We start from the raw sequence: 45417 nt of genomic DNA, 5'->3' as shown, positions 1-45417 counted from the left end.
GCGGTGTCAGGACGTGACCACGTTTGAGCCTTTCAGAGTGGCTCGACCGTAGGAGTGTCCACCTCTGTGTTTCACCCGGAGAGGTACGCAGACCGATTGTGTAGCCGCACCCTCGAACGGAGTGGTACGGCAGTCATTCATCCGTCTCGGCACTGCGTGCCCGACGAAGGGTGAATCAGGGGGCAAAGTCTGCGGTAGGATGAAGTGCCTGGTACGAGCGGCAATAAGTGAAGCGATGGGTTGTAATGGAGGTTGCGTCCGAGCGAAGCGAGGATGGATGTATGACTGCCTTACCACTGGCTTGCAGAGTGCGATGTGGCAGTGGGTCCGCGTACCGCTCCGCGCGAAGAACAAAGGCGGACACTCCTGCGGTCGGGCCACTCTGGACGAATCAGGGCGAGGACCTCCTAACACCGCTTGCCCGATAGCTGCTTTCTTTGGTTACTTTCTTTGCAGCAGCAAAGAAAGTAACTGCCGCCCCGCACAGGGGCGAGCCAATCGACCGCGAAGAAAACAAGTCAACCAGAAGCGCACAAACATCAAACGGTGTAAACAGCAAACCGAAGGCACAAACGAAGAACCCCAAAACCGCGAAGTGAATCGAAGCACCTATGAAACTGACGCCAAGAGAAAAAGACAAACTGCTGATCTTCACCGCCGCGCTGCTCGCTGAACGGCGCCGCGCCCGCGGGTTGAAGCTCAACTATCCGGAAGCGGTCGCGTTCATCTCCGCCGCGCTGATGGAAGCGGCGCGCGACGGCAAGACCGTCGCTGAAGTCATGCACTACGGCACGACGCTCCTCACGCGCGACGACGTGATGGAAGGCGTCCCCGAAATGATCCCCGACGTGCAGGTCGAAGCGACCTTCCCCGACGGCACCAAGCTCGTGACCGTCCATCACCCCATTACCTGACCCCGCAAGGTGCCGCACATGATCCCCGGCGAATATCTGATCGACGACGGCGAACACGAACTCAACGCGGGCCGCGAAACGGTCTCGGTCGTTGTGTCGAATACCGGCGACCGGCCCGTGCAGGTCGGCTCGCATTTCCATTTCTACGAAGTCAATACGGCGCTCGTCTTCGAGCGTGAAAAGACGCGCGGCTTTCGCCTGAACATCGCGGCAGGCACCGCCGTGCGCTTCGAGCCGGGCCAGGAGCGCACGGTGCAACTCGTCGCGCTCGCGGGCGACCGCGCTGTCTATGGCTTCAACGGTCTCGTGATGGGACCGCTCTGATCTTCTATCGGGAACACTGTCAATGACGCTACGCATCGGACGCCGCGCCTACGCGGAAATGTTCGGCCCGACCACCGGCGACCGCGTTCGCCTCGCCGACACCGACCTCGTGATCGAAGTCGAGCGCGACTTCACGACCTACGGCGAAGAAGTGAAGTTCGGCGGCGGCAAGGTGATCCGCGACGGCATGGGCCAGTCGCAGCGCGTCGCCAACGACGTCGCCGACACCGTCGTGACGAACGCGCTGATCCTCGATCACTGGGGCATCGTAAAGGCCGACATCGGCATCAAGGGCGGCCGCATCCAGGCGATCGGCAAGGCGGGCAATCCCGACATCCAGCCGGGCGTGACGATCGCGATCGGCGCCGCCACCGAAGTCATCGCGGGCGAAGGCATGATCGTGACGGCGGGCGGCATCGATTCGCACATCCACTTCATCAGCCCGCAGCAGATCGACGAGGCGCTCGCGAGCGGCGTGACGACCATGCTCGGCGGCGGCACCGGCCCCGCGACGGGCACGAACGCAACCACCTGCACGCCCGGGCCGTGGCACATCGAACGCATGCTGCAGGCCGCCGACGGCTGGCCCGTGAATCTCGGCTTTCTCGGCAAGGGCAACGCGAGCCTGCCCGCGCCGCTTATCGAGCAGGTGAAGGCAGGCGCGATCGGGCTCAAGCTGCACGAGGACTGGGGCACGACGCCCGCCGCGATCGACAACTGCCTCTCGGTTGCCGACGACACCGACACGCAGGTCGCAATTCACACCGACACACTAAACGAAGCCGGCTTCGTCGAGGCGACCGTCGCCGCGTTCAAGGGCCGCACGATCCACACGTACCACACCGAGGGCGCGGGCGGCGGCCATGCGCCGGACATCATCAAGGTCTGCGGCGAGTCGAACGTGCTGCCCTCCTCGACCAATCCGACGCGCCCCTACACCATCAACACGCTCGACGAACACCTCGACATGCTGATGGTCTGTCATCACCTCGATCCGTCGATCGCAGAGGACATCGCATTCGCCGAATCGCGCATCCGCCGCGAGACCATCGCCGCCGAAGACATCCTGCACGACCTGGGCGCATTGTCGATGCTCTCATCCGACTCGCAGGCGATGGGCCGCGTGGGCGAAGTCGTGATCCGGACCTGGCAGACCGCGCACAAGATGAAGGTGCAGCGCGGCACGCTGCCCGAGGACAGCGCGCGCAACGACAACTTCCGCGCGAAGCGCTACATCGCGAAGTACACGATCAACCCGGCGATCACGCACGGAATCGCGCATGAAGTCGGCTCGATCGAGCCGGGCAAGTGGGCGGATATCGTCTTCTGGGAGCCCGCGTTCTTCGGCGTCAAGCCCGCGATGATCGTGAAGGGCGGCATGATCGCGATCGCCCAGATGGGCGACCCGAACGCATCGATTCCCACGCCGCAGCCGGTGCACTACCGCGAGATGTTCGCCACGCGCGGCGGGGCGCTCGGCAGGACTTCGCTCACGTTCGTCTCGCAAATGGCGGCTGATGCGCGCATCGCCGATCGCTACGGCCTGCAGAAACAGGTCGTCGCGGTGAAGAACTGCCGCAACGTCACGAAGGCCGACATGATCCACAACGCGTGGCAACCGTCGATCACCGTCGACCCGGAGACATACCAGGTCGTCGCCAACGGTGAACTCCTGACCTGCGACCCCGCCTCGGTGCTGCCGATGGCGCAGCGCTATTTCCTCTTCTGACCATGCGCACGATCGACAAACGCCTGACCGCCAGGCTCGCTCCCGTGCTCGTCAAGCGCGCGGCCACGCTCACGCTTGCCTTCGACGCGCGCTGCAAGAGCCGCCTCGCCGCGACGCTCGACAGCGGCGAGGACGTCGCGCTCGTCATGCCGCGCGGCACGGTGCTGCGCGATGGCGACATGCTCGTCGCCGACGACGGCGCGTTCGTGCGCGTGATCGCGGCTGCACAGGACGTGCTCGTCGTGCGCGCGCCCGATGCCCTCACGCTCACGCGCGCCGCCTATCACCTGGGCAACCGGCACACGCCCGTCGAAGTGGGCGCGGATTTTCTCAGGCTCGAAGCCGATCCGGTGCTCGAGGACATGCTGCGGCGTCTTGGCGCGCGGGTCGAACGCGCGTCGCAGCCGTTCCAGCCGGAAACGGGTGCGTACGGCGGCGGCCACAAGCACGGTCACGACGAAACCTTCAGCGAGGACTACGCGCTCGCGCAGAAGGTTTTCGACGAGCATCATGCGCACGGCCACGACCACTGCGGTCACGACCACGATCACTGCGGCCACGACCACGGTCACGGCCACCACCACGATCATGCGCACCGCTGAGCTCACCGCGCTCCTGCATCTGGCGTCGCCGGCGCTGCCGATCGGCGCGTTCAGCTACTCGCAGGGTCTCGAAGCGGCGATCGAGCACGGCCTGATTCACGACGGCGACACCGCCCGCGACTGGATCGCGAGCGGCCTCGCGCACGTGCTCGCACGCGGCGAACTGCCGTTTCTCGCGCATCAGATGGAGCGCTGGCGCTCGCACGATGCGCACGCGCTCGCCGCCGCCGACGAGGAATTTCTCGCGAGCCGCGAGTCGGCGGAACTGAGGCGCGAAACGCAGCAGATGGGCTGGTCGCTCGCACAGCTCTGCGCATCGCTCGAATGGGGCGACGAAGCCCGCCGCGCGACGCTTGCCGCGCTCAAGCCCGTCGCGCAGCCCACCGCCTTCGCTTTCGCCGCGTTCGCCCACGACGCAAGCCCGGACGCCGCGCTCACCGCGTACGCGTTCAGCTGGGTCGAGAACCAGGCGGCCGCCGCGCTCAAGGCCGTGCCGCTCGGACAAGTCGCGGGACAGCGGATCATCGTCGCGCTGCGTGAGCCGATCGAGCGCGCCGTTGCAGAAGCGCTCGCCACGCCGCCGCATCACATCAACACTTTCGCGCCGCAGCTCGGAATTCTGTCGGCTCGACACGAATCTCAGTATTCGCGGCTCTTTCGCTCCTGAAGGACCTAAAGAACATGAACACGTCCGCTCTCTCTTCTCCCGCCCGCCGAACCAAGAAGCTGCCGCCGCTGCGCGTGGGCGTCGGCGGCCCGGTCGGCTCCGGCAAGACGACGCTCCTCGAAATGCTCTGCAAGGCGATGCGCGACAAGTACGACCTCGTCGCGATCACCAACGACATCTACACGAAGGAAGACCAGCGCCTCCTGACCGTCGCGGGCGCGCTGCCCGCCGAGCGGATCATGGGCGTCGAGACGGGCGGCTGCCCGCATACGGCGATCCGCGAGGACGCGTCGATCAATCTCGAAGCCGTCGACCGGATGGTCGGCCGCTTTCCCGACGCCGACATCGTGTTCATCGAATCGGGCGGCGACAATCTCGCGGCGACGTTCAGCCCGGAGCTGTCTGATCTGACGATCTACGTGATCGATGTGGCGGGCGGCGAGAAGATTCCGCGCAAGGGCGGGCCGGGCATCACGAAGTCCGACCTGCTCGTGATCAACAAGACCGACCTCGCGCCGTATGTCGGGGCGAACCTCGATGTGATGGCGTCCGATGCGAAGAAGATGCGCGGCGAGCGGCCGTTCGTGATGTGCAACCTGAAGGCGCTCGAAGGCCTCGCCGACGTGATCGCGTTCATCGAGCGAAAGGGTCTCCTCGCGCTCTGAGGGCGGTCGCCTCAGCCGCCGGGCTTCGCGACGAAGAACGCGCGGCTGTAGCTGACCCGGCCGCGCGGCCGCGCGCCATCGACCCGCTCGAAATTGAGCGCGAGGAAATACTCCGCCGGGGCGCCGTCGAATGTCAGCGCCGCATCATGGGCGAACCCGAAGCGCGTGTAGAACGCGGGGTCGCCGAGCACGACACACCCGGCCGCGCCGAGTGAGCGCAGTTCGTCCAGCCCGCGCCGAACGAGCGCCGAGCCGATTCCCGCCGACTGCCGTAGCGGGAGGACGGCAAGCGGCCCGAGGCCGTACCACCAGGCAGTACCGTCCGGAATCGACACCGGCGAAAACGCGACATGCCCCGCCACTTCGCCGTCCAGTTCGGCGACGAGCGACACCGGCAGTTCACCGGACGCGCGCAGTGCATCGATCACCCGATGCTCGGTGCCGTCGCTGTGCGCGGCGCCGCGAAACGCGTCGGCCGTCAGCGCGCGGATCGCCGCGACATCACCCGCTTCCTCGCGCCGGATCACGAGCGGCTTCATTTCGCGGCTTCCTCCTGACCTTCCAGCAACGCCCCCAGCACCGCCACCGACCGCTGCGTCGCCCCGCGATGCCGCGCCGCGAACGCCGACGCCGCCGCGCTCATCGCGAGCCGGCGCGGCTTGTCGGTAAAGAGCTCGCGCAGGCCGCGCGCAAGACCTCGAGGATCGTCGACGCGCAGCGCCGCGCCCGCCGCGATGGCGTCGTTCGTCGCCTGCGTGAAATTGAACGTGTGCGGGCCGATCAGCACGGGCACGCCTTCGGCGCACGCCTCGATGAGGTTCTGACCGCCGAGCGGCAGCAGGCTTCCGCCGATGAACGCGAGATCAGCGGCCGCGTAGTACGCGCCGAGTTCGCCCATCGAGTCGCCGAGCAGCACCTGCACGCTCGCCGGCAAGGGGCGCGCCGCGTCGGCGCCCGAACCCGCCGCCACCGCCCTGGGCGCCCACTCGGAGCGCCGCACGCACGACATCCCCGCGCTCGCCACCAACGCCGCGACTTCGTCGAAACGCTGCGGATGCCGCGGGACCAGAATCAGCAGCGCATCCGGCACGTTGAGTGCCGCGAACGCCTGGAGGACGAGCGCCTCCTCGCCCTCGCGCGTGCTCGCCGCGACCCACACCGGCCGCTCGCCGATCGCCGCGCGCCACGCGTGTCCGCGCGCCTCGAGCTCGGGCGGCGCGCTCATGTCGAACTTGAGATTGCCGAGCACCGCGACGTTGCGGGCGCCGAGCGCCGTGAGTCGTTCGGCGTCGGCGGGAGACTGCGCGAGCACGCGGGCGAAGCCGCCGAACACGTCACGCGTGGCGTGGCCGAACTTCGCGGCGCGCCGGTACGAACGCTCCGACATGCGCGCGTTCGTCAGCACGAGCGGCATGTCGGCGCGCCTGCATTCGTCGATGAGCGTCGGCCAGACCTCGGTCTCCATCACGATGCCGAGCGACGGCCGCCACGCGTGCAGGAAGCGCCGCACGAGCAGAGGCAGGTCGTACGGAAGATAGCTGCGCAGCACTCGGCCGCCGAACAGCTGCTCGCCGGTCGCGCGGCCGCTCGGCGTCATGTGCGTGAGCAGGATGCGCGCCTCGGGGTGCGCGCGCATCAATGCTTCGATGAGCGGCTGCGCGGCGCGCGTCTCGCCCACCGACACCGCGTGCACCCAGATGAGCGGCGCGAGATCGTCGGCGCGGCGCCCCGGCCCGCGCCCGAAGCGCTCGGCGATATGCTCGCGATAGCCGCGCTCCTTGCGCGAGCGGATGAGAAGGCGCAGCACCGCGAGCGGCGCGACGATCCACCACAGCGCGCGATAGACGAGCCTCAGCATGGAGGCTCCCGCGTCACGTGAGCGGGGCTCAAACGAGCGCCCTGCCCTTGAGGCGCTGAAGAATGCCGAGCGGCGCGCAATCCGGCTGCGCCATCGCGCCGACGGGAAGGAAGAAGGTCTGCTCCAGCATGTACTGGCCCGACATCACCGCGTGCGAGGTATGGTCGGAAAAGCACACCCACACGCAGCCCGGCGGGAACGGCATCTCCTCCTGGGGCGCGGCCTTCTGATAGTCGAGATCGGCCTTCATCGCATCGTGCAGATGCAGCATCAGGTGATCGTATTCGCTGCGCGGCGACTTGGTGATGTGCAGCAGGTTCATGAGCCACGCGGAGCCGGGCATCTGCGGCTTGATGTTCGGCAGGAAGCGCTTCGCCATGTCCTCGAACGGCTCGCCCACGCGCCATACGCGCGGCGCGCCGTGCGGATTCACGTTCGTGAACACGCGCAGGATGCGCTCGCCGTAGTTCGGCCGCGACGGGAACGCATCCACGTGCAGGCGGCTGTCGTCCTTGCGCCACGAGGTCTGGCGCGTCTCCACCTGATGCAGCCGCAGGCTCGTCGGCGCGACGCGCAGCTTGCCGTCGTACTCCGGAAAGAGGCCGTCGACGAGCGAGCGCGCGTTCGCCTGATATCGTCCGATGAGTGCGCGCACGGCCGACTGCGTGACCGCGTCGCCGAGCACGCCGTTCAGCGCGCCGCCGTTGGGCGCGAGGCTGATGTTCTTGCGCTTCGGATCGGCGATCTTCGGATCGAGCAGCGCCCGTTCGCCGCCCTCGATCGCGAAGCGAAGGTGCGGAAAATAAAGCACCTTGCCGCGCTCGACACCCGCGAGAAGCGTCTCGCGCGGCACCGAAAGCTGTTCGCCCTGCCAGTCGCAGGAAGCGACTTCGATGATTTGAGATTCGGTCATGTGCCTTCGATAGTCGAATGGGCGCGGCGCGCGGGCCGCGTGGCCGCTATTGTCGCCCGGCCGCGGCGCTTTGGGCCGCGGCTGAAAGATACCGCAATTGACGGCGCTCAACGGCAAAACGCATGCCGGGCACGCGACGCACGCCACGCGCGGGCCGCGCCGGATGCGCCGCGCGACTCAGAGCAGACCGAAGCCCGCGAGCGACGCCTTGACCGCGCCGAGCGTCGGATGCTGGTTCGCGCTGCCGAGATTGACGACCTGCGGCGACCAGTAGCCGCCCGTGCGCCAGGCGGTCGAGAAATTGTACAACTCGACGGTCGGCCGCTTCAGCGCGGCGGCGATATGCACGAGCCCCGTGTCTACGCCGACCGTCGCGGCAGCGCCTTCGATGAGCCCCGCCACCGCCGGCAGCGAGAGCTTCGGCGGCACGATCGCCGCCGCGCCGAATTCCTTCGCGAGCTTCTCGCTCGTGGCGCGTTCGGCATCGCTGCCCCATGGCAGGACGATCGACGCCCCGCGCCGCACGAGCGCCTGACCCAGTTCGATCCACGCGGTCTCGGGCCACTGCTTGTCCGCCCGCGACGTGGCGTGCACGAACACCACGTACGGCACCGGCAGGTTCAGGCCCGACTGCGAGAGCGCGAGCGACGCGCGGCGCGTGTCGATGCCGAAGTCGATGTCGTCGGTCGGATCGGGGCGCGGCGCGCCGATGGCCGACGCCACCAGCTGCCGCGTGCGCTCGACGACGTGCGTGCGCGGCTCGATCGGCACGCGCTTGTCGTAGAAGAAGCGCACCGGCCATTCGAAGCCCGCGCCGTCGGTGCGGTTCGCGAGCCCGACGAGCGGCCCGCGCGCCCAGCTCGCCACCCACGCCGTCTTGATGAGGCCCTGGCAATCGATCACGAGGTCGTAGTTCTCGGCTGCGAGAAACCGGCGGAACTTGCCGATCTCGCGCCAGTTCTCGGGCGAAAACCAGCGCTTGCGCCAGCGCCGCAGCGAAAAGGGAATAGCGCGGCGCACGCCGTCGACGAGTTCGACGAGGCTCGCGAAGCTCTCCTCGACGAGCCAGTCAATCTGCGCATCGGGGTAAAGGCGGCGGATATCGGCGATGGCCGGCATGTTATGGACGACGTCGCCAAGCGACGACACCCGGACAATCAGGATCTTTTGCACGCTGTAGACGAATGGCGCCGTTCACCCGAACGGCGCGTGGGTCGAAAATGAGATGGGCGATTTTAGCGCGCTCGGGATTGCCAGGAGGTAAAGATCGTGTCAAGCGGATGTCGCGGGCGAAAAAAAACGCGGTTCCGGAGAACCGCGTTCCTGACTGCATGCTGCCTTGAATCCCTTCCCAACGCTTCAGAACGGCAGCTTCGCGTCCGGCTTCTCGGCGAGGATCACGCGGCGGAAGTCTTCCTGAATGCGCTTGAGGGCTGCGTCGCTGTCCGCTTCGAAACGCATCACGACGACCGGCGTCGTATTCGACGACCGCGCGAGCCCGAAGCCGTCCGGATACTCGACGCGCAGGCCGTCGATGGTGAGCACGTCGTCCGCGCCTTCGAACTTCGCCGACTTCTGCAGCCGCGCGATCAGCTCGAAGTTCTCGCCCTCTTCCAGTTTCAGCTGCAATTCGGGCGTGGAAAGCGAGTTCGGCAGGTCGTTGAGCAGCTTGCTCGGATCGGCCACGCGCGAGAGGATTTCGAGCATCCGCGCGCCGGTGTAGAGGCCGTCGTCGAAGCCGTACCAGCGGTCCTTGAAGAACACGTGTCCGCTCATCTCGCCCGCGAGCGGCGCGCCGGTTTCGCGCAGCTTCGCCTTCACGAGCGAGTGGCCGGTCTTCCACATCAGCGGCTCGCCGCCCTGCTCGCGCACCCACTTTGCGAGATTGCGCGTGCATTTCACGTCGTAGATGATCTGGCCGCCCTTGTTGCGCGAGAGCACTTCCTGCGCGAAGAGCATCAGTTGGCGGTCCGGATAGATCACCTGGCCGTCTTTCGTCACGACGCCGAGGCGGTCGCCGTCGCCGTCGAACGCAAAGCCGATTTCAGCGTCGGTTTCCTTCAGCGCGCGGATCACGTCCTGGAGGTTCTCCGGGTGCGCCGGGTCCGGGTGGTGATTCGGGAAGGTGCCGTCGATATCGGTGAAGAGCTCGACGAGCTCGCAGCCGAGCGCCCTGAAAAGGCGCGGCGCGAGGCCGCCCGCGACGCCGTTGCCCGTATCGACCACGATCTTCATCGGCCGCACCGGCTTCACGTCGCTCACGATGCGATCGAGATACGCCTGCGAGATGTCGTACTCGGTGTAGGTGCCCTCGCCCTGCGTGAAGTCGCTGTTCACGATGCGCTGGTAGAGCGCCTGGATCTGCTCGCCGTAGATCGCGGCGCCGCGCAGCACCATCTTGAAGCCGTTGTAGTCGGGCGGGTTGTGGCTGCCCGTCACGACCATGCAGGAATCGACGCGGCGCTCACCCGTCGGCAGTTGCAGCGGGACGCTCGCCGCGAAGTAGCCGACGGGCGTCGGCACCATGCCGACATCGACCACGTCGACACCCGCCTGCCGCAGGCCGTCGGCGAGCGCGCCGACGAGTTCCGGTCCGGAGAGCCGCCCGTCGCGCGCGACGACGACCGAGTCGCCGCCCTGCTTGCGGATTTCGCTGCCGAATGCGCGGCCGATGCTGCGCGCGACATCGGCATCGACCGTCTTGCCGACGATGCCGCGGATGTCGTACGCCTTGAAGATGGATTGGGAAATCTGTGACTGGCTCATGAGTGGCTACCTGTCTAATAATTGATGGATTCTCGGCGATGCAGCCAGCGGGCTTGCAGGTCGTAACTGTCGAACATACACGAACGGGATGCGAGCAATTTCGAAAAAATAACGAAATAAATCCTGCCGATACCGCATGAAAGCGTCGCGGCCGGGACCCTCCGCGCGGGGGACGGGGCGATCCGGTTCGCACTTATAATCGCTGTCTTTCAGTGTCCTGCCGTGCAATTCCTGCGCAAATATTCTAATCCAATGGCCCCACGCCCTTTAGCCTCAACTGCATCGAATGAGGCGACTTCGCGCGCAAGCACACATTTCGCGATGCCCGGCGGCCGAGGCGCCGCCCTGCCGCCATGCAATCAGACGGCGGCAGCATACGGCGTGCCCGCTCCCGCCAGCGGCGGGCCGCACGCATGCTGAGCGCCTTCGCGCGCGCGCGCAGCCCGGACGTCGCGAAGGCGCTCGCGAACATCATGTGGCTCGGGCTGGAACGCCTGACGCAGATCGCGGTTGCCATCGTGATAAGCGGCCTGCTCGCGCGCTATTTCGGACCCGATGTCTTCGGCAAGTGGCAATACGCGAACACGCTGCTGCTCGTGCTCTCGCCGATCACCTGGGTGTGCGGCGCCGAAATCCTCGTGCCGACCATCGTGAAGCGCGCGCCGGGCGAGGTCGGCACCGTGCTCGGCAGCGCGTTCGTGCTGCGCATGGCGGTGTCGGTGCTCGCGCTCGCCGCCACCTGGGGCTGGATCGCGGCGGGCCACACCGATCCGCTCGTCGGCGCGATGCTTGCCGGGCTCGCCGTCACGATGCTGTTTCGCGAGCCGTTCGTCGGCGTGATCAACGCCTGGCTGCAGAGCATGACCTACAGCAAGCCGCAACTGCTCGCGAGCATGGCGACGGCCGTTCTGAAAGCGGCGCTCGTGTTCGCGCTCGTGCGCGCGGCGGCCGAGCCGTCGCGCTTCGGCTGGCTCTGGGCGCTGGAGGCGGCCGCGATCGGCGCGGCGCTCGTCCTCTATTACATGCGGCGCCACGGCGGACGGCTCGGCTGGCAGTTCGACGGCGCGCTCTTTCGCCACTTCGCGAGCGCGGGCACGGTGTTCTGGCTCGGCCTGATCTGCATGTATCTGTTCCTGAAACTCGACCGGCTGATGCTCGAGCGCCATATTTCGTTCGCCGACCTGGGCCGCTATTCCGCCGCGCAGCAGCTGAACGAAAACTGGATCACGCTCGCGCTGATGCTCGCGCAGACCATTGCGCCCGCATTCGTCTACCGCGTGCAGGACGCGGCGCTGCTCAGGCGCAACATCACGCGGCTCGTCGCGATGACGGCCGCGCTGATGATCGGCGGCGCGATCGTGCTCGACCTGCTCGCGGGCTTCATCATTTCGCGCGTGTTCGGGCCGGACTACGAAGGCGCGATCGAGATCTTCCGCTGGGCCGTGTGGCTCTCGGTGCCGGCCGGGATCGAGGCGATCGGCAACCTCGTCGTGCTGAAATATCAGGCGAAATTCGTGCTGCTCGGCAAATGGCTGCTCGCGCTGGCCGTGGCATTCGCGGTCAATTCGTTCGCGATTCCGCATATGGGCAGCTATGGCGCGCTCGCCGGACTGGCGGCGGGCTATCTCGCCGCGGCGGCCGTCAATTTCTACTACATCCGCTTCAGGGTGCGCGCATGACTGCTACGGACCTGAACGACGTCGCGATCCTGATTCCCGCGTTCAACGCGCAAGCCGGACTGGAGCGCACGCTCGCGTCGTTCTGCGAGGACGCGCCGGTGCGCGTGCTCATCGTCGACGACGGCAGCACGCCGCCGATCGCCGCGCCCGTGATCCGGGGCCTCGACATCGACATCCTGCGCATGCCGGTGAACGGCGGAATCGAGCGCGCGCTGCAGGCGGGCATCGACGCCCTCGATGCCCGCGGCGTGCGCTACGCCGCGCGCATCGACGCAGGCGACTTCGCCACGCCCCGGCGGCTCGCGAAGCAGCGTGCATACATGGAAGCGAACCCGCGCGTCGCGGCGCTCGGCATGTGGACGCATGTCGTGACGCCGGAGGGCGCGCCGCTTTTCGACCTCACCCCACCCACCGATCCCGCCGCGATCCGCCGTGTGATGCTGATGCGCTCGTGCTTCTCCCATCCTTCGATGATGCTGCGCGTCGAGGCCGTGCGCGACGCGGGCAATTACCGCGCGCAATACCGCGCCGCCGAGGACCTCGACCTGTTCCTGCGCCTGATGGAGCGCCACGACTGCGCGAACCTGCCGGAATTCGGCCTGTACTACGAGATGAACGAGCGCGGCATCAGCGCCACGAAGCGCCGCACGCAGGCACTCTCCACGCTGCGCCTGCAACTGCGCTACTTCCGGGCGGGCAATCTGCCCGACTGGATCGGCGTGGCGAAGAGCATCGCGCATCTCGTGCTGCCGTATCGCGCGCTGCGCAGCCTGAAGGCGCGGCTCTTTCCGGCCGGCGCCGCATGAGCGCGCCCGATTTTCACCGTCCCACTTTTGCCACTCCTGAACCGCACCGCATGACAGCAGAAAAATCCCGCCTTCGCGTCGCGCTCGTCTGCAACACGGCGTGGGCGATCTACACCTACCGGCGGGGCCTCTTGCGGATGCTGACCGAATGCGGCGCCGAAGTGAGCGTGATCGCGCCGCGCGACCGCACGTTCGAGCCGCTCATCGCGATGGGCTGCCGCTGCGTCGAGCTGCCGGTGGCGTCGAAGGGCACCGATCCGCGCGACGACCTGAAAACGCTCGTCGCGCTCTTTCGCGAGTACCGCGCGACACGCCCGCACGTCGTCTTCCACTACACGATCAAGCCGAACATCTACGGGTCGATCGCGGCGAAGCTCGCCGGCGTGCCGTCGATCGCCGTCACGACGGGCCTTGGCTACGTGTTCATCCAGAAGAGCCGCACCGCCGCCGTCGCGAAGCGCCTGTACCGTCTCGCGTTTCGCTTTCCGCGCGAGGTCTGGTTCCTGAATCAGGACGACCGTGCTGCTTTCCTCGAGCAGAACCTGCTCGCCCATCCGGAGCGCGCGCAGCTGCTGCACGGCGAAGGGGTCGATCTCGACGAATATGCGCTCGCGCCGCTGCCGCCGCGCGAAGGCTTTATTTTCATTTTAATTGGCCGCCTGCTGTGGGATAAAGGCGTCGCGGAATACGTCGAGGCGGCGCGGCGCCTGCGCGTCAGGTATCCGCACGCGCGCTTCCAGCTTCTCGGACCGGTCGGCGTAGACAACCCGAGCGCGATCACCCGCACCGACGTCGACGCATGGGAGCGCGAACATGTGATCGAGTATCTCGGCGAGGCGCACGACGTGCGCCCTCACATCGCGAACGCGGATTGCGTCGTGCTGCCTTCGTATCGCGAAGGTGTGCCGCGCACGCTGATGGAGGCGTCGTCGATGGGCCGCCCGATCGTCGCGACCGACGTTCCGGGCTGCCGCGAAGTGGTGGACGACGGCGTGACCGGCCTGCTGTGCGAGGTGAGGAACGCGTCGAGCCTCGCCGGCAAGCTGGAACGCATGCTCACGATGGACGCGCAGCAACGCGCCGCGATGGGACTGAAGGGGCGCGAAAAGGTTGCCCGGGAATTCGACGAGAAGGCGGTCGTCGAACGCTACAGGGGCACAATACGCGCAGTAAGCGGCATTTCACTTTGATTTTGGAGCGTCTGGAGCACTATCGATGACTGACAACACCAGCGGCAAGGGAACGATCCTCGTGACGGGCGGCGCGGGCTTCATCGGCTCGCACACCTGCGTCGAACTGCTCGAAGACGGCTACGGCGTCGTCGTGATCGACAATCTCGTGAACAGCAACGCGGAGTCGCTCAAGCGGGTCGAGCGGATCACGGGCAAGCGTGTCGATTTCTATGAAGCGGACGCACGCGACGAAGGCGCGCTCGCCCGCATCTTCGACCAGCACCCGATCACGGGCGCGATCCATTTCGCGGCGCTCAAGGCGGTGGGCGAATCCGTGGCGAAGCCGCTTGCGTACTACCGCAACAATATCGACAGCCTGCTCGTGCTGCTCGACACGATGCGCGAGCGCAACGTGAAGAATTTCGTGTTCAGTTCGTCGGCGACGGTGTACGGCGTGCCGCAGAGCGTACCGATCGACGAATCGTTTCCGCTTTCGGCGACCAATCCGTACGGCCAGTCGAAGCTGATCGCCGAGCAGGTGCTGCGCGATCTGGAGGTGTCGGACCCGGCCTGGCGCATCGCGACGCTGCGCTACTTCAACCCGGTCGGCGCGCATGAGAGCGGCCTGATTGGCGAGGACCCGGCGGGCGTGCCGAACAACCTGATGCCGTACGTCGCGCAGGTGGCGGTCGGCAAGCTGGAGCGGCTGCGCATTTTCGGCAGCGACTACGCTACGCACGACGGCACCGGCGTGCGCGACTATATCCACGTAGTCGACCTGGCGCGCGGACACATCGCGGCGATCGACGCGCTGAAGTCGCTCGACCGGAGCTTCGTCGTGAATCTCGGCACGGGCCAGGGGTATAGCGTGCTCGACGTCGTGAAGGCGTTCGAGGCGGCGTCGGGCCGGCGCGTGCCGTACGAACTCGTGGCGCGGCGCCCGGGCGATGTGGCGGCATGTTATGCCGATCCGGCCGCGGCCGAGAAGCTGATCGGGTGGCGTGCGCAGTACGGCATCGAGAGAATGTGCGCCGATCACTGGCGCTGGCAGTCGCAGAATCCGCGCGGGTTTGAGTGAGATTTTTTGTCCCCCTCGATGGGGCGCTGGCGCTTGGGGTTGGGGTTTGTTGAACCGTCTGATGCGCCTGCGCTCCCATGAAACTTGATTTCTTGTTGGTCTAGTAGCTTCGCCCCTGTGCACAAGGTGGGCGCTGGCGCTTGGGGTTGGGCTTTTCTTGTTGAACCGTCTGATGCGCTTGCGCTTCTGTGAAACTTGCATTGATATTGGTTTATTAGCTTCGCCCCTGTGCGGGGCGGCAGTCACTTTCTTTGCTGCTGCAAAGAAAGTAACCAAAGAAAGCAGCTATTGGGTCAGCGGCGTGAGGACGTGACCACGTTTGATTCATTCAGCGTGGCCCGGCCGTGGGAGTGTCCACCTCTGTCCGTCGGGCGGATTGGCACGCGGACCCACCGCGGCATCGCGCCCTTAAACGAAGTGGCAAGGCAATCATTCATCCGTCTCGGCACTGCGTGCCCGACGAAGGGTAAATCGGGTGGTGGGCGCGCGTAGGGCGCGAAACGCGCGCTACGCGGTGGATGGTCGTGGGAACGGAGTCAAGCGATCGGTTGTGGCGCACCCTGTGTCCGAGCAAAGCGAGGACGGAGGTATGACTGCCTTACCACTCCGTTCGAGGGTGCGATAGCACAGTGGGTCCGCGTACCTATCCGCTCAACGTACCGAGGTGGACACTCCCACGGCCGGGCCACTCCGAAAGACTCGAACGTGGTCACCTCCTAACACCGCTGACCCAATAGCTGCTTTCTTTGGTTACTTTCTTTGCAGCAGCAAAGAAAGTGACTGCCGCCCCGCACAGGGGCGAAGCGAATAGACCAATAACAACGCAAGTTTCATAGGAGCACAAGCGCATCAAACGGCGTAAACCCCACAACCCCAAGCGCCAGCGCCAGCACCCCACGAACTACAATACTGTCCGCGTCAAACGAAAAACCGTCGACATCAAAAACGGCTCTCACCGCCGGAGCACCGCCAGGTCCTTACTTCATGCTCAGTTTCGCGCTCGCTTTTCTGATTTCGCTTCTGGTAACGCTATTGATCGTGCGCTTCGCGCATCTTCACGAGGGAGTCCTCGGCGACACCGACCTCGCCGGCGTGCAGAAATTCCACGCGCGGCCCGTGCCGCGCATCGGCGGCGTGGGCATCGTGTGCGGCCTCGCCTGTTCTGCCATCCAGCTGCGCTGGAGCTACCCGGCCGTCTCCGCCGGCATTCTCGCGATCATCGCGTGCGGAATGCCCGCCTTCCTCGCAGGCCTCATCGAAGACCTGACCAAGCGCGTGACGCCCCTCGTGCGCCTCGTCTGCACGATGGCCGCGGCCGCGCTCGCCTACGCCCTGCTCGATATCGCCGTGACGCGCATCAGCGTGCCGCCGCTCGACTTCCTCCTCTCCTACGCGGTGATTTCGTGCGCGGTGACGGTGCTCGCGGTGGCGGCGCTCGCCAATGCAATCAACATCATCGACGGCTTCAACGGCCTCGCCTCGATGGTCGCGGTCATGATGTTCGCGTCGCTCGCCTATGTGGCGTTCCAGGTGCACGACCCGATCGTGCTCTCGGCGTCGCTCATCATGATGGGCGCGGTAATCGGCTTCTTCATCTGGAATTTTCCGGCCGGCCTGATCTTTCTCGGCGACGGCGGCGCGTACTTCGTCGGCTTCATGCTGGCCGAACTGGCGATCATGCTCGTCATGCGCAACCGCGATGTCTCGGCATGGTATCCGGTGCTGCTCTTCATGTACCCGATCTTCGAGACCTGTTTCTCGATCTACCGGAAAAAATTCATTCGCGGCATCTCGCCGGGCATCCCCGACGGCGTGCACCTGCACATGCTCGTCTACAAGCGGCTGATGCGCTGGGCGGTCGGCGCGCAGAACGCGCGCGAGCTCACGCGCCGCAATTCGCTGACTTCGCCCTATCTCTGGCTCCTGTGCCTCGTCGCCGTGATCCCGGCGACGCTCTTCTGGCGCCACACGGTGCATCTGTTCTGCTTCGTGGTGGTGTTCGCTGCCACCTACGTCTGGCTCTACATCAGCATCGTGCGCTTCAAGGTGCCGCGCTGGATGGTGTTCCGCCGGCCGCACCCGCTGAAAAAATAAGGCCGGCGCCAGGCCGGCCTTCGCCGCGGTCTTCGCTGAGATCCTCGTTTGTCGCGTTACGACTCGATGAACGCGAGCAGGTCCGCGTTGACCTTGTCCGCCTCGACGGTGCACATGCCGTGCTGGCCGCCCGGATACACCTTCAGCGTCGAGCCCTTCACGATCTTCGACGCCAGTTCCGCCGCCGCGCCGATCGGCACGATCTGGTCGTCGTCGCCGTGCAGGAAGAGCGTGGGCACGTCGAACTTCTTCAGGTCCTCGGTGTAGTCCACTTCCGAGAACTGCCTGATGCATTCGTACTGGCCCTTCATCGCGCCTCGCATGCCCTGCAGCCAGAACGCGTCGATCACGCCCTGCGACACCTTGGCGCCCGGCCGGTTGAAGCCGTAGAACGGCACCGCGAGGTCCTTGTAGAACTGCGAGCGGCCCGCTGCGACGCCCGCGCGGATGCCGTCGAACACGTCGAGCGGCAGGCCGCCCGGATTCGCCTCGGTCTTGAGCATGAGCGGCGGCACCGCGCCGATCAGCACGGCCTTCGCGACCCGCTTTGTGCCGTGCCGGCCGATGTAGTGCGCCACTTCGCCGCCGCCCGTGGAATGGCCGACGAGCGTCGCGCCGCTCACGTCGAGCGTGTCGAGCAGCTCGGCGAGATCGTCGGCGTAGGTGTCCATCTCGTTGCCTTCCGATGGCTGGCCGGAGCGGCCATGGCCGCGCCGGTCGTGCGCGATCACGCGATAACCCGCAAGCGACAGAAAGAGCATCTGCGCGTCCCAGGCGTCGGCATCGAGCGGCCACCCGTGGGAGAACACCACCGGCTTGCCGCTGCCCCAGTCCTTGTAATAGATCTCGGTGCCGTCTTTCGTTTTGATCGTGTTCATCGTACAGGCTCCTTGGAGGTTGCAACGTTGATAGGCGCGCCAGCGTCCGGGCCCGGCACGCGCGCAAAAGACCCGGATCGGCGGCCGCGCCGGCTACTGCACCGGCGCGGTGGCGCCCGCCATGGGAAGTGTGAAATGCTTGTGTGACGAAGCGAGGTTGCTGCCTTCCCGCTCCGCTTGTGAGGAGTCGATTCGCACTGTACCCCAGAAAAAAAGGGGCGAAGCGGCTGGTCTTGCGCGACGAACCGAAAAAAAACGGGCCACAGCGGCCCGCTTTCCTTTTGCGCGTGCGGGACGATCCGCTCAGGCCGGTGCCGCGCGCGCCATGCGATGCGTCACCTCGTGCGCGACCGCCAGATAGCGTGCGGCCGTATCCGCGAGCGTCAGCCCGCCGAGCGGCCGCTGCGAGCGCGGCTCGTGCAGCGCGGTGACGAGCGCGTCCGCGTAGGCGGCGGTGTCGTCGGGATCGCAGAGGCGCACGCCGGGAAAATCGGCGGCGAAGCCAAACGGGCGAATCGTGCTCGCGACAACCGGCACGCCCGAGGCGAGCGCCTCCAGAAACGCGATGCTGTGGCCCTCGGAACGCGACGGCATCGCGAACACGTTCGACGCGTGAAGGAGATCGGCGACATCCGAACGCGGCCCCTGCAGGCTCACCCGCTCCGACAGGCCGAGCTTCTCGACCAGATCGCCCACGGCCGCGTGGTACGCCGGGTCCTCGATCACGCCGCACAGGAGAAGCCGCGCCAGCGGCTCACGCTCGACGACGCGCTCGAACGCATGCACCGTCGAAAGCTGGTTCTTCACCGACGTATAGCGGCCGATCTGCACGATCTGCGCACGTCCTTCGATCGCCTCGTACGCACGGCTCGCGAAGCGCGCCATGTCGACGCCGTTCGGGATGAGGGTCATCGAAGGGTGGCGGCCGACCGCACCGACGTAATCGTCGATATTGGCCGGCGACACCGCGATCACCGCCCGCGCGCGCCTCGACAGCACGCGCTCGACGCGCCGAAAGAGATCGCGCTCGAAATCGTTGGTCGCGGAATGCATCACGTAGACGACGGGCACCGCGAGCGGCAACGCCCGTGCGTAGAACGCGGGAATGGTCGCGTGCGCGAAGACCACGTCGGCACGATAGCGCCTGAGCGTGCGGTAAAGATTCCACAGCTTGCCGAAGCGGCCGTACATGCGCTGCGGAAAAAGACACTCCACGCCGCTCGCGACCAGCTCGCCGTGAAGCGCGGCGAAGTCGTCGTGCTGCGGCGTGAGCGCCGCGATGCCCACTGTCTCCCCGCTCTTTTGCTGATGTATCGCAAGATCCTTCGCCAGCACTTCGGCGCCTGAAAGGCGCGGTGCGAGAACGAGGTGAAGTATGCGCATCACGCCTCCCTGACGATACGAAAGAGCATCCAGCCCGCAGCCGATCCGAGTCCGAGGGTCATCGCCCAGGCGATGCCGGTCACGCCCCACAGATGCATCGCGACGGGCACGGTCACGCACAGCACGGCCGCCTGGATGATCGAGGCGTGCGTCGCGACTTTCGGCAGTCCGATCGCGCGCAGCCACGACACCAGGACCGCGATCACCGCGCCGATCGCCATGTTGATCACGAAGATCCTGAAGAGCGGCACGGCGGGCAACCAGGCCGGTCCGAGCACGAGTTCGAAAAGCGGCTGCGCGGCGAGGCGCAGCACGATCACGAACAGCGCAAGGCCGATCGCCGCAAGCACGAGATAGCGGTAAAAAAGGCGCCGCGCCGCGTGCACGTCCTTGCGGTGATGCTCGGAGAACGTGGGAAAGAGGTACTGCGACATCGCGATGGCGGCGTCGGCGAGCAGCATCTGCGCGAGCTTCGACGACATCTGGTACGCGCCCAGTTGCAGCGGCCCGAGCAGCTTCGCAACGATCACCTTGTCGAACTGATTCAGCAGAAGATTGACGACACTGCCCGCCCAGATCCAGCGGCTGAAATTCACGTAGTGCCCGATGCCTGCGAACGAAGGCCTGAGCGGCGGGCGCGGCGACATGGTGGTCCAGGTGAGCGTGGTTTTGAGCATGTCGCCCGCGATGAGGCCGATCAGCACGGAGTAGGCGCCCGCGCCGGCGAGCGCGCACACGAGACCGATCGCACAGTCCGCGAACGCCGCTGATGTCTCGATGCCCGCGATCTTCTGGAAGCCGCGCTGACGCGTCACGATGAAATATGCGGGCGACGCGACCCCGCGCACGAGCGGCAGCGCAGCAGCGGCAAGGAGCAGCCCGATCGAGCCGCTCAGGTGAAACTGGCTGCCCATGAACGGGGCGAGCGCGGCGAGCAGCAATCCGATCAGCGCACCGCGCGCGGCGAGCGTCGTCCATACGGCGCCCAGTTCGCTATGGCTCGGCACTTCGTTGCCCTGCACGACGGCTTGCGCGAGTCCGGTGTCGGAAAGTGATTCTGCGATCGCCACCGCGAGCAGGGCCACGCTCACGGCGCCGATCGCCTCGGGCCCGAGAATGCGGCCGATCGCTAGAAACTTGACCGCGACGAGGCCGCGCACCACCACCTGTTGCAGCAGCACCCAGAACGCCGCATCGTGATCGAAGCGGGCACGCGCCGGAAAAAACGGTAGCCGGACTGATCTCACTGAACTTCCCCGCGCTGCTGGACGTTGCGAAAAACGCGGCGCTCCGCGCCTCGCGCGCACGGCCCATGCTCGCCGTACGCGCTGAAAGAACGCTTGCGCACCGCGGGCTGCCACGCCCGGCGCCATGCGTCTGTTGATAGCACAAGTCAGCAAAAGGTACCGTGGCCGTGCGCGATGCGGACGCCAACGCGTAGTCGAAATCGGCCCGATGCGCGCGACGCGCAGGCAACGCCCGAAAAACGCTGGACATTGGCGGCCGTGTGCGAGGGGGCGATGCTAGTGTTGATTTGTATGCACATTGTCATCGACATGACGGATGCCATGGACACCACGGACGCCACCGACGCGATGCCAGAGGACACCGTTCTCATCATCGAGCCCGATTTCAGCGGCCATCGCTGGCGTTACGCCGAATGGGCGGCGCATGCCTACGTGGAGGCCGGCTATCGCTGCGTGATCGTGACGTCGCCGGCCAACGCCGGCCATCCGCTCGTCGAGGCAATCCGTGGCGGGGCGCGGCCGCAGCTGGAGATCGCGCTCGTCGCTCCGCCGGCTCGCACGAGCCGGCGGGGTTTGTCGTCCATCAGCTATGTGCGGTTTCATCAGGATTTCCGGCACGCGTTTCGCGTCGTCAGCCGTGATCGGTCCGTCGCGCTCGTGGTCGTGCCGTACGTCGACTATTTCTTTCTCGCGCTGCCGTTTCTGGGGTCGCCGTTCGGCTCGACGCCATGGGTCGGCATCACGATGCGCTCGAACTTTCATCATTGCGAGGTGGGCGTGAAGGCGCCGCGGCGGCCGCTCGTCAATGCGCTCAAGGCGCGGCTCTTCGTGCGCGCAATCCGCACGGCCGGACTCAGGACGCTCCTCACCATCGACCCGACGCTCACCGAGTGGTGGTCGGCCATCGCGCGCGGCCATGCCGGTCGCGCGCCACGGGATGCGGCGATCGACTATCTCGCCGATCCGTTTCCCGATGCATGCGCCGCCGAACCAGCGCTCGCGAAGGCGCGGCTCGGCCTGGGCGAAGGCAGGCACGTGCTCGTATACGGCGCGATCACCGCTCGCAAGGGCGTCTTCGAACTGGCGTGCGCGCTCGCGGCCCGCCCGGGCGATGCGCATGCGCCGACGCTCGTGATCGCGGGCGCGCAGGACGAGGACGTGCGCGGGCCGCTGCGCGAGGCGGTGGCGAAGCTCGTCCCCGCGCCTGTCGTGATGGACCGCTTCATATCGGGCGAAACGGAACTCGATCTTTTCTCCGCCTGCGACGCGGTGTGGCTCGGCTACAAGGGGCACTACGGCATGAGCGGCGTGCTCGTGCAGGCGTATCGCTTCGGCAAGCCCGTGATCGCGACAGCCGACGGACTCATCGGCTGGTTCTGCCGCACGGGGGAACTGGGCCCGGTGATCGACGACCTCTCGGCTGCGGCGATCAACGGCGCGCTCGACCGCGTGCTCGCTGGCCCGCGCGAGCCGCTGCCCGAAGGGCGGCATCTGCTCGAGCGCAACACGCTCGGCCAGTTCAAGCAGACGCTCAGGCAGACGCTCAAGCAGGTCATCGCCTGAGCGCCGCGGCGCCGCCGCGGAACTCCTTCCCGAACGCGTTCGTTACCCGGAAGTCAGACAGCCGCGTCCCTCACGACGCCTGGCCCCCCACGGCGGGCACGTCGATCGTGCCCTTGCGCTTCGCCGGAAAGAACGCGTCGCGCATGCGCAGGAACGGAAACTCCACTGCGCGCGTGGTGACATACCCCACGATGATCGCAATGGCGAACTGCGCCGCCATGATGACGCCCCATGACGGGATGGCCGGCAGCCCCATCGCCGCCGCCTTGCGGATCAGCATGTCGCCCGGCGCGAGCGCGAGCGAATGCCACAGGTAGATGCCGTACGAATAGAGGCCGATCCAGCCGATCGCCCGATAGATCATCGACGTGCGGATCGCGCCCGAATACTCCAGCGTGAGCACGATGAGCGCGCAGAAGCCGATTGCCTGAATCGTGTAGCCGATGCTCTGGTCGAGCGCCAGGTTCTGCGTGCCGAACGAGATCCATGCGACGAGCGCAACCACGATCGCGACGAGCGTCTTCTTCTTCGCCGCGATCCAGCGATAGGCCGCGGGCTTGAGCCAGTACACGCCCGCGAGGATCACGCCGAACAGCAGGCTGTCGATGCGGTATTGCGTGTAGAAGAACGTTCCCTGCAGGTCTCCGCCCGAGACGGCGGCCGTGCGCACGACGAGGACGAGCGCGCAGATCGCGAAGAGGATGCCGAGAATCGCGTTGGCGCGCAGCCGCAACCGCGCGAACAGGATCAGCAGCACCGGCAGGAACAGATAGAAATGCTCCTCCACGGCGAGGCTCCACGTCTGCGCGATCGACGAGCCGAAATAGTTCTGCATGTGCGTCAGGTTCTGCACGAGAAAACTGCTCGCCGGATGGCGGCCCGCGAACACATGGAAGAGGATCAGCACGTAGTAGGCGGGCCAGATCTTGAACATCCGCCGCACGATGAAGCGTCCCGCGTCGATGCGCCCGTCCTGCGCGTACTGCTTGAGCAGCAGCCCGCCGACGAGAAAGCCCGACAGCGTGAAGAACAGGTTGACGCCTTCGTGTCCGAAGCTCTTGAGCGGAAATTCGATCGCCGCGATGAACGCGCTGCCGGTCGGATACGAATGGAAGTGAAAGCCCATCACTGCGATGATTGCGAGTCCCCGGATGAAATCGAGTTCGATCGATCGATTGGGTCCCTGCACGCGTGTCGCGCCGAACAAGCTCATGGCCTTCCCCCTTCTGCGAAGGTCTTGTCTGATCGCGGTCCTCACGCAAGTGCAGCATTCGCGCTCGAATGAAGGACCTGTTTATTGCGGGCCCGCTGGCCACGGGCCGGATGCCACAAGCCTTGCTGTCCCGAATCCTGGCGCGCACGCTCATCGCGAGAATGCGTCGGTCTCGCCGTTTCCGGCACTTGAATCTTCGGCCCGGAAATCCCCTTCGATCCGCCAACATGCCGTCGTTGGCGGCCATTGGTCACACCAGAACGCAGCGGGTATCGCGCATGGGCGTCGAGCGTGGCGCGCCGCACACAGGCGCCTGTCGTTTCGCGCCGAAGACTAGTCGTAAAGCGCCCGCCCAAACGCAGCGGCGCCGGGCCGCTGATATATTCAACCCACAAATGGGGCGCCGGAAACGGCCGTGAAATCGGAACCGTGCCCGGGGCGCAGCGACGGCTTCACGCGCGGACGGCGGCTTCGGAGGCAATGGAGAGCCTGAAAGGCTTCGGGACCTGAGAGAGAACGCAATGCGCAACAAGTACGCCCTGTTCTGGATCTGGATGTTCCTGCTTCCCCTCGCGTTCGACTACAAGGGCGGGGAAACGGGGAGCAAGGTCATCCAGATCCTGCTCGTGCTGCCCTCGGTGGCCGCGGGGCTCGTACTCGTGCTGCTTGCGCCGCGCATTACGCGCCGCTCGCGGCTGCGCCGCTTCGTCACGGCGGCGCTCATGCTCACCATCGCCGGCAGCGCGGTCACGCAACTCCTGCAGGGCAACGACATCGGCAATTACCTGCGCGTGCTCCTGCCCTTCCTGCTGCTTCTGCTCGGCTACTTCGTCGGCTGCCATCCGTGGAATCAGGAGCGCGTCGAGCAGATCGAGAAGGTGATGTTCTGGTCGATGGTGGTGTCGCTCGTATTCAGCTTCGCGTACGGCATGGCGACGGGCGGGGGACTCGAAAACGTGCGCTTCAGGATCGTCTCCGTCACGTTCCTGTGCCTGCAGGGATTGCTGCTGCACGAGTTCGTGGTCGCCAAGCGCATGACGAAGTTCACCGTCGCGCTCTTTCTCGCGACCATCGTCATCGAACTGCTGAGCGTCACGCGAAGCCTGCTCGTCGGCACCGTGCTGCTGTTCGTGTTCGCGACCTGGATCGCTTCGCCGTCCCTCAGGCACATGCTCAAGGCGGGCGCGCGCGCGGCGATGATCGGCGTGCTGCTCGGCGCGATGGCCTTCGCGTCGGCCGCGTTCTTCCCGAGCGTCGCGGAGCACTGGGCGCAGCGCATTTTCGCGTCGACGGAAACCACGTCGGGACGCGATCCGACCACGATCACCCGCCTCGCCGAAATGAAAGACCAGTACGACCAGACCACGTCGTCGGCGGTCTCGCTTCTCGCGGGCAAGGGCTACGGCCACAACTACCACTATTCGCCCGCGTATCTGCCGTATCTTGCGGGGCAGATGACGGCGAAGGATTTCTACGCGATCAAGGAATGGGCAGCAGGTCACAACTTCTGGGTCTATCAGTTCTTCGCGGGCGGCGTGCTGTTCGGGATCGGCCTGCCGGCCGCCGTGCTCTGGGCGCTGTATCGCGGCGCGATGGCCTATCGCGCGTGGCGGCGCCGCGCACCCGACGTGCTGTTCCTCCCCGTGCTCGGCCGCGCGCTGATGGTGCTCGCGGCGTTGCCCGCGACGTCGGTCGGCGGCAATCCGCTCGGCAACCGCTTTTCGGGCCTCGTGTTCGGCATCGCGCTCGGGTTGCTGGTCGCGAGCTTCTCGCGCATCGCCCACGCGATGCGCATGCGCACGGCGGCGAACGCCGCCATGCATGGACCCGTCTACGGCGCGGCGCCACAGGGAAGCTGGCCGTACGAGGAGCCGCGGGAGATGCTGCCGCCGTCGTATGCGGGCGCTGCGGCGCCGCGCCTCAGGCAACATGAACACGAGGATGAGCGCGGCGAGCCGCCCGGCGGCGCGAGCACGATCGCGCCGCCCGCGTGACGACTGGCGGCTGTTGTCAGGCGCCCGCGCTCCCGCGCCAGGGTGCCCTGAACGTTTTCGATGTTCCGCGCCTCCTGTGAAAGGCAAGGTGCGGGCAAGGACCAACCGGCGAAGCCCATGAAGATCCTCCATTTGCTGTCGACCATCGACCCGCGCGCCGGCGGCCCGACCGAAGGCGTCCGGCAAAGCGGCATCAGCCTCGCATCGACGGGCCACGAAGTCGAAGTCGCCACGCTCGACGACCCGTTGGCGCCCTGGCTCGACGCGTTCCCCCTGAAGCTGCACGCGCTCGGGCCCTCGAGCGGCAACTACGGCCTCTGCCCGCGCCTCGTTCCCTGGCTTCGCGATCACGCGAGCCAGTTCGATGCCGTGATCGTCAACGGCCTGTGGCAATACCACAGCTTCGGCGCATGGAAGGCGCTGCGCGGCACCGGCGTGCCCTACTACGTGTTTCCGCACGGCATGCTCGATCCGTGGTTCAAGCGAACCTATCCGCTCAAGCACCTGAAGAAATGCCTCTACTGGCCGTGGGCCGAATACCGCGTGCTGCGCGACGCCGAGCGGGTCCTCTTCACCGCGGAGGAGGAGCGCGTGCTCGCGCGCCAGTCGTTCAGGCTCTATCGCGCGAACGAGGAAGTCGTGGCGTTCGGCACCCAGCCGCCGCCCACGGATCGCGCGCGCCTGCGCGCGCTGTTTTTCGCCGCCCATCCGCAACTCGCCGACAAGCGCCTGATCCTCTTTCTCGGCCGCATCCACGAGAAGAAAGGATGCGACCTGCTGCTCGAGGCGTTCGCCGCCGTGCGCGACATCGACGCAAGGGCGCATCTCGTGATGGCGGGACCGGACGGCGGCGAATGGGGCGCGCAGCTGCGCGCGCTCGCGGCCGCGCTCGGCATTGCGGATCGCGTCACGTGGACCGGCATGCTCACGGGCGACCTGAAGTGGGGCGCGTTCCATGCAAGCGATGCGTTCGCGCTGCCGTCGCATCAGGAGAACTTCGGCATCGCGGTGGCGGAGGCGCTAGGCTGCGCGCTGCCGGTGCTCATTTCCGACAAGGTGAACATCTGGCGCGAAGTCAGGGCGGACGGCGCGGGCATCGTGGAAACGGATACCGTCGACGGCACCGCCTGCATGCTGCATCGCTGGCTGTGCATGGAGCCCGCTGCCGCCGCCGCGATGCGTGCGCAGGCGCTCGCCACGTTCACGCAGCGCTTCACGGTCGATGCGATGTCGAGGGATCTCGTGCGCGTGCTGCGCGCGGGCGCGCGCCATCGCGACGACGCATTCGGCGCGCCCGTGCAAGCGGCTTCGCTCGAGCGCTGAAGAACGACCCGCCGCGCGATTCAGCCTGCGGCGGGTGTCCCGTACTGCCTAGTCCTTCTGCATCCGCAACGCGAGGTCGCCGGGCATCTGCAACGCCGATGCGGCGAACGGCAGCGCCTCTTCCTGCGGCACGGTCGCGTCTTCAGCTTCGCTCACTGCATCCGGCACGTTCGCGCCCTTGAGCGAGCGTACGAGATGTTCGGCAAGCCTCAGCGTGAGCGCGGTGATCGTGATGGTCGGGAAGTTCGCGCCGACCGTCGGAAACACCGAACTCCCGGCGATATAGAAATTGCCGATGCCGTGCACCTTGCAGTTCCTGTCGACGACGCCTTCCTTCGGTGAATCGTGCATGCGCGTCGTGCCCATGTGATGCCACGTGCCTTCGAGCTGCGCGGGCCACGGCCTGCCTTCGAGCGGCTCGTCGAGCGTCACGTCGGCCACGCCGCCGCGTCTGAGTTCGTCGGCGATCAATTCGACCGTGCGATCGAACGTGCGCTTGACGAGATCGGTGACCTGCCAGTCCACCTTCACGCGATTGAGCCCGAGCCGGTCCTTCTGTTCCGACAGCGTGACGCGGCTGTCGCGGTTGGGCTCCGCCTCCACGATGGTCTGGATCTTCACCTCCGTGATGAGCGGACGCGGCTGCAGCATGCGCGCGAGGCCGAAGCATGCCGTGTCGACGGGATGCGTCATCATGGTCAGCACGTCGGATGCGAAGTTCCAGCCAGGCTGGTCCTTCTTCAGGAGCGCCTGCTTGCAGCGGATCAGCGCCTCGGAACCCGCGGTGTTCTCGCCGCGAAAGACCGAATAGAACCACGCCCTCGCGTTCAGCAGCTTCTCGCGCTCGAGCACGTCCTTCGTCAGCGCGAACTGCGACGAGATGTAGGTGCCGTGCGCCGCGACCGCCGTGTTCTGATAGTGATACTTGATGTCGTAGAGCTTGTTGTGCGTCCATGCCTTCCTGAACTCGACCCTGCCCGACATGATGCGCGGATGGTCCATGAAATAGCGGCCCACCAGATCGTTGCCGTTGCCAAGCCCCGCCGCCTGCACCCGGTTCGACGCGAGCAGGAGGCGCGCGTTCTCGATGCCGCCCGTCGCGAGCACGAAGAGGCTTGCCTTGACCGTGAAGCGGCGCCCGCTGAGCGTGCCCACGTCGATTTCGGTGACGGTCTTCGCTTCGCTGTCGGTGCCGATGTCGAGCGCATTCGCGTGCAGAAAGACGCGCACGTGCCGCGCTTTCACCAGTTGCTCGCGATACACCTTGCCAAAGCGCACCGGCGTGCTGAACTGCGAAATCGTGTCGCGCACCTTGCCGCTCGGAAACGGATGCCGCTTCACGTCCTCGCGATGAATCGCCGATTCCCAGTACGCGGGGTCGAAGTTGTTCTCGCCGAGCCTCAGCCACTTGTGCGTGCGCGCATAGTACGGGCGCAGTTCGTCGAGGCCGAAGGGCCAGCCGCTGTCCTTCACCCAGTCGCGCTTCTCGAAGTCCCACGGATCGAGCGGACGGCACCAGCCGCCCCAGCAGTTGCTGCTGCCGCCGAGAAACCGGCTGCGGCAGCCGTCGGCGAACTCGTACGGCACGCCGACGTTTTCCCCGCGATACAGGTCGCGCGTCTCGTCGTCGGCCTTGTATCCGCCGCTTTCCAGCACGCATGCCGCGATGCCCTGCCGCTCCAGTTCGAGTGCGAGCGTGATTCCCGCAACGCCCGCGCCAATGATGCAAACCGTGGTCTCTATGACTGCCCGCTCTTCTACATTCCGGCTGTCGATGAACATGCCCCGTTCCCTCTCTCGTGCTCGTCGGCGCCCGAGGTTCATCGATCGAACCATTCGCCGTCGTGAATCGCCATTCAATCGCCGCTCCTGCCTGGCGGACCTCGCTCGCCATGCCGGCGCATGCTGCCGCAACGCCCGTGCAGGATTCGGCCGACCTCACCCGCTAGTCTCGACGCGCAATGCCAGCCCGTGGCTGCGCGCGCGGCAGCGGGAACGTTCTTCAATGCCTCCCGTGATGTCTGAACCGGAACCTGCGGCCGGCACGCGGGCCGGACCGATCGCCGCGGGCATCGGACGACGCCCGCGCCGCACGACTCATGTGGGAAAGCGCTTCTTGATGAAGCGCGCCGGATTCCCGCCGTACACGCCTTCCGGCGCGAGCGAGCGATGCACGACCGACAGCGGCGTGACGAGGGCCGAGCGCCCGATCGTCACGCCCATCTGCACCACGCATTTCGAGGTGATCCACACGCCGTCCTCGATCACGATCGGTGCGACGCGCAGGTCCATGTTGCCTGCGGCATCGTGCGATCCCGTGGTGAGAAACGCGCCTTGCGAGACGCAAACGTTGGAGCCGATGCGAATCGTCGTCTGGTTGTAGATCCATGCATCGACGCCGAACCAGCAGTTGTCGCCGACTTCGAGATTCCACGGCGCCTTCACGCGAACGGGATGCGGCATGCGGCAGTGTTGGCCGATGCGCGCGCCGAAGGCGCGCAGGAGCGCGACGCGGATCGACGACACGGGCATCAGCTTGTTGTTGATGACGCACGCCTCGACGAAGAACCATGCAAGCTCGATGGCGAAGCCGCGCTTCGCCACGTAGTTTCCCGGACCCGCCTTCGCGAGATCGATCACCCTGCCCGCCATTGACTCCGTACGGTGCGGCAGGCTTGCGCCCGCACCGTCATGGCCGACGCAATCCTCGCAACTCCCTTCAACCGCCCTGTCCATTTGACCGATCCCCGCGTTGATGCCGCTGCCCGCGACACATGCCGAAACGGGCATTGCCGCGCGCTGCCGATGCGATGAGTCCCGTGATCGAAGGGGCGCTCGATGCCGCGAACGGGGCGCCTCTCATTGGTCATTTGAAATTACCTTTGGTGAATCGATTATGGTTCAAGCGTGCGCAAGCCCGCGTGCGCTACAGCACGAATGGCCGCTCGGGAAAGCCTTTTGGCGTTAGCGGGCGGGCACGCGGAATATGCTGTTTTCATGTATGCGCGGCAGCATCGAACGCGTGCGCCGACGCACTGAAGCGGGCACGCCCATCCACCGTCACGTTCCCTCGGGACGCACTGGAGACACCATGAAACGCGCGATCCGTTCAACGCCGCTCCCGCTCGACAGAACCGCTGCCATCACCGCTGTCTGCGCGCTCTGCGCCTGCGCAGCGCTCGCGGTTTCACCGCGCGCACATGCGGCCACGCTCGCGGACGCGGTCGCAAGCGGCCAGGCGGGCGGCAACGCGACCGAGCTCGATCTGCTCGGCAGCCCGAAGACCTACACCGATCCGTACGGTTCGCCGGTGGACGGCAAGGGCGGACAGCGCGGACCCGTCACGAATGCGCAGACAGCGCGCGGCACGACGCCCACTGACAAGCTGCTCGCACAGCAGGACGGCGTCGACCGGATTCCCGGCGGCGCGGTCCAGCTTCGTCCGCTCGCGCGCAATCGCAATGCACAGGCGATGTCGCCCGAGGGCGCCGCCGCGGCGTTGTACCGGCCGCCCGCCGGCGCCAAGCCGCCCGCGCCCGCGCGCGCGAGGGAAATCTACAAGTCGCCGTGGTAGCGCAACGCGTTGCACCATGAAACAAGGCCGTTCCGGTCTTCACCGGAACGGCCTTTTCGTCGTGTGCATTTCAGAAGCAGCGAGGCGGGTTGCCGGTCGGCGTCACTCGATCTTGTCCGCGCCTTGCACGACGACCGCGCTTTCGTTCACCCGCGCGAACGGCATCTCCGCGACTTCCTGCAAGAGCGCTTCGACCGTAGGCGCCTGAGGCTGAACCTGTGGCCCGCGCGCGCCGGTCAGCGTCATCAGCTTGTCTTCGAGACGACTGAACACCGCCACCGGCGACAACCGCTCTTCCGCAAAGAAACGTCCCTCGGCACCGAAGCGGGCGCGCATCCCGGGGTCGTCCGCGAGCATCGCGATCGCCGACGCCAGCGCCTCTGCGTTCTCCGGCGGCACGGTCACGCCGCGCGTGGACACGGCGTCGAAGAGCTCGGTGCCCGGCTGCGCCATCGCGACCACCGCACGGCCGCTCGCGAACATGCCGGTGAGCTTGGACGGCATCACGAGATCGGCGACATCGCCGCGTTGCGGCAGCACGTGGATGTCCGCGAGATTGAGCAGTTCGTTGAGCCGCTCGACCGGCTGCAGGCACATGAAGCGGCAATTCGGCAGCGCGGCGCAGCGCTGTTGCAGTTCGGCCTTCGTCGCGCCGTTGCCGCAGAAGACGAACACGATGTCCTCGCGTGCGGCCATCGATGCAGCCGCATCGGCGAGCACGTCTAGCCCCTGCTTCGCGCCCATGTTGCCCGAATAGAGCACGACCTTCGCATCCCCGGCGATGCCGAGTTCACTGCGAAACGCGCTTGGCCGGTCGAGCGGAAAGATCGACTGGATATCGACCCAGTTCGGCAGATGGAACACGTTCGTGGCCGCGACACCTTTCTTCAGCGCGCGGTCCATCATCTTCTCGGAGATCGTTGAAACGATATCGAAGTGCTGCATCAGCCAGCGTTCGACGGCAAGCGCCATGCGCCCTGCACGCTCGCTCCTGAGCAGGCCCAGATCGAACGCGGCATCGACTTCGAAATCCTGGATATGCAGCCAGGAACGCGCGCGCGTGAGACAGCTGAGCGCGAGCGCCGCCGGCGCGTTGAGCAGGCTTGGCGCGATGGTCATCACGACATCGGGGCGCCACAGTGCATGTGCGATCAGCCAGGGCAGCGATGCGGCCGCAAACGACGCGAGGTGCACGAGGCGCTTCATGCCGCTCGGGCGCTCGGGCACCCAGAGCGGCGCGCGCCAGAGCCGCACGCCGCGCAGCGTTTCGCGGCTGCTCGACCACGACGAGAATCCCTCGGCAACTTTCCATTCCGGGTAATACGGCGGCGCGCATACCACTCGCACCTCATGTCCGCGCCCGGCAAGCGCCTCTGCCATTTCCGCCGTGTACTTGCCTGTACCGGTCAATTCGGGCGCGTAATTAAGCCCGTAGATAAGAATTTTCATGTGGTCCCTCGCCCGACAATCGCGCCTTCGCCAAGCGTCATCGTTTAAGGCGATCCGGCGCAAGCCCGCGCGCGATGTCGCGCCTCTCGGGCCTCCTGCACAACGCACCTCCTGTTCCTCCCTTTAGTGATCCATCAGTCCATCAAGTCGATCAGTCCATCAGTCCATCAGTCCATCAGTCCATCAGTCCATCAGCATGAGTGCGCAGCCGCGCGCGATGTTCGCCGCGGCCGACGGCGGATCGAAGCGCTGGATCACGTCCATGCAGCGCTTCGCGGCGCCCGCGGTATCGGCGAACGCCTCGATCGATTTCAGCATCGTGCGCTGCAGGCTCGCGACATCGCCCGCGGGAAACGCATAGCCCGTGACACCGTCGATGACGAGTTCCGGCACGCAGCCGCAGCTCTCGCTCACGATCACCGGACACCCGTGGGAGAGGGCCTCGTTGGTGACGAGACCCCACGGCTCGCGCACGCTCGGCAGCACCATGCACGTCGCCCCGAAGTATTCGCGCGACAGCGGCTCGTCCTGCAGGCTGCCGAGAAAATGCACTGAAGCCCCGAGGCGCGCATCCGCCACCTTCTGCCTGAGCGCGTCGCCCATCGGCCCGGTGCCGACGATGCGCAGCGTCGCATCGGGGACGCGCTCCGTGATGCCCGAGAACGCTTCGAGCAGCGTGCCGATGCCCTTTTCCTCCGACAGCCGCCCGACGAAGAGAAACACGGGCGCGTTGCCCTGCCGGTAATGCAGGCGATCGGGCAACGCCGCTTGCGGCGAGAACGAGCGCGGCAAAGCCGCGGCCTGGCACGGCACGAAGATCCTCTCCTGCTTCGCGCCGAGCGACATCAGATATTCGCGGCTGCGCGTGCCGAACGCGAAATAGCCGTCGCAAAACGAGAAGAAGAGGCGCTTCGGAATCGACGTCACCATGCGGCGCGGACGGTCGCGCGCCGTCGAGTCGCAGAACACCGCGCGGCGCTTTCCCGTCACGATGCAGGCCGCGAGCATCGCCCAGTACTCGGGGCGGTGATAGCCCGGCAGCACGACCAGATCGCACTTCGTCCTGAGCACTTCCCACGTGAGGCGCGCCGCCATCCGCCAGGTCGGGACGTCCTCGTAGCAGCCGTCGTAGAGCTTCTTCATCGGGTAGCGATGGAACGAATAGTCGACCTCCGAGAAGCCGAGGCGATCGTGCTCGGTATCGGCGATCTGAACCATCGAATAGCGGATCGAGCCCGAGCCCGAAATGCTGTGCAGCGCGGAGAGCACCGCGCCCTTGTGACGGGACCAGACGACGTTATGAAAAATCGTGACCGAAGGTGCCATTTTTCTGTCTTCCCTGGAGGTGGTGCCGCCCTCTACGCCCTCTACTCGCACTACGGCATTGCTCAATACCCGCTCACGCGGCAACCGCCCGCGGCGCGGGCGTCGCTTCGCGAGCGAGGAAGTCCTCATAGGTCGCACGGATGCCCTCTTCGAGCGGTATCGATGCGCGCCAGCCCATCGCTGCAAGCTTCGATACATCCAGCAGCTTGCGCGGCGTGCCATCGGGCTTGGTCGCATCGAACACCAGCTCGCCCTCGAAGCCGACCACACGGCACACCGTCTGCGCAAGCTCGCGGATCGTCAGGTCCTCGCCCACGCCGACGTTGAAGAGCCCCTCGCCGACATCGCTCTCCATCAGGAACGCGGCGGCCGCGGCCAGATCGTCGACATGCAGGAACTCGCGCCGTGGCGTGCCCGAGCCCCAGACGCAAAGCGCGCTCTCGCGTCGCAGCTTCGCCTCGTGCGCCTTCCTGATGAGCGCGGGCAGAACGTGGCTGCTCTGCAGGTCGTAGTTGTCGTTCGGGCCGTAGAGGTTGGTCGGCATCAGCGAGACGAACTTCGTGCCGTACTGGCGGTTGTACGACTCGCAGAGCTTGAGCCCCGCGATCTTCGCGATCGCGTACGCCTCATTGGTCGGTTCGAGCGCGGAGGTGAGCAGGTACTCTTCCCTGATCGGCTGCGGGCACGCCTTCGGATAGATGCACGACGAGCCGAAGAAGATCAGCTTCGAGACGCTCAGGCGGCATGCGGCGTGAATCACGTTCGTTTCGATCGCGAGGTTCTCATAGATGAACGACGCGGGCATCGTCGAGTTCGCGAGGATGCCGCCGACGCGCGCCGCCGCGAGAAACACCACGTCGATGTGCTCCTCCTCGAAGAAGAGATTCACGCCGCCCTGATCGATGAGATCGAGATGCGCCTTGGTGCGCGTCACGATGTTGCGATAGCCCGCGTCCGCGAGATGGCGCACGAGCGCCGACCCGACCATGCCCCTGTGTCCCGCGACGAAGATGCGTGCGTTCTTGTCCATGGCCGTTCACTCGTGATGTTCGAGAGCCTTGAAACCCGCCAGCGTGACGAGCGCGTCGCGCCGCGCGATCTGGAAATCGGCGCGCACCATCTCCTTCACGAGGGACGAAAACGTTGTCGTCGGACGCCAGCCGAGTTTCGCGTGAGCTTTCGAAGGATCCCCCAGCAGGGTTTCGACCTCGGTCGGCCGGAAGTAGCGCGGATCGACGCGCACGATCACGTTACCCGGCGAGAGCTTCGTTTCGCGGCCTTCCACGCGATCGACAACACCCACTTCATCCACGCCCTCGCCTTCGAAGCGCACATGCACGCCGAGCTCGGCAGCCGCCTGCTGCACGAAGTCGCGCACGCTGTACTGCACGCCCGTCGCGATCACGAAGTCGTCCGCGTATTCCTGCTGCAGCATCATCCACTGCATCTCGACGTAGTCGCGCGCATGACCCCAGTCGCGCAGCGCGGACAGGTTGCCGAGATACAGGTCGTCCTGAAGTCCCACCGCGATGCGCGCGATGGCGCGCGTGATCTTGCGCGTGACGAACGTCTCGCCGCGCACGGGCGACTCGTGATTGAACAGGATGCCGTTGCACGCGTACATGCCGTAGGCTTCGCGATAGTTCACCGTGATCCAGTACGCGTAGAGCTTCGCGACCGCATACGGGCTTCTCGGGTAGAACGGCGTGGTTTCCTTTTGCGGCGTTTCCTGCACGAGGCCGTAGAGTTCGGAGGTCGACGCCTGATAGAAGCGTGTCTTCTTTTCGAGCCCGAGAATGCGGATCGCTTCGAGAATGCGCAGCGCGCCGAGGCCGTCGGCGTTCGCCGTGTATTCCGGCTCCTCGAACGACACCGCCACGTGGCTCTGCGCCGCGAGGTTGTAGATCTCGTCGGGGACCACGCGCTGCACGATGCGCAGGATGCTCGACGAATCGGTCAGGTCGCCGTGATGCAGGAAAAGCTGCTGGCCCGCTTCATGCGGATCACGATACAGATGATCGATGCGGTCCGTGTTGAAGAGCGAACTGCGGCGCTTGATGCCATGCACCTCGTAGCCCTTCGCCATCAGCAGCTCGGCCAGGTAAGACCCGTCCTGCCCGGTGATGCCGGTGATCAATGCGACTTTGCGATTCATTGTCTACCTCGCGGTTGCGATTGCAATGCGGCGCGCGCGGGGACGCGCGCCGCGTCCTTCACCGGCATGTCATTCGGAAATGCTTTCGTATCCGTAGTAGCCGGCATAGGTGCTGCCCATCAACATCTTCGACTGGGGTACGTCGGTGAGCAGCACGCCCTTCATGTTCACGCCCCCGTGGTGCAGGCGCTTCATGGTTTCGCCTATCTCCTGCACCTGGTTTTTGCCGTGGCGCACGACGAGCAGGCTCGTGCCGGCATGCTTGCCGATCACCGTCGCATCGGTGACGGCGAGGACAGGCGGCGTGTCGACGATCACGAGGTCGTAGCGCAGCTTCAGGTCGTCGAGAATCTCGCCCAGCCGATCGCTCATCAGAAGCTCGGACGGATGCGAGGGCAGCGAACCCTTCGTGATGAGGTCCACGCCGGGCAGCACGTCGTGCAGGATCGCGGCCGATACGTCGGCGCCCATCAGCACGTCGGAGAGACCCGGCTGATGGCGCACGCCGAAATGCGAGTGGATGTCGCCGCGGCGCATGTCGCCGTCGATCAGCAGCACGCGCTTGCGCGTCGAGGCGACGAGTGTCGCGAGGTTCACCGACAGGAACGACTTGCCCGCTTCCGGGCGCGATCCCGTCAGCATCACGACGTTATTCCTCGCATCGGCAAGCTGCAGTTGCAGCGACGTGCGCAGGCCGCGAATGCCTTCGACAGCCGCGTCTTCCGGCGCCTGTGCGGCAAGCACGTGCAGCCCTTCGCGGCGCATGCCGACCTTGCGCTGGAGACGCAACTGATGGGTGCTGCGCGGCACGATGGCGAACACGCGCACGCCGAGCTGCTTCTCGATTTCTTCCGGACGCTCCACGCCGCCGTAGAGGGCCTTGCGGATGAACGCGACGAGGATGCCGAGCACGAGGCCCACGCCCGCGCTGATCAGGATCACGATCAGGCGCTTCGGACGCACGGGATCGTCGGCGGCCTGGGCGAAGTCCACCACGCGCACGTTGCCGATCTGCCCCGCCTTGGCGATGCGCAGTTGCTGAGCGCTGTTCAGCAGGTTCGTGTACAGCTCCGTGTTCACGCGCACGTCGCGCAACAGGCGCAGGGCGGTCTGCTCGGTGTCGGGCAGCACGGAGACGCTGCGGCCGAGGCGCGTCTGCGCACCGGCAAGCGCGCCGATCTGCGCGTCGAGCGCCGCCACCGACGGATGGTTCGCCGTGAACCGCTGCGAAAGCTCGGCGCGCTGCTGCTGCAGATCGGAGAGCTTGGTCTTGTTGTCGACGATCTGCTGCAGCAACAGGCGGCTCTCCTCGCTCAGATCGACCGTGCCCTGCCGATTGCGAAACGTGTTGTAGCGCTGCTCGGACTCGTCGAGCTGCTTCCTCAGCTCGGGCAGTTGCTGGTCGAGGAAGGCGAGCGTGTGCTCGGCTTCGGCGGAGCGCTTGTCCACGTCCTGCTGCACGAAGCGGCGCGCGATGTTGTTCACGATGGCCGCGGTCTGCCGGCTGTCGCCGCCTTCCAGGCTCACACTGATGATGCCCGACTGCAGCGCGGTCTCGGCCACGGTCAGGCGCTTTTGCAGGGCGTCGATGGTGCCGAGCGTCGAGGCGCGCTGCAATTCGAACTGCGCGCCGGGGGCGCCGACGAGCTTGTCCACCTTCAGCCGCACGGGCCCGAGCGAGCTCGCCCCGGTGACTTCCGCTCCCACCTTGCCGTTCAGGATCGCGATGCCGTCCGGATCGTTCAGCACGTAAGTGCCGTGCTCGCCGGCGACGAGCGTGAACGTCTTGCCGTACTGCTCCTTGGGCGTGTCGAAGAGCGGCACGTCGATCGCCTCGTTGCCCCACGCGAAGCGGGACATGTAGCCCGCGGGCATCGGGAGACTGAAGGTCGAGAGCACGCTGGTCACCATGCCGCCGACGAACGGGAAGTAGCGCGGTCCGGCCGCGATGTCGAGATGCAGGCGCCGCACGGTGTCGTCGACGACGAGCCGCGAGCGCAGCAGCTCGATCTGCGCGGCCGTCGTCGACTTCGCGTCGAACATCTGCGACACGGTCTGCACCGCGTTGGCGTTCGCGTTGTTGTTATTGTTGTTGCTCTCCTCCACCTGGATCAGCGCGTCCGCCTTGTACGTCGGCGGCGCGATGAATGCGTATGCGGTACCCAGTGCAACCGCGACGAGCATAACGAGCGTCACGAGCTTCCAGTTGCCGAGAACGGCCGCCAGATAGTCCGATAATCGCAACTCGTCTCCCGTCGAGACGTCCGAATATCGCGTGTCAAAGTTCATGGCCATGGTGTCGCTCGCTCAATCTGACAATTGCATCGGGTCGGCGCGCGCGGGGCGCGCCATTGGTATGGATTACTTCGTCACGATCGCTGCCGTCAGACCTGCGTTGATGGCCGGCAACAACAGGTTGAGCACGCGGCTGAAGCGCACGAGCCCGCTGTTGTCGATATAGACGACGTCCTTCGGCTGCAGGTCGAAGTTGTTCGCCAGCAGCATCGAAACCGGCGAGCGCGCGTCGAGCTTGTAGATCTCGGGCTTGTCGGTCTGGCCGTTGCGAATGACGTACGTCTCCTTCGGATTCGACGTTTCCGGGTTCACGCTGCCCGCCTGCGAGATCGCATCCGAAAGCGTGAGCTTGCCGTTTCTCATCGGAATGACGGTGGCCGGCCTCGTCACTTCGCCCATCACGTAGACGCCGTTCTCGTCGCGCGAATCCACGCGCAGCATGTCGCCCGGCCTGAGCACGATGTTCGACGGGCTCTTGCCCTTCGCCACGAGCGCCGGGACGTTGATCGGGTACGTCACGCCGTCGCGGATCAGGGTGAGGCGGCTCTGGTCCGCGGTCGGCGCGAAGCCGCCTGCACGCCCGATCGCTTCGGTGAGCGTCATCGGAATGTCGTTGATGGTCTGCGCGCCCGGCGTGCGCACGTCGCCGTCGATGTATATCTGCGACGAGCGGAACGATGAGACACGCACGGTCACCTGCGGCTTCACGAACACCTTGGACAGCTCGGTGTAGAGCTCGCGCTGCACCTGCTCGGCCGACTTGCCCGCGACGTGCATGGTCTTGCTCACGTACGGGAACTGGAGGTTGCCGTCGGCATCGACGACGAAGCCGGGCCCCGCGTCCGAGGGGCGCGTGGTCGGGTTCGGCTGGCCGAGGGCCGCCACGAGTTCCGGGTGGTCCCAGACCGTGATCTGCAGCACGTCGCCCACGCCGAGCTTGTACGGTCCCGCCGTGCCAAACAGGTTCGCGAGCGGATCCGCCGTTGCCGTGGCGGCCTGGGCGCTATGCATCTTGCGCACGAGCGAGAGATCGATCGGCGTGATCGGAATCTGCACTTCGCTCGCCGGATCGCCGTTGTCCTGGCTCGTTTCGACGAGCGCCGGCGGGCTCACCATGCGCATGCCCGGCGAAAGGCTGCATCCGGTAACGAGCGTGCAAAGCGTGACGGCCGCAGCCAGAGCGCTGAGCCGGAAGCCAGGCACGCCGCGAGCGATTGTCGTCGACATGGTGCTTGATTGTTTTTGGTTGAGCATGTTGGTCGTCCCCTGCATCAGTAAGCGTTGGTGTGGCGTAGTCCTTTGAAGATCGTTGCGACGATGATTCGCATGTCAAGGCCGAACGACCAATTCCCCAGGTAGTACAAATCGTGTGCGACGCGTCCCTCCATTTTTTCTATACGGTCCGTTTCCCCGCGGAAGCCATTGACCTGCGCCCAGCCTGTGATGCCGGGCTTGATCCGGTAACGATGGATGTATCCCGAGACGACCTTCCGGTACAGGTCGTCGTGCTCCAGTGCGTGCGGACGCGGCCCGACGACAGACATGTCCCCGCGCAGCACGTTGAAGAACTGCGGCAACTCGTCCATGCTCGTGCGGCGCAGGAACGCGCCGACGCGGGTCACGCGCGGGTCGTCGCGCGTCGCCTGATGGACGACTCCGGCTTGCTCGGCATGCAGGCGCATCGAGCGGAATTTGTAGATCGTGAAGACGCGGCCATCCGCGCCCTTGCGCCGCTGCTTGAAGAAGACCGGTCCGCGCGAACTCACCTTGACCGCAAGCGCGATCACGATGAGAAGCGGCGCCACCGCGACGAGCGCACAAGCCGCGAACACGCGATCGAAGATGTCCTTCTGCAACAGCGCGCTCGGCGAGAGCGGCGACGCAACCAGATTGATGGCCGTCTCGCCGAGCAGGTCCGTCACGCCGGACTCGAACAGCGCGAGACTGCGCACGTCCGGGATGAAGCGCACGTTCACCAGGTCGTCGCGGAACTCGTTCACGAACCTGAGGATCGTGCGTTCCTGCGAGAGCGGCAACGCAAGCCACACCTCGTGCACCTGCTGCGCGCGCACGTAGTTCACGAACGCCTCGTGTTGCTCGAACACCGGCACGCGCGTATTGATCTGTCCTGCTGCCGGCGTCGCGTTATACGCGGCCGCGGCGCGAAACCCCGATGCAGGCGAGTCGTCGATCTTGCGCAGGATCGATTCGCAATGCCTGCCGCAGCCGACCACGACCACCTGATGCAGGTTCATGCCGGCGTTGCGCATGCGCGCGAGGATCGCGTGGGTGACGAGGCGTCCGGCGATCAGCAGGCTGCCCGACATCGCGGTCCAGTAGGCGAACCAGAGTCGCGACACGTAGTCGATCCGGTGCAGCGAGAACATGAGCACGAGCGCGCAGGCCTGCACGATGAGCCACGCGAGCGACACCTGCCCCGCGAGCGCGAGCTTCGAGCGGCCGCGCCACGACTGATAGACGCCGAAGCCGGGAAAGAGCGCGAGCGAGAAGGCCGCCGCGAACGCCACGAACGCGACGTAGAAGCGGTGCTCCAGCACGTAGTTGAAACGAATCTGCGACGCGACGGCCGCGCCGATGAAGATCATCGCAACGTCGAATATTCGCGCCAGTAATCCCTGTAAATCGCGCATCCTTATTCTCCCCGAACCGCCATCCAGCCCCGCCCTTCGCCGCGCTCGCCAAGCCTCCCTTGTTCCCTGCTCGTCAACGACCTGGCGGCCGGCCGGAGCCGGTCGCCGCGCACAGCGCGTGTTCCTTCAACTGCAACGCCCGTAGGTGTCGTCGAAGCGCACGATGTCGTCTTCGCCGAGATACGCGCCCGACTGCACCTCGATGATTTCGAGCGGCACCTTGCCCGGGTTTTCGAGCCGGTGCTTCACGCCGAGCGGAATGAACGTCGATTCGTTCTCGCTCAGCAGGAACTGTTCGTCGCCGCGCGTGACGAGCGCCGTGCCGCGCACGACGACCCAGTGCTCGGCGCGGTGATGATGCAGTTGCAGCGACAGCCGCGCGCCCGGCGTGACCACGATGCGCTTCACCTGGAAGCGCTCGCCGTGATCGATCGAATCGTAGAAACCCCAGGGGCGCCGTACCTTGCGGTGAGCGTCCGCTTCCGGCGCGTGCTGCTCGCGAATGCGCGAGACGAGCCCCTTGATGTCCTGCACGCGCGAGCGGTCGGCCACGAGCACGGCGTCATCCGTCTCGACCACGATCACGTTGGTCGTCCCGACGCACGCGACGAGGCGCCCGCCTTCGGAGCGCGCGTAGCTCGACGTGGCGCCTTCGAAGACCACGCGTCCGCTCGCGACGTTGCCCGACTCGTCCTTCTGCATCGCATCCCACACGGCGTCCCACGAACCGAGATCCGACCAGCCCGCGACGAGCGGCACGACGATGCCGCCGCACGGCGAAGCGGGCGTGCCGATGTGCTCCATCACCGCGTAGTCGATCGAGTCCGAGGGCGCACGAGCGAACTCGGTGGCGTCCGGCCGAAGATACTTGCCGTCGTGGCGGCCGCCCTTGAGCGCCGCGACGCACGCGCTGTGCATGTCGGGCTGAAGCCGTTCGAGCGCCGCAAGCCACACGCTCGCGCGCACGACGAAGATGCCGCTGTTCCACCAGTACGTGCCCGCCGCGACATACTGAGCCGCGAGCTCGGCTGCCGGCTTCTCGACGAAGCGGTCGATCCGGTGCGCGCCTTCGTCGAGCGCGCCGCCGAGGCGGATGTAGCCGAAGCCGGTGTCGGGGCGAGTCGGCGGAATGCCGAGCGTCGCGATCAGGCCTGCCTGAGCGTGCTTCGCCGCGATCGCGATCGCGCGATGCAGCGCGGGGATGTCCGCGATCGAATGATCGGCCGGCATCGCCACCATGATGCCGTCCTCGCCGTCCGCGCATGCGAGGGCCGCCGCGAGCGTGAGCGCGGGCGCGGTGTCGCGCCGTGCCGGCTCGACGATGATGCGCGCGTTCATGCCGCTCTCGCGGATCTGCTCCTCGGTGGTGAAGCGATGTTCCTCGCCGCACACGATGATGGGCTCGGCCGCGACAGTCCAGTCGCCGGGAAAGCCCTTCATGCGCGACACCGTGGCCTGCAGCAGCGAATCGGGACCGACCACGCCGATCAGCTGCTTCGGAAAGTGCTCCCGCGACATGGGCCAGAGGCGCGTGCCCGAGCCGCCCGCGAGAATGACGGGCACGAGCCGTCGGCACGGCCCGGCCGTACCGGCCGGGCCTGCCTCCACCTGCGCCACCACACCCTGCCGCCCTACGCCACCCAACGCCCGATTTTCGTCAGTCGCCATCGCAGAACCCCTGTCAGAACGCGCGGCCAGCCTGGGGCCGCACGAGACAATTCGCCGCCGGACCACTTTGGCCCGGACCCGGTATTCGATGCTCCAAACCACCGTCATCCAGAAATGCACGCGTAGCGGGCTAGCTCCCCGAATCGCGCCTGCTTTGCATCCGGTATTCGGTCGGAGAAATCAGCAGGCGCTTGCGGAAGATCTTCGCCAAGCGATCGCCGTTGCCCATGCCGCTGCGCCGCGCGATCTTGTCGACGGGCAGCTCCGAGTCCGTGAGGAGCGCGCACGTGACGGCAAGCCGCGCCTGCAGCAGATAGTCGGATGGCGTAATGCCCATTTCGATCTTGAAGCGCCGCAGGAAATTGCGTTCGCTCATCGCCGCGACCTGCGCGGCATCGACCACCGAGATCGGACGCTCGCAGTTGTCCTGCAGCCAGCGCGCCGCCGCCCGGATCTTGTCGCCGGCGGAGGCCGCGCCGCTGTCGCCGAGCAGCGACACGAGCTTCGCCGCCGACCCCGGCATCAGGCGCTCGGCAACGCCTCGCGATACATCCAGTCCCAGGTCGCGCTTGACGATCAGGAGCGCGCCCTTCATCGATTCATAGCGGTCGCCCGCTTCGCTCGCTTCTTCCTCGCGCACCGCGTGGATCATCGGTGCGCCGCAGCGCGCGTGCACTTCGTGCGCGTGGGCGATGCCCGCCGCCTCCAGCACCTTGCGGCCCTCGGCGATCGACTTGACCACCGTCGTCTTCGAATGAACGCGCCGCACCCATTCGATGATCCGTTCGTCGCTCGCCGCCTCGTCAGCGCCCTTGCCGCCCGCGACGAAGAGCGCATCGAAGCCGCCGTAGTGCCGCGCGTCGAGCCCGTCGGTCCACACCCTCACCGACGACGAACACGCCACGTTGCCGCCGTCGACGGACAGAAAGCGCACGTCGTAGGTGCACTCGGCACGCGCCTTCGCCGACGACAACTCGTTCGCCATGTGAAAGACCTCGGCGACGATGCCCGCCCCAAGGAGCGAAAACCCGTCGAACAACAGGATGGCGATGTGCCTCACCTCGGACTGCGAGCTTCTGACCGAGGCGGGAACCCACCCCATGACCGCGGGTTCGAGATTGGCGTAAGGCATGGTCATCCTCTGCAAATGCGTAATTCCACGGCATTGTGGAGAGTTCGCCGCCATTGCAGTGCATCATAGTCATGCCCAAATTGCGACGGGCTGCCGTGACCGATGGAAGCGACATGTTGGCGGAATAGATCCGCTGGCTTGAATCATAAGCAGACAATCTTTTTTATGCTCTAGATTTCCGCTCTAAAACCCTGGAATCTGCTTCGGTATGAGGCAAAGCGCACATTGAAATCCCTCCCCAAATTCAGCTATCAGGCTTTTCGGAACGATCCGAAAACAATTTCATCATTCGTCATACAAAAATTTCACAGGACATCTAGAACGTTTCATACCGGACGCTGCCACTTCGGACACGAAGCCTTGTCTGACAAGGCCGAGCGAGACAGCGTAAGGCACGAGAAAGCATCGATTTTCCGGTCAGACGATAGAAACTGATTCACTTATGAAACATCGGAACTGCCAATCCGGTTAATTTTATTGTTTAAAACGAGTGACAATTTCAAACAAGTTTCTGATTCCAATTTTCCGTAATAGCTTCACTGAATCTATTTTCCCGCTTCGGCAATTACCGGAACACCGACCCCGGGTTAATCGCCGCCCGCCAGTCAATTAATATCGGAAATCCCCCGTTGAATCCGCCCTTCTATTAATTAGCCATATGACAAACTGCATTGATATGCCAATTGATATTGCACTGCAATGCGAGCGGATTTCCGCGCCGAGCTTGGGAATCACGAGCCCGGTGGCGCCGCGTTTGCGCAAGCGTTAGACGAATGCCGCACTGCATGCATGCTCGCGGCAATTACGACCGCGCTCAGTCGGGTGGCGCACGATTCGGCATATCTAATCTACCGACGAGTTCACCGCAGCCTCGCCTTTCATTCATACGGATTTCAATTCGATTCAGCTTACGAAAACCCGCCGCGTGCCGTGTTTCACTTCTGATATCCGGGGGCGCAAGCCCGGGAACCCCGCCTGTCATGCCCTGGCGGTCCTTCACGAACGCGATGCCGGAACGTTCCGCCAACCTTCAGCACATAGGCTAGCGGGCACGCCATGGCTGCCGTATGCTGGGTCCGCCTATCGTGCCCTTCATGCCGGCTGAGTATGCGCTGACGAATCGGCGAGCCCTGCGAGCAGGCACCTGCGCGCCGTGGCACCAACCGGAGCGACCACCGGTGTCTTGCGCTCAGTTCGTGGACGCATCGAAAAATGTTTCATTTTCGTAGCATCGCCGGCGCGCGAAGCGCGGGCAGCACCGACGCGACGCACAACGACCCCATGTCATCGACGCCATGAACCCCGCTTCCGATCAGCTTCGTCACGGCAACGCGATGCACGGCGAGACGCGATGCGCGAGTGTCACCGCAATGCAGCGGACGAGCGCGATCTGTCTTGTCGTCGGGGCGACGCTGCTGCTCGGCTGCGAGCCGGTGTCGTCAGACCAGACGCGCTCCAGCCAGCCCGCATCCGCTTCGGCGCCGGTCGTGATCGACGGGACCACCTGGATTCCGTGCGCGCGCGAATACGAAAGCTGCTCGTTCAGCGGCACGGCGCGCGTGATGTACGGAACGGCGACCCAGCATGCGATCAAGGAATTCACCGACACGACCGCTTGCGACAACAGCGCCTTCGACGATCCCGCGCCCGGCGTCAACAAGCGCTGCTGGTATGCCGGCGCGGGTGCAATCAAGGGACGACCGGGCGCGAAGCCCGCCGCGGTGGCAACGGTCGCCGACACCGATACGCCCGAGGCGCATCAGATCAGCTGCGGCCCGCCTTCGGCGCCGGCCGCCGCACCCGCGGCCGGTGATGCGGTCGAAGCCGACACGCCCGGCAGCAACGGCACGCGCATGTTCGCACCGGGTGCGCGCTTTGCGATCGCGTTCACTGTGCGCACGAATGCCGCCGACGCGCTCGCCTGGCAGATCAGGGACGCCTGGAACGTCGTCAAGGGAAGCGGCCGCTTTCCGGTTGCCGTGGGCGCTTCCACGTATACGCTCTCCTGCACGTCGGAGGCGGCCGGCTACTTCGCCATCTCGGCGACGCTCGCCGCGAACCGAAGCACGCTGATGCAGCGCGGCACGCGGCCCGGCGGCATCGCGTCCTTCGGCGTGCTGCCCGATGTCCACGCGGCGCTGCCACCCGTGAGCTATACGCATCCCGACCAGCATCGCTTCGGCGGCCAGGGTGCCGCGTATCTCAAGCCCGGCGAGTCATGCTGCTCCGGCGACGGCTACCGGCCGCTCTACACCGACCTCGGCCTCACGTGGGTCAACGACAACCGCAACTGGTACAT

At 65.8% G+C, this 45417-nt stretch carries 36 protein-coding genes (1 of these 36 cut by a window edge); 16 read left to right on the top strand and 20 right to left on the bottom strand.

Annotation, left to right across the window (positions count from 1 at the left end; translation table 11 throughout):
- Positions 1-611 precede the first annotated feature (611 nt).
- From ureA to ureG, 6 genes are read left to right on the top strand one after another with little or no spacing between them, the layout of a single operon-like run.
- Positions 612-914: an urease subunit gamma gene (gene ureA / locus BG61_RS17255; protein WP_035931072.1), complete on the top strand. Its 303-nt coding sequence runs from the start codon at positions 612-614 to the stop codon at positions 912-914.
- An 18-nt stretch (positions 915-932) separates the two neighbouring features.
- Positions 933-1238, top strand: coding sequence for an urease subunit beta (locus BG61_RS17250; RefSeq protein ID WP_035931071.1), 306 nt, complete (start codon positions 933-935; stop codon positions 1236-1238).
- 22 nt (positions 1239-1260) lie between these two features.
- Positions 1261-2967: an urease subunit alpha gene (gene ureC, locus BG61_RS17245; protein WP_035931070.1), complete on the top strand. Its 1707-nt coding sequence runs from the start codon at positions 1261-1263 to the stop codon at positions 2965-2967.
- Positions 2968-2969: 2 nt separating this feature from the next.
- Positions 2970-3569 (top strand): urease accessory protein UreE, encoded by a 600-nt coding sequence (gene ureE, locus BG61_RS17240; RefSeq protein WP_035931069.1) that lies wholly within the window; start codon positions 2970-2972, stop codon positions 3567-3569.
- On the top strand, positions 3556-4236 hold the full coding sequence (locus BG61_RS17235) for an urease accessory protein UreF (RefSeq protein ID WP_035931068.1): 681 nt from the start codon (positions 3556-3558) through the stop codon (positions 4234-4236). The genes ureE and BG61_RS17235 overlap by 14 nt, the downstream gene beginning before the upstream one ends.
- A gap of 14 nt (positions 4237-4250) precedes the next feature.
- Entirely contained in the window at positions 4251-4901 is a 651-nt protein-coding gene (gene ureG / locus BG61_RS17230; protein ID WP_035931066.1) for an urease accessory protein UreG, read from the top strand.
- Between the two features lie 11 nt (positions 4902-4912).
- Here the strand turns inward: ureG and BG61_RS17225 are convergent, their stop codons facing one another.
- The 5 genes from BG61_RS17225 to BG61_RS17205 form a co-directional block, all read right to left on the bottom strand.
- Positions 4913-5440, bottom strand: a complete 528-nt coding sequence (locus tag BG61_RS17225; RefSeq protein WP_035931065.1) for a GNAT family N-acetyltransferase — start codon at positions 5438-5440, stop codon at positions 4913-4915.
- A complete protein-coding gene (waaA, locus tag BG61_RS17220) occupies positions 5437-6759 on the bottom strand; it encodes a lipid IV(A) 3-deoxy-D-manno-octulosonic acid transferase (protein ID WP_035931064.1) in 1323 nt (440 codons plus the stop codon). The genes BG61_RS17225 and waaA overlap by 4 nt, the downstream gene beginning before the upstream one ends.
- A 28-nt stretch (positions 6760-6787) precedes the next feature.
- Positions 6788-7672: a Kdo hydroxylase KdoO gene (locus BG61_RS17215; protein ID WP_035931063.1), complete on the bottom strand. Its 885-nt coding sequence runs from the start codon at positions 7670-7672 to the stop codon at positions 6788-6790.
- Positions 7673-7849: 177 nt separating this feature from the next.
- The gene (gene waaC / locus BG61_RS17210; protein WP_035931062.1) at positions 7850-8845 is read right to left on the bottom strand and encodes a lipopolysaccharide heptosyltransferase I; all 996 of its coding nucleotides are present in this window, start codon (positions 8843-8845) and stop codon (positions 7850-7852) included.
- A 186-nt stretch (positions 8846-9031) separates the two neighbouring features.
- A complete protein-coding gene (locus BG61_RS17205; protein WP_035931061.1) occupies positions 9032-10438 on the bottom strand; it encodes a phosphomannomutase/phosphoglucomutase in 1407 nt (468 codons plus the stop codon).
- 413 nt (positions 10439-10851) lie between these two features.
- Between BG61_RS17205 and BG61_RS17200 the strand changes: the two genes are divergently transcribed.
- The 5 genes from BG61_RS17200 to BG61_RS17180 all read left to right on the top strand — a co-directional run bounded on the left by BG61_RS17200 (position 10852) and on the right by BG61_RS17180 (position 17267).
- Complete coding sequence (locus tag BG61_RS17200; RefSeq protein WP_035931060.1) at positions 10852-12117, top strand: lipopolysaccharide biosynthesis protein; 1266 nt, start codon at positions 10852-10854, stop codon at positions 12115-12117.
- A complete protein-coding gene (locus tag BG61_RS17195) occupies positions 12114-12923 on the top strand; it encodes a glycosyltransferase (RefSeq protein ID WP_035931059.1) in 810 nt (269 codons plus the stop codon). The genes BG61_RS17200 and BG61_RS17195 overlap by 4 nt, the downstream gene beginning before the upstream one ends.
- Before the next feature lie 50 nt (positions 12924-12973).
- Positions 12974-14113 carry a glycosyltransferase family 4 protein gene (locus BG61_RS17190; RefSeq protein ID WP_035931058.1) on the top strand — a complete coding sequence of 380 codons (1140 nt, stop codon included), beginning with the start codon at positions 12974-12976 and terminating at the stop codon, positions 14111-14113.
- Positions 14114-14138: 25 nt separating this feature from the next.
- Complete coding sequence (gene galE, locus BG61_RS17185; RefSeq protein ID WP_035931057.1) at positions 14139-15173, top strand: UDP-glucose 4-epimerase GalE; 1035 nt, start codon at positions 14139-14141, stop codon at positions 15171-15173.
- A gap of 984 nt (positions 15174-16157) precedes the next feature.
- The gene (locus BG61_RS17180) at positions 16158-17267 is read left to right on the top strand and encodes an MraY family glycosyltransferase (RefSeq protein ID WP_035931056.1); all 1110 of its coding nucleotides are present in this window, start codon (positions 16158-16160) and stop codon (positions 17265-17267) included.
- A gap of 56 nt (positions 17268-17323) precedes the next feature.
- On the opposite strand, the gene BG61_RS17175 is transcribed toward BG61_RS17180, so the two are convergent.
- The 3 genes from BG61_RS17175 to BG61_RS17165 all read right to left on the bottom strand — a co-directional run bounded on the left by BG61_RS17175 (position 17324) and on the right by BG61_RS17165 (position 20775).
- Positions 17324-18145 carry an alpha/beta fold hydrolase gene (locus tag BG61_RS17175; protein WP_035931055.1) on the bottom strand — a complete coding sequence of 274 codons (822 nt, stop codon included), beginning with the start codon at positions 18143-18145 and terminating at the stop codon, positions 17324-17326.
- A 303-nt stretch (positions 18146-18448) separates the two neighbouring features.
- Complete coding sequence (locus BG61_RS17170; protein WP_035931054.1) at positions 18449-19528, bottom strand: glycosyltransferase family 4 protein; 1080 nt, start codon at positions 19526-19528, stop codon at positions 18449-18451.
- The gene (locus BG61_RS17165; protein WP_035931053.1) at positions 19528-20775 is read right to left on the bottom strand and encodes an oligosaccharide flippase family protein; all 1248 of its coding nucleotides are present in this window, start codon (positions 20773-20775) and stop codon (positions 19528-19530) included. The genes BG61_RS17170 and BG61_RS17165 overlap by 1 nt, the downstream gene beginning before the upstream one ends.
- Before the next feature lie 321 nt (positions 20776-21096).
- Between BG61_RS17165 and BG61_RS17160 the strand changes: the two genes are divergently transcribed.
- Positions 21097-22338 carry a glycosyltransferase gene (locus BG61_RS17160; protein WP_035931185.1) on the top strand — a complete coding sequence of 414 codons (1242 nt, stop codon included), beginning with the start codon at positions 21097-21099 and terminating at the stop codon, positions 22336-22338.
- A 70-nt stretch (positions 22339-22408) separates the two neighbouring features.
- Here the strand turns inward: BG61_RS17160 and BG61_RS17155 are convergent, their stop codons facing one another.
- Positions 22409-23551 carry an acyltransferase family protein gene (locus tag BG61_RS17155; RefSeq protein ID WP_035931052.1) on the bottom strand — a complete coding sequence of 381 codons (1143 nt, stop codon included), beginning with the start codon at positions 23549-23551 and terminating at the stop codon, positions 22409-22411.
- 521 nt (positions 23552-24072) lie between these two features.
- Between BG61_RS17155 and BG61_RS17150 the strand changes: the two genes are divergently transcribed.
- Together BG61_RS17150 and BG61_RS17145 are read left to right on the top strand one after the other, a co-directional pair.
- Positions 24073-25545 carry a hypothetical protein gene (locus BG61_RS17150; RefSeq protein ID WP_035931051.1) on the top strand — a complete coding sequence of 491 codons (1473 nt, stop codon included), beginning with the start codon at positions 24073-24075 and terminating at the stop codon, positions 25543-25545.
- Positions 25546-25662: 117 nt separating this feature from the next.
- Entirely contained in the window at positions 25663-26868 is a 1206-nt protein-coding gene (locus BG61_RS17145; protein ID WP_035931184.1) for a glycosyltransferase, read from the top strand.
- Positions 26869-26916: 48 nt separating this feature from the next.
- On the opposite strand, the gene BG61_RS17140 is transcribed toward BG61_RS17145, so the two are convergent.
- Entirely contained in the window at positions 26917-28650 is a 1734-nt protein-coding gene (locus BG61_RS17140) for an FAD-dependent oxidoreductase (RefSeq protein WP_035931050.1), read from the bottom strand.
- A 315-nt stretch (positions 28651-28965) separates the two neighbouring features.
- Complete coding sequence (locus BG61_RS17135) at positions 28966-29520, bottom strand: DapH/DapD/GlmU-related protein (RefSeq protein WP_051672591.1); 555 nt, start codon at positions 29518-29520, stop codon at positions 28966-28968.
- Between the two features lie 439 nt (positions 29521-29959).
- On the opposite strand from BG61_RS17135, the gene BG61_RS39280 reads away from it, so the two are divergent.
- Positions 29960-30442: a hypothetical protein gene (locus tag BG61_RS39280; protein WP_051672590.1), complete on the top strand. Its 483-nt coding sequence runs from the start codon at positions 29960-29962 to the stop codon at positions 30440-30442.
- A 102-nt stretch (positions 30443-30544) separates the two neighbouring features.
- On the opposite strand, the gene BG61_RS17125 is transcribed toward BG61_RS39280, so the two are convergent.
- The 9 genes from BG61_RS17125 to BG61_RS17085 all read right to left on the bottom strand — a co-directional run bounded on the left by BG61_RS17125 (position 30545) and on the right by BG61_RS17085 (position 43118).
- Positions 30545-31891 (bottom strand): glycosyltransferase WbuB, encoded by a 1347-nt coding sequence (locus BG61_RS17125; protein WP_035931049.1) that lies wholly within the window; start codon positions 31889-31891, stop codon positions 30545-30547.
- Positions 31892-32074: 183 nt separating this feature from the next.
- On the bottom strand, positions 32075-33217 hold the full coding sequence (locus BG61_RS17120; RefSeq protein WP_035931048.1) for a glycosyltransferase family 4 protein: 1143 nt from the start codon (positions 33215-33217) through the stop codon (positions 32075-32077).
- Between the two features lie 73 nt (positions 33218-33290).
- Complete coding sequence (locus tag BG61_RS17115) at positions 33291-34247, bottom strand: GDP-L-fucose synthase family protein (RefSeq protein ID WP_035931047.1); 957 nt, start codon at positions 34245-34247, stop codon at positions 33291-33293.
- 6 nt (positions 34248-34253) lie between these two features.
- Complete coding sequence (gmd, locus tag BG61_RS17110; protein WP_035931046.1) at positions 34254-35372, bottom strand: GDP-mannose 4,6-dehydratase; 1119 nt, start codon at positions 35370-35372, stop codon at positions 34254-34256.
- 69 nt (positions 35373-35441) lie between these two features.
- A complete protein-coding gene (locus BG61_RS17105; RefSeq protein ID WP_035931045.1) occupies positions 35442-37667 on the bottom strand; it encodes a polysaccharide biosynthesis tyrosine autokinase in 2226 nt (741 codons plus the stop codon).
- 66 nt (positions 37668-37733) lie between these two features.
- On the bottom strand, positions 37734-38894 hold the full coding sequence (locus tag BG61_RS17100; RefSeq protein ID WP_035931179.1) for a polysaccharide biosynthesis/export family protein: 1161 nt from the start codon (positions 38892-38894) through the stop codon (positions 37734-37736).
- Between the two features lie 44 nt (positions 38895-38938).
- On the bottom strand, positions 38939-40318 hold the full coding sequence (locus tag BG61_RS17095; RefSeq protein WP_035931044.1) for an undecaprenyl-phosphate glucose phosphotransferase: 1380 nt from the start codon (positions 40316-40318) through the stop codon (positions 38939-38941).
- Positions 40319-40444: 126 nt separating this feature from the next.
- Complete coding sequence (locus tag BG61_RS17090; RefSeq protein WP_081868101.1) at positions 40445-41986, bottom strand: mannose-1-phosphate guanylyltransferase/mannose-6-phosphate isomerase; 1542 nt, start codon at positions 41984-41986, stop codon at positions 40445-40447.
- A 130-nt stretch (positions 41987-42116) separates the two neighbouring features.
- A complete protein-coding gene (locus tag BG61_RS17085; protein WP_035931176.1) occupies positions 42117-43118 on the bottom strand; it encodes a GlxA family transcriptional regulator in 1002 nt (333 codons plus the stop codon).
- Between the two features lie 1295 nt (positions 43119-44413).
- Here BG61_RS17085 and BG61_RS17080 point away from each other — a divergent pair.
- Positions 44414-45417, top strand: the start of a protein-coding gene (locus BG61_RS17080) for a hypothetical protein (RefSeq protein ID WP_232256146.1). Its footprint extends 1264 nt past the window's final position; only the first 1004 of its 2268 coding nucleotides appear in the window; the start codon lies at positions 44414-44416; its stop codon lies off the right edge, out of view.

The organism is Caballeronia glathei, assembly GCF_000698595.1.
GTDB lineage: Bacteria > Pseudomonadota > Gammaproteobacteria > Burkholderiales > Burkholderiaceae > Caballeronia > Caballeronia glathei.
The sequence above is the reverse complement of the archived record's forward strand: the minus strand, read 5'-3'. Positions and strand labels throughout refer to the sequence as shown.

Coding starts and splice junctions, on each gene's coding strand:
- ureA (WP_035931072.1), top strand. CDS start 612: ATGAAACTGACGCCAAGAGAAAAAGACAAACTGCTGATCTTCACCGCC.
- BG61_RS17250 (WP_035931071.1), top strand. CDS start 933: ATGATCCCCGGCGAATATCTGATCGACGACGGCGAACACGAACTCAAC.
- ureC (WP_035931070.1), top strand. CDS start 1,261: ATGACGCTACGCATCGGACGCCGCGCCTACGCGGAAATGTTCGGCCCG.
- ureE (WP_035931069.1), top strand. CDS start 2,970: ATGCGCACGATCGACAAACGCCTGACCGCCAGGCTCGCTCCCGTGCTC.
- BG61_RS17235 (WP_035931068.1), top strand. CDS start 3,556: ATGCGCACCGCTGAGCTCACCGCGCTCCTGCATCTGGCGTCGCCGGCG.
- ureG (WP_035931066.1), top strand. CDS start 4,251: ATGAACACGTCCGCTCTCTCTTCTCCCGCCCGCCGAACCAAGAAGCTG.
- BG61_RS17225 (WP_035931065.1), bottom strand. CDS start 5,440: ATGAAGCCGCTCGTGATCCGGCGCGAGGAAGCGGGTGATGTCGCGGCG.
- waaA (WP_035931064.1), bottom strand. CDS start 6,759: ATGCTGAGGCTCGTCTATCGCGCGCTGTGGTGGATCGTCGCGCCGCTC.
- BG61_RS17215 (WP_035931063.1), bottom strand. CDS start 7,672: ATGACCGAATCTCAAATCATCGAAGTCGCTTCCTGCGACTGGCAGGGC.
- BG61_RS17205 (WP_035931061.1), bottom strand. CDS start 10,438: ATGAGCCAGTCACAGATTTCCCAATCCATCTTCAAGGCGTACGACATC.
- BG61_RS17200 (WP_035931060.1), top strand. CDS start 10,852: ATGCTGAGCGCCTTCGCGCGCGCGCGCAGCCCGGACGTCGCGAAGGCG.
- BG61_RS17195 (WP_035931059.1), top strand. CDS start 12,114: ATGACTGCTACGGACCTGAACGACGTCGCGATCCTGATTCCCGCGTTC.
- BG61_RS17190 (WP_035931058.1), top strand. CDS start 12,974: ATGACAGCAGAAAAATCCCGCCTTCGCGTCGCGCTCGTCTGCAACACG.
- galE (WP_035931057.1), top strand. CDS start 14,139: ATGACTGACAACACCAGCGGCAAGGGAACGATCCTCGTGACGGGCGGC.
- BG61_RS17180 (WP_035931056.1), top strand. CDS start 16,158: ATGCTCAGTTTCGCGCTCGCTTTTCTGATTTCGCTTCTGGTAACGCTA.
- BG61_RS17175 (WP_035931055.1), bottom strand. CDS start 18,145: ATGAACACGATCAAAACGAAAGACGGCACCGAGATCTATTACAAGGAC.
- BG61_RS17170 (WP_035931054.1), bottom strand. CDS start 19,528: ATGCGCATACTTCACCTCGTTCTCGCACCGCGCCTTTCAGGCGCCGAA.
- BG61_RS17160 (WP_035931185.1), top strand. CDS start 21,097: ATGGACACCACGGACGCCACCGACGCGATGCCAGAGGACACCGTTCTC.
- BG61_RS17155 (WP_035931052.1), bottom strand. CDS start 23,551: ATGAGCTTGTTCGGCGCGACACGCGTGCAGGGACCCAATCGATCGATC.
- BG61_RS17150 (WP_035931051.1), top strand. CDS start 24,073: ATGCGCAACAAGTACGCCCTGTTCTGGATCTGGATGTTCCTGCTTCCC.
- BG61_RS17145 (WP_035931184.1), top strand. CDS start 25,663: ATGAAGATCCTCCATTTGCTGTCGACCATCGACCCGCGCGCCGGCGGC.
- BG61_RS17140 (WP_035931050.1), bottom strand. CDS start 28,650: ATGTTCATCGACAGCCGGAATGTAGAAGAGCGGGCAGTCATAGAGACC.
- BG61_RS17135 (WP_051672591.1), bottom strand. CDS start 29,520: ATGGCGGGCAGGGTGATCGATCTCGCGAAGGCGGGTCCGGGAAACTAC.
- BG61_RS39280 (WP_051672590.1), top strand. CDS start 29,960: ATGAAACGCGCGATCCGTTCAACGCCGCTCCCGCTCGACAGAACCGCT.
- BG61_RS17125 (WP_035931049.1), bottom strand. CDS start 31,891: ATGAAAATTCTTATCTACGGGCTTAATTACGCGCCCGAATTGACCGGT.
- BG61_RS17120 (WP_035931048.1), bottom strand. CDS start 33,217: ATGGCACCTTCGGTCACGATTTTTCATAACGTCGTCTGGTCCCGTCAC.
- BG61_RS17115 (WP_035931047.1), bottom strand. CDS start 34,247: ATGGACAAGAACGCACGCATCTTCGTCGCGGGACACAGGGGCATGGTC.
- gmd (WP_035931046.1), bottom strand. CDS start 35,372: ATGAATCGCAAAGTCGCATTGATCACCGGCATCACCGGGCAGGACGGG.
- BG61_RS17105 (WP_035931045.1), bottom strand. CDS start 37,667: ATGGCCATGAACTTTGACACGCGATATTCGGACGTCTCGACGGGAGAC.
- BG61_RS17100 (WP_035931179.1), bottom strand. CDS start 38,894: ATGTCGACGACAATCGCTCGCGGCGTGCCTGGCTTCCGGCTCAGCGCT.
- BG61_RS17095 (WP_035931044.1), bottom strand. CDS start 40,318: ATGCGCGATTTACAGGGATTACTGGCGCGAATATTCGACGTTGCGATG.
- BG61_RS17090 (WP_081868101.1), bottom strand. CDS start 41,986: ATGGCGACTGACGAAAATCGGGCGTTGGGTGGCGTAGGGCGGCAGGGT.
- BG61_RS17085 (WP_035931176.1), bottom strand. CDS start 43,118: ATGCCTTACGCCAATCTCGAACCCGCGGTCATGGGGTGGGTTCCCGCC.